Here is a 56533-nt window from a genome sequence, read left to right on the forward strand (position 1 = left end):
GAGGATCTTTCGCCCGACGGGTTCCGGATCGCCTGGCTTCCCGATGCGCGCTCCGAACTGCCGCTGCGCATCCGCATTCCCCGGATGGAACTGCTGACCGCCCATATCCGCTGGATCCGTGAAGGTGCAGTCGGCTGCGAATTCGCAAGCCCGCTGCACGTGGCCGTCTTCGAGCACATCGTCGCTGCGGCCGGCGTCAACTGACGTCCAAAAAGAAAAGGGCGCGCCGTCAGGCACGCCCTTCCCCCTATCTCTGCGGCGAGGCCTCAGATGTGGACTGCGCGTCCGTAGGCCGCGAGCACCGATTCGTGCATCGATTCCGAAATGGTCGGGTGCGGGAACACGGTGTTCATCAGCTCGGCCTCGGTGGTCTCGAGCGTCTTGCCCACCACGTAGCCCTGGATCATCTCGGTCACTTCCGCGCCGATCATGTGTGCGCCAAGCAACTCCCCGGTCTTGGCATCGAACACGGTCTTCACGAAGCCTTCCGGCTCGCCCAGCGCAATCGCCTTGCCATTGCCGATGAACGGGAAAGTGCCGACCTTGAGCTCGTAGCCCGCTTCCTTGGCCTTGGCCTCGGTCATGCCGACCGATGCAATCTGCGGGTGGCAGTAGGTGCAGCCCGGGATGTTGTTGCGGTCGAGCGGGTGTGGATGGACGTCCTTGTTGCCCAGTTCCTGCGCGATGGCCTCGGCGGTGGTGACGCCTTCATGGCTCGCCTTGTGCGCCAGCCAGGGGCCTTCGACGCAGTCGCCAATGGCCCAGACGCCCGGCACATTGGTGCGCCCATAGCCGTCGACCTTGATGTGGAAGCGCTTGTCGGGCTCGATGTTGAGATCCTCGAGGCCGATGTTCTCCACGTTCGGGACGATGCCGATGGCAACGATGACGTGGCTGAAATCGGTGGTCTCTTCCTTGCCGTCCTTGTCCTTGATCGTGACCTTGACCGCCTTGTCGCCCTTTTCGATGGCGCCGACGTTGGCCTTGGTCTTGATCGTCATGCCCTGCTTCTTGAGCTGCTTTTCCAGGAAAGCGGAAACATCGGCATCTTCGACGGGAACGATGCGGTCCATCATCTCGACCACAGTCACGTCCACGCCCATGTCATTGTAGAAGCTGGCGAATTCGATCCCGATCGCACCCGAACCGATGACCAGCAGCTTACTGGGCATTTCCTTCGGCGTCATCGCATGGCGGTACGTCCAGATGCGTTCGCCGTCGGCCTTGGCCTTGGGCAGGTCGCGTGCACGGGCGCCTGTGGCGATGATGATGTGCTTGGCCTCGAGCGTCTCGGTGCCTTTCTCGCCGGTCACTTCTAGCTTGCCCGGCGCGGTCAGCTTGCCGGTGCCCATGTGGACCGTGATCTTGTTCTTCTTCATCAGGCCGGTGACACCGCGGTTGAGCTGGTCAGCCACACCACGCGAGCGCTTTACGACCGCGTCGAGATCGGCGGTGATGTTCTCGGCAGCGAGGCCGTAGTCCTTGGCGTGCTTCATCTGGTGCATCACCTCACCCGAGCGCAACAGCGCCTTGGTGGGAATGCAGCCCCAGTTAAGGCAGATGCCGCCGAGCCGTTCACGCTCGACAATCGCAGTCTTCAGGCCGAGCTGCGCGCAGCGGATCGCCGAAACGTATCCGCCGGGCCCGGAACCGAGAACGATGACGTCGTAGGTATCTGCCACTTGCTTAACTCTCCTGTTCGATAGCGGCCGGATCGATCGCACGGGGCTGGCCCGCCTCATCGATGGCCACGAAGGTGAAGACCGCTTCGGTAACCTTCACCCGTTCTTCCTCATGGCGGTGGCGGCGCCAGGCCTCGATGGCAATCGTCATCGAGGTGCGCCCCACCTTCTGCAAATCGCCGTAGACGGTGACTTCGTCCCCGACCTTGACCGGCTTGTGAAACTGCATGCCGTCCATCGCGATGGTGACGGCCCGGCCATGGGCCCGGCGCGCCGCAATGAGGCCGGCGCCCATGTCCATCAGGCTGACCAGCCACCCGCCGAAGATGTCGCCGTAGGCATTTGCATCGGCGGGCATGGCGGTAGTGCGGATGACCGGCTCGCGATAGGCTTCGCTCATGCGACGTTCTCGTTCAGCGCTTCGGCGATTGCCTTCGGCCGGTCGTTCTCGTCGAGAACGACGAACGTGAACTGCCCGCTGACGACTTCGGTTCGAGCTTCGCTCGCCCGGGACCGACCGAACCCGCGTGTGGATACCGTGATCGAGGTGCGCCCGGTCCGTTCGATGCGGGCATAGACGTTGAGTTCATCTCCCACGACCATCACGCCGGGAAAGGCAAAGTCCGTCGCCCCGACGACCACGGCCTTCAGGCCGGTGCGCCGGGTGACGAGCGAACTGGCGCCGAGTGCGAGCTGGCACATCAGCCAGCCCCCGAACACGCCGCCATAGGGATTGAGGTCGGTCGGCATCGCGGTAACGCGAATGACCAGATCGCCCTCGTCCTCCATCTCAGACTACCATGCCCAGCGGGCTTTCGACATACTCCTTGAACGCGGCCATCAGGCGCGCGCCATCGGCGCCGTCGACGGCGCGGTGATCGAAACTGCCGGTTGCTGTCATCACGGTGGCTACTCCCAGCGACCCGTCTGGCATGACCCAGGGGCGCTTTTCACCTGCCCCAATGGCGAGGATGGTCGCCTGCGGGGGGTTGATGACCGCGGTGAAGTGCTTGATGCCCATCATTCCCATGTTCGAGATCGAGGCGGTGCCGCCCTGGTATTCCTCGGGCTTGAGCTTGCCTTCCTTGGCCCGCTTGCCGAGGTCCTTGGTGGCTGCGGCAATCTGCGAGAAAGACTTGCCGTTGGCATCCTGCACGATCGGGGTGATGAGACCGTTCGGGATCGAGACGGCAACGGACACGTCGGCGCGCTCATACTTGATAAGCTCGTTACCGGCGAAACTTACGTTGCACTCGGGAACGTCGATCAGCGCCTTGCCCAGCGCCTTCACCAACATGTCGTTGACCGAGACCTTCTTGCCCTGCTTTTCGAGTGCGGCATTCAGTTCCGAGCGCATCGCCATCAACTTGTCGAGGCGGATGTCCACCGTGAGGTAGATATGCGGCGCTTCCTGCATCGACTGCGTGAGACGGCGGGCAATCGTCTTGCGCATGCCCGACAGCTTCTCGACGCTGTGCGGGATGCGTTCGTCGAGCAGCGCGCGGGTTTCGGCAGCCATCTCGATCGCGGCCGGCTTGCCGACCGGTGCGGCGTCGTTGGCGGGCGAGGGCGCAGCGCTCTTGGGCTTGGCCGTGCCGGGCTGTGCGGCTTCGACATCGGCCTTGATGATGCGGCCATTGGGGCCCGAACCGGTCAGGCTATCGAGATCGACGCCCTTTTCGGCGGCGAGGCGCTTGGCGAGCGGAGATGCAATCACGCGGCCATCCTTTGAAATTGCGGGTTTCGAAGCAGCCGGTGCGGCAGGCGCCGGCGCGGGTTCTGCAGGTTTGGATTCGGATTTCGAAGGGGCGGGTTCCGGCGCGGCCTTCGCCTCTTCGGGCTTGGCGGCGGGGGCGGACATTTCCGCCACGTCCGAAACGTCCTCGTCCTCTTCGGCGAGCAGTGCGATGACCGTGCCGACCTTCACGCCTTCGGTTCCTTCGGGAACCGTGATCTTGCCGATCTTGCCTTCGTCGACGGCTTCGAATTCCATCGTCGCCTTGTCGGTCTCGATCTCGGCCATGATGTCGCCGGAGCTGACGCTATCACCTTCCTTCACCAGCCATTTCGCCAGTTTCCCCTCTTCCATCGTAGGGGAAAGGGCAGGCATCTTGATCTCGATAGCCATGGAAGCGTTATCGTCCCTTCTGTTCCTTGGGGAGGTATGGGGCTCGTGCTCTCCTTGGACAAGTTGTAGCCCGCGCACAAGCGCCTAACGGCGGGATTTCGTATTCACGATGGCTTGCACGGCATCCGGATTAGGAAGATAAGCCCTGCCCGAGAGGAGCATGAATGCGCGTCTATCTGGTCATTGTCGATGAAAGCGAAGAGGCTCTTGTCGCCCTGCAGTTCGCAGCGCGCCGTGCTGCCAAGACCAACGGGGTGCTGCATCTTCTGGCTCTGGTCCCGCCGCAGGAATTCAATGCCTTCGCAGGTGTGCAGGCAACGATCGAGGAAGAAGCCCGCGCCCGCGCGGAAACCATGGTGACGGCCGCTGCCGGAAACCTTCTCTCGCAGGGTGCGAAGATGCCGGTCATCGCCGTGCGCGTGGGTGAGGACATCAAGGTCGTGCGCGAATACCTGAAAGAGCACCCCGAAGTGTCGGCACTCGTGCTCGGAGCTGCCAAGGAAGGCGGCCCGGGCCCGCTGGTCGCGCACTTTACCGGCGCAGGCATGGCGCACATGATCTGTCCGGTCTTCGTCGTTCCCGGAAATCTCGATTCGGATGCGATAGAGCGCCTGAGCGAATAACAGCGCCGCTCAGGCTGCTAACGCTTCTTGCGCCCCTGATGGCGGATGTTCGAGGGACGACCGCGCTGGCCCACCATGTGGTTGCCGCGCTTCTTGAGCGGGACCGGACGGCCGCGCGGTTCAACCCGGCCGCCACCCTGCTCCAGTTCGAACTTGAGTGCGCCGGTCAGCGGATTCGCTTCGGCAAGACGCAGACGCAGGAACTGGCCGATCGAATATGTCGTGCCGGTGTCGTCGCCCGAGAGGACGTGCGCCTTCTCGTCATAGTGAAAGCGCTCGTCGCCCAGCGTCGAGACTGGAACCAGCCCATCGCCGCCGAGCCCGACGATCGTCGCGAAGAAACCGAACTTCTGCACGCCGGTAATCCGGGTTTCGAACACCTCGCCGACACGGGCCGATAACCACGCGGCCACGTATCGATCGATCGTCTCGCGCTCGGCTTCCATGGCCCGGCGTTCGGCCTGGCTGATGGCGTCGCTGACCTTGCCAAGATCGTCGCGGTCCCGGTCGGACAGACCCGATGTGGCGGGGATGTCGCCCTGCGGCTTGGGCTGTTCGAGATGATAGGCGTCCACCAGCGCACGATGCACCAGAAGGTCGGCATAGCGGCGGATCGGCGATGTGAAGTGCGCATAGGAGCCTAGCGCGAGGCCGAAGTGGCCTTCGTTGCGCGGACCGTAATAGGCCTGCGTCTGACTGCGCAGCACCGCTTCCATGATCAGTGCCTTCTCGGCCTCGTCGCCGATGTCCTTGAGCATGCGGTTGAACAGGCCGGGCGTGATGACCTGCCCCAGTGCCAGACTCTTGCCGAAAGTGGCGAGGTAGTCCTTGAGCGCGACCAGCTTCTCGCGGCTTGGCGTCTCGTGAACCCGGTAGACCACGGGCGCGACCTTGGCTTCCAGAGCCTTGGCTGCCGCCACGTTGGCGGCGATCATGAAGTCCTCGACCACGCGGTGCGCGTCGAGACGCTCGCGAATGGCGATTTCGCTGATCCGCCCCTGCTCGTCGAGCTTGACGCGGCGTTCGGGCAGTTCGAGTTCAAGCGGATCGCGTTTCTTGCGCGCATGGGCCAGCGCCTTCCAGCAGGCCCAGAGGTTCTGGAGATTGGCCTCCGCTTTTCCCTCGTCGATCCGCGCCTGCGCCTCTTCGTAGGCAATCACTTCGTGGATGCGCACGATGGCCCGAGTAAAACGCCAGTCCTTGACCTTGCCCTCGCCATCGATCTTGAGATGGCAGGCCATGGCCGCGCGGTCATCGCCGGCGCGCAGCGAGCAGACGTCTGCGGAAAGCACTTCTGGCAGCATCGACACGACGCGGTCGGGAAAATACACCGAGTTGCCACGCCGCCGCGCCTCGCGGTCGATCTCGCCACCGGGGCGGACGTAGAACGAGACGTCGGCAATGGCGATCAGGGCATCGAAGCCCCCTTCCCCGTCGGGTTCCGCCCAGATCGCATCGTCATGGTCGCGCGCGTCACTGGGATCGATGGCGATGATCGGCAGATGGCGCAGGTCTTCCCGCTTTTCGACGCTAAGCGGCATCTTCGCGGCTCGTTCCGCTTCGGCAAGCGTCTCTTCGGAAAACACATTGGGAATGCCGTGCTTGTGAATGGCGATCAGGCTGAACGACTTGGCCGCCAGCGGTTCGCCGAGTACCTCTGTGACCTTGACCGAAGCGCGCGCGGATCTTCCGACCGGCTCGGCAAGCACGAGTTCGCCGGCTTCGGCGCCGCCCAGGTCGGACACGGCCGACGAATGCCGGATGCGCTTGTCGACCGGCGCCAGCCAGGCCTTGCCTGCCTTGTCGATCTCGATGACGCCCAGCACCTGTTCCGACCGCAGCGCCAGCTTCTTCATCGGGTAGGCGCGCCAGCCTGTATTGCTTTCCTCGGTTCGCGAGAGAACACGGTCGCCCTTCTTGAGCGCGCTGCCTCGTCCTTTCTCGATCAAGCGGATCCTCGGGGGCGGTGAAGCGTCCTCGGGCTGCCAGGTATCGGGCACGGCGATAGCTTCGCCTTCGTCGATATCGACGATGCGCAGCACTGTCACTTTCGGTAACCCGCCCATTTTGTGAAAGGCGGTGCGCTTGCCGTCGATCAGGCCTTCCTCCGACATATCCTTGAGCAGGGCCTTGAGCTGGATTTTCTCCTGCCCTTTCAGCCCGAACTCGCGCGCGATTTCACGCTTGCCGGCGGGAACCGGCGAGTTCTGGATGAAGTCGAGGATCTGCTTGCGCGTCGGCAGGCCTGGTGCGGGCCGTTTCTTGGGAGCCATGTTGCTGCAATGGGGGGTGGCACGCCCGAATGCAATGGCCCCCCGCCCAAGCTGCGGACTACTTCTGCTCGAGAGGCCTGAAACCGCCGCCGGGGACCGCAGCCGCAATCGGGCTTTCGCTGCCGTCCGCCGCGACCGAGCTTACCCCGATGATCCAGTCGTCCCCGCGCAAGCCATCCAGTTTGGCGTGGGTCATTTCGGTGCCAGCCACCACAGGCTCCGCTTCCCAGCCTGCAGCCGTCGTGCGCCGCTTCCAGACATTGTAGCTGACGGCGCCGGGCACCGGCTGCCAGGTGACGTCTGTCCAGGTCTTCACAGCCGCATCGGCCTCGGGTGCCGGTGGCGTCGGCGCCTTGGCCAGCTCCGCGAGGCTGGCGACATTAAGCCTTGTAACCTTGGCGAGATAAGGAAAATCCATCTCGTCCACCGTGTCTCCGTACGTCACGCCGTCTTCGGTGCGCAGGTCCTGATGCTGATGCTCGTAGTCCTCCACCGCAACGGTGAAGCGCACCGCAGGGTAGCCATGTTCGAGGAACGGCAACTGGTCCCCGCCGCGCCCCATGCGATCGGCCCGCCAAATCTGCCGCACGTCGAGATCGTCCTGCACGCCGTCCGCCAGTCCAGTGATATAGCGGGAGAGGTTGCGGCCGGGGCTGTCGTTCTCGCCACCAAAACGGCGCGCTGCCGCGCGGGTCTCGTCGGTCGCATCCGCACGCGGTCCTTCGGAAAACAGACGGACGTGCGTGTCATCGCAGTAGCCGTCCGATCCGCACGATCCGCCGACGATGTCGTTGTTGAGCACCGCCTTCACGGTCCAGCCCTGCTGCGTGGCATAGTCGGCCAGCAGCTTGCCGCCGAAGAGGCCCTGCTCCTCGCCCGAGAGGACGGCATAGACGATCGTCGTCGGGAATTTATGCTGTGAAAGGACGCGGGCCGCTTCGAGGACGAGAGCCGTGCCCGATCCGTCGTCATTGGCGCCGGGGGCGTCGCTCTTGGCATCCATGACGTCGCTGGCACGGCTGTCGATGTGGCCCTGGACGATGACGACTTCGTTCGGTCGCTCGGTGCCCCGCTGGATCGCGACAACATCCACGAGCCGCACCGGATCGGGAATGCGCGATCCGCTCACCATGGTTTCCGGGGTCGCGATTTCTAGGCAGCCGCCGCACGCCTTCGAACTCGCGCGAAACTGGTCTTCAGCCCAGCGCCTTGCGGCACCGATGCCGCGACGCGCGTCGGTCTGCGAAGACAAGGTATGGCGTGTGCCGAAACCGACCAGCGCCTCCACGTCGGCGCGAAGCCGGTCCTGCGAGACTGCGTCGCTGACCGCATCCGGGGCTTCTGCGAACGCAGCGGTCGTGACGAAAGGAAGAGCGCAGAGGCCAAGGGCGAGCGGGGAAAAATACTTAATCATGGCCGGCGACATTCGCCGGAAGCGGCACCGATGGCAAGGGGCCGGTATTCGCAAAAAAGTTCTGCGGTTTCAGAGGTGCTCGGGTTCGGGCCCGTAGATGTTGTCACCATCGCTCGACGGCCAGATGCCGAAGACAATGACCAGAAGGATCGGCACCCAACTCAGCAACCCGCTGAGGGCGTACTTGGTGCGATGGGCCTGCACGGCAACCTGCATCGCGGTCGGATCTTCAGTTTTCAATGATCCGACAAACGAGACCATTTCCCCGATCATCCCGATCGTGAGCGCGACCGAAAGCAGCTGGAGCCCGACAGCGACACCGGCGATCCATCCGGGCTTGTTCGAATCGTGCAGTCTGCGCGTGAAGGACGCGGCCAGCAGCATCGTCATGAGAAACGACATGATCACCGATCCCCACATCGAGATACGGATCATGTTGCCCATGCCGGACATGACGTTCTGCTGGATTGCAGCTTCGTCCGCACCGTCGCGAGCCGCCTGAAAGGCATCCACGGCAATCGCGCCACCGGCCACGATCGACAGCCCGAACGAGAACAGCGCGTAAACGATCGCCAGAAACAGAAGGTAGAACCAGAAAGTGGAACGCGAATCGCGTCCGGAAATATTCGCCAGGTTGGTGAGATTGTGCCGGATCGCCTCGAACATCGCGTTCCTCTCCATTTGTCTGGTCAGTAAGCCCTTGCGATGTATATCCTTTCCACCGCAGGACGTCCTGTGAAAATACAGTCACCGCTGACCGGTTCCGCTTCGAGCGGCGTGTTGCGCATTGTCAGTTTGAGCGCTTTCAGCTTCTGAATGACGGCCTCCAGCTCATCACCCGTCGGACGTGCCCATTTCGCTTCGACCCAGCCCGGATAGCGCTTGTCGGGCGCGAAATAGGCTTCAACTTCGGCGAAAGTGGAAACGCGGGTGATCTCGGCATCGCGCTTGGCCTTGGCCTCTTCGAAGAGCGCCGACTGGATCTCTTCGAGTTCACCGGCCGCGCGGTTGACGAAATCGTCCTTGGGCAGGCCAACGAAGTTCGCCTTGGCCGCATCGTTCCAGAGCTTGTCGCGGCGCAGCATCGAGACCTGACCACCAGCAGCGTCGCGCCCGCCGATCTCGAGGATGAGCGGAACGCCCTTCTTCACCCAGCTCCAGCGCTTCTGCGTCGCCTTGCCGGGACGCTTGTCGAGCAGAACGCGCACAGGCTCGCCAAAGGCTGACTGCCCGACCAGTGCCTTGCGCAGATCTTCGCAATAGGCGAGCAGCTCGGCGTCCTCTGGTTTGTCGCGCAGCATTGGCAGGATGACGATCTGGTGCGGCGCCACCATCGGCGGCACCCGCAGGCCATCATCGTCCCCATGGGTCATGATCAGGCCGCCGATCATGCGGGTCGAGGTGCCCCATGAAGTCGTGTGGCAGTACTGCTGGGCGCCTTCGCTGTCCTGATACTGGATGCCGGCCGCATGGGCGAAGCCGGTGCCCAGATAGTGCGAGGTGCCCGCCTGAAGCGCCTTGCCGTCCTGCATCATGGCTTCGATCGAATAGGTCGCCACCGCCCCGGGGAAGCGCTCGTTCTCAGGCTTCTCGCCGGCGATCACCGGCATGGCCAGTTCGGTCTCTGCGAAATCGCGGTACATTTCGAGCGCGCGCAGCGTCTCTTCCATCGCGCCCTCGCGGTCGGCATGCGCCGTGTGGCCCTCCTGCCAGAGGAACTCGCTGGTGCGCAGGAACATGCGGGTGCGCATTTCCCAGCGCACGACATTGGCCCACTGGTTGGTCAGCAGCGGCAAGTCGCGCCAGGACTGGATCCAGCGCGACATGGCCGCTCCAATCACCGTTTCCGAGGTCGGACGCACGATGAGCGGCTCTTCCAGTTTCGCTTCGGGATCGGGCACGAGGCCGCCTTCGCCGTCACCGATCAGGCGGTGGTGCGTGACGACCGCCATTTCCTTGGCAAAGCCTTCGACATGCTCCGCTTCCTTCGCGAAGTACGAGAGCGGAATGAAAAGCGGGAAGTAGCAGTTGTCGACGCCGGCGGCCTTGATCCGGTCGTCCATCCGGCGCTGCATGCGTTCCCAGATCCCGTAGCCCCACGGCTTGATGACCATGCAGCCGCGGACGCCGGACTCCTCGGCCATTTCAGCCTCGGAGATGACTTCCTGATACCATAGGGCGAAATCGTCCTCGCGCTTGGTCGAGAGGGCGTGACGGATGGCAGACACGGGTGCTCTTCCTGTGATTGTGTTGTGCTTGCGGAGGACCGTCCTCCGAAGCGCACCCGCTGGCCTTTATTTGCCTAGCGCGTCAAGCTTCTTCTGCATCTCGGCCATCTGCTCCTTGAGCGCGCTGAGATCGCCGGTCTCTTCGCTGGCCGGCCCGGCAGTCTTGCCTTCGCCCTTTTCCGCGCCTGGCATGAAGGCAGCCGAGGCGGCACGGAACATCGCCATGTTCTGCTCTGCAAGCTTGGCAAGCGGGTTGTTACCCAGACTGTCCTCGAACGCCTTGGCGAGCTTCGCCTGATTGGCGCGGAAGTTTTCCATAGAAGCTTCGAGATAATGCGGCATCAGCGACTGCATCGAGTTGCCGTACATGCTGATGAGTTCGCGAAGGAAGCTGACCGGCAGCATCTGCTCGCCGTTCGATTCCTCTTCCATGATGATCTGGGTCAGGATCGTATGGGTAATGTCGGTGCCAGACTTGGCATCGAGGACTTTGTAGTCGACACCTTCGCGGGTCATCTTCGCGAGGTGATCGAGCGTGATGTAGCTCGAAGACCGCGTGTTGTAGAGACGCCGGTTCGCATATTTCTTGATGATTACGGTGTCGTCGTCACCCTTAGCCGCATCAGCCATTGCCTATCCTGCTCCATCCCAGTCCTTAATGTGTACACGTTACCATTCAGGGATATCGCGATGCAACACAAATTGCTGCGCAGCAAAAGAAGCTATTAACGCTATTTAACGGCCAAACCTGCGACCAAGTACCGTGAGCAGCTCGTATTGGGACAAACCGGTAGCCGCCGAGGCTTCAGGCAGGGAATAATCAGCGCTCACCCAGTCGCCTTCATGCACGTTCGGGGCGTCACTGAGATCGATCACGGTCATGTCCATGCTGACCCGTCCGACAACGGGAAGTTGCTGCCCTGCGGCATGAAAGGACCCGGTTTTCGACCATAGCCGCAAGTATCCGTCGGCATAGCCCAGGGCGATCGTACCAGTGCGCATCGGTCGGGGCGCGGTGAAAGTGGCGTTGTAGCCGATCGTCTCACCCGCAGCGACGTCGCGTACTTGCATGATGGCGGCTTGCGGCGTGACCACTTGCCTGATCGTCCCGGCCATATCCTCACGCGGCACGCCGCCATAGAGCGCAACGCCCGGCCGCGTAAGATCTCCGTGGTAAGCGCTGCCCAGCGCGATGCCGGCACTGTTGCAGAGGCTGGAGCGCTGGTGCGGAATCACGGCGCAGGCATCGCGCCACCGCTTGCACTGGATCGGATTGATGTCACTTGGCTCCTCGGCCGATACGAGATGCGACATCAGCACGTCGATATCGAGCGAGGCGAGCAGGTCGTCGCCGATCTGCGATAGCGGCAGACCCAGACGGTTCATGCCGGTGTCGACCATGAGGTCACATCGCCCGCCCCCGGCCGCCAGCCAGCGTCGTGCCTGATCGAGCGAGTTGATGACCGGCTTCACGCCGCAGGCAACGGCGAACGCCGCATCGGCATCGGTGAGCGGCCCATGCAGGACCGAAACCGAACCGGGTGCAACCACGTCGAGCAGGTCAGGCACTTCGGACCAGTGCGCCACGAAGAAGTCGTGACAGCCCGCGGCATGCAATACCGGCACGACCTGGCGCGCGCCCACGCCATAGCCGTCAGCCTTAACCGCCGCCCCGGCGCGGGCATTGCCGGACAGGTGATCAAGCGCCTGCCAATTCGCTTTCAGGGCATCGGGATCGAAGCCGAGCCTCAGGGCCGGCGCGGGAACGTCAGGACGCATCTTCACCATAATCGCGTGGAGGACCGCCGCGCAGCCCCCATATTGCCACTACCAGACCGAAGGCGACGATTACCCAAGTGTACCACAGTCCGGCATAGGCATCGCCGGTCCGGGCATTGATGTAGCTGGCGATCAACGGCAGGAAGCCGCCCAGATAGCCCGCTCCGATGTGATAGGGAATAGACATCGAACTATAGCGGATCGGCGCGGGAAACATCTCGGTAAGCTGTGCGGCGACGCCGCCATATGTCAGCGCCGACAGTCCGCCAAGCACCAGCAGGATTGCAGCGATGCCCAGGAGCGCCGGCAGCGCCGGATGTTGCACGCTGAAGTCGAACCCATGCGCGGTCAGGGCGCTTTCGATACCGGCCTTGCGGGCCTTGGCCGCTTCCTTCTTGTGGGCGGCATCATCTGCAAACCAGGCGGCCGGAAGATCCACCATGTCGCTACCCACGGTGAGCGTAACCTGAGACGCATCCTGCACCGAATAGGGAACGCCGCTAGCCGTGAGCGTTTCCAGCAACATGCCGCAGGGGCTGAGCTTGCTGCCGCTCAGATCGGCGAAGGGATCGGTGTGGCAGGCGGGTCCGGAAACCACGACAGGCGCAGCCTTGGCGCTCTCCTGAAGTCCGGGATTGGCCAGCGATCCCATGCCCCAAAACAGCGGAAAGATCAGAACCAGCGTGGCCGCGGCGCCGATCACCAGCGGGCGTTTGCGTCCGATCCGGTCCGACCATCCGCCGACGATGACGTAGAAGCTCATCGAGATCAGCGCGGTGATGCCGATCACCACTTCGACGACCATCGGATCGACGCGCATAGGCCCCTTGAGAAACGATAGCGACGAGAAGAACGCCGTGTACCAGATCGTCGTCAGAATACCTGTCACGCCGAACAGTGCTACGAAGATGCGCTTCTTGTTGCCGGGATAGGTGAAGCTTTCCACGAAAGGGTTACCGGCGACTTCCCCCTCTTCCTGCATGGCAAGGAAGACCGGGCTCTCGGACAGCTTGAGACGCATCCACAGCGAGATCGCGAGCAGCGCCAGCGAGAGCAGGAACGGCACGCGCCAACCCCAGGCCGCCAGCGTCGCATCCGAGAAGACCGCCTGGTTGATGAGCACCACGATGATCGACAGCACGAAACCGCCGACCACACTGCTCTGGATGAACCCGGTGAAGAAGCCACGACGGCGCGGTGGTGAATGCTCGGCCACGTAGATCGCGGCACCGCCATACTCGCCGCCCAGTGCCAGCCCCTGCAGGATGCGCAGCGCGATCACGATAAGCGGCGCCCACAGGCCGATGGATTCGGCGGACGGGATCAGCCCTACGCCGGCGGTCGAAATGCCCATCAGCGTGACGGTGACGAGGAAAGTGTATTTCCGACCGAGCTTGTCTCCCCAATACCCAAACAGGATCGCGCCAAGTGGACGAAAACCAAAGCCCACTGCAAATCCGGCCCAGACGAGCAGGATCTGCAGCGTCGGTCCTACGGACGGGAAAAAGGCCTTTCCGATAAAGGTCGCCAGCGTGCCGTAGATGAAGAAGTCATACCATTCGAAAATGGTGCCGGCAGACGAGGCCGCAATGACCAGCTTGATGTCTGATGCGCTCGGCTCCGGACCCTCCGGATGCTGGTGCGAGTCTGCCATGTCGTCCCCTCTCGAATGCTCCCCGTTCGAGGACGTCCTTTAGACGGCGCTTCAGGCGGAGGGAAGAACCTGCATGGCCGCGTTCCACGGCAACATGACGGCGCCATGGCGTGCCGGATAGTTGCGCGCGGCGGCAATCGCGGAAAGGCCGGGCCAGTCGGGCAAGTCGCCTTCGCCTGCCAGCCACGCCGCGACAGCCTTTCCGGCCGCGTGAATATGGTCGGCCGACATGCCCTTTGCGGCCTGCACGAAGATCGCGGCGGAAGCCTGACCGATGGCGCAGGCCTGACTGCGCACGCCGATATCGCCGATTGTGCCATCCGGTGCCAGTGCGAGCCCCAGCATGATCGTGCTGCCGCAACTCTTGGAACGCGCTTCACCCTTGAGAGGGAGAGCATCGATCAGCGGAAAACGGGCCAGTTCGATGGCGAGGCCCAGCACTTCAGGCGTGTAGAGAACGGTAGCGGACACGGATCAGAGCTCGTCGCTTGCAGTCGCACCGGCTTCCCGGCGGCGCTGGGCAATAAGCTGGACCAGCGCTTCGCTGCTCGCATTCACGAACGGATAGGTCCGCGACTGGGTGATCCAGTGCGGCCTGCCGCCGATCCCCCAGACCGTATCGTAGCCGAGCACCAGCACCGAAAACGCCATGACGACGATGACCACGCCTTTTACGGCGCCGAAGCCGAACCCCAGAATGCGGTCGATAGGCCCCAGCACCGAGGCGCGGCTCTTGTTACCGGCCCATCCGGCGATGAGCTTCACTGCCGCATAGGGCACCAACAGCAGCAACGCGAACGCCAACACTCCCGAGCCGGACTCGGTGCCGATATGCGGGATCAGCCAGTCGGTTACCGGCGTGTGCAGCATCCGGATCGCGAAAATGGCGAAAACCCATGCGCCCAGCGCCAGGATTTCCTGAACGAATCCGCGAATGAAGCCCGTGATAGCGCCCAGCCCGACGAAGAGCAGCACCGCGATGTCGAAGCCAGTCATAGGCGTGCGAAATTATGCATCGGAAAGGATGCGGTCAACGAGATTAGGCAGCATTGTCAGACCCGTGAAGCGAAAGCCCTTCTCGGTCTTGGTCTCACCTCCGGGACCGCCGGCCGGCCCCACCGCACGGCCGAAGCCGAGCTTCGCCGATTCGCGTTGCCGGATGGAGGCATGCGCTACAGGCCGGATCTCGCCCGCGAGCGATACTTCCCCGAACCACACCGCATCGTTGCCGAGCGGCTTGTCTCCCAGCGCGGAGATGAGGGCCGCCGCCACTGCAAGGTCCGCGGCCGGGTCGGAGAGGCGGTATCCGCCCGCGACATTGAGGTAGACTTCGGCGCTTGAGAAGTTGAGCCCGCACCGCGCCTCAAGCACGGCGAGCAGCATGGCCATCCGGCCATTGTCCCATCCAACGACGGCGCGGCGCGGCGTGGCCCCGCTCTGTAGCCGGACGATCAGTGCCTGGATCTCCACCAGCACCGGACGCGTGCCTTCCATCGCTGGAAATACCGCGCTGCCCGCCATCGGTTCTTCGCGGCCCGACAGAAACAGCATCGACGGATTGCCGACTTCGGCGAGCCCGTCGCCTTCCATCGCGAAGACGCCGATCTCGTCCACCGGGCCGAAGCGATTCTTCAGCGAGCGCAGGATGCGATACTGGTGACTGCGCTCACCCTCGAAGCTCATCACCACGTCGACCATGTGCTCCAGCACGCGCGGCCCGGCGATGGTGCCGTCTTTCGTCACGTGCCCGACGAGCACCAGCGTAACGCCCGTCTCCTTGGCATAACGGATCAGTTCGAAGGCACAGCCGCGCACCTGACTGACCGTGCCGGGCGCGCCTTCAATCTGGTCGGAGTGCATCGTCTGGATCGAATCGATCACCAGCAGCGCTGGCGACTCCATCGTCCCGAGCGTGGTGAGAATGTCGCGCACAGAGGTCGCCGCCGCAAGCTGGATCGGAGCCTTGGACAAGCCGAGCCGTTCTGCGCGCAATCGCACTTGTCCGGCCGCTTCCTCTCCGCTCACGTAGACCGAACGCCCGCCGCTCTGGGCGATGTGCGCGGAAACCTGCAGCAGCAGTGTCGACTTGCCTATGCCGGGATCGCCGCCCATCAGGATGGCCGATCCGGGCACAAGCCCTCCGCCGAGCGCCCGGTCGAATTCGGCAATGCCGCTCGCGCGTCGCTTGGGCACTTCCCCGGGCTGATCGAGCGGCGTGAACTGGATAGGCCGCCCACCCGACGACAGATCATGCTTTGAAGAAAACACCGTCTGCGGGGCGTCCTCGACGAGCGAATTCCACTCGCCGCAATCGGCGCATTGGCCCTGCCAGCGCGAGGCGACGCTGCCGCAGGCCTGACAGATGTAACGACGCTTGGGCTTTGCCATGGCGTCGAAGTAGTGAGAACATATTGCGAACGCAAGGCCTCAGTAGAGTTTGCTGTCGCTCTCCTCGGTGAGCCTGTCGAAGGTTTCACGCAGTTCCGGTTCGGCAAGCGCATCGGCATAGATTTTGCCGAACGAGATCCGCGTTGGCGCATCCCACATATCCGGCTCCCACAGATGCGCGCGCCGGGCCGAACGAACGCAGTGAAATGCCGCTCGCTCAACCGCGACGCGAATGACCAGCACTGCGGGTTTTCCGCCGGCGGAAAGCCTTTCGCACAAATCTGCATCGTCATGGAGCGTGGCAAGGCCGGAGATTCGCAGCACTTCGTCGGTTGCCGGCCGGACGATCATAAGCCCAACCCGGGGATCGTGCAGAATATGCTGCAGGCCGATGCACAAGTGATTGCCCGCGCGTTCCGGGATCAGCAGCGTCCGATCGTCGACCTGCTCGACAAACCCCGGATGATCGCCTTTCGAACTCAGTTCTATTCCGCCCGCGCCGATCGTCCCAAGCACAAGGAAGGGGCTTCGCTCGATGAACGCCCTGCCCTGCTCGCAGATGTGATCGCGGATTTTTGCGGCGCCGCGCGGTCCATAGTCGACAATGATTTCCCGCAGCCGTTCTACTGTCTCGATTCTCGCCATGACATTTCTCCCAAATGCTGCGCGCGAGAATGCCGCAGTGCGCGCAGCAAAGCACGGGGCAGACCGGACGGGATTGCAGCGACGATTTCACCGGGGTGATGATCGCAGTTGCGATTGCGGTAGCGCTCGCCGTCTTGCTCTGCCAAGCAGGGCCCATGCGGCAGAAGGAATTGCGGATCGCGTTAGTCTGCTACGGCGGCATCAGCCTTGCCGTCTACATGCATGGCGTGACCAAGGAAATCTGGAAGGCCATGCAGGCGAGTCGCGCCCATTGGTCCGACGAACCCGATCCTCCCGGCAGTGCGGGCGTATACTTGCGCCTCCTCCGGCGCCTCGAGCATGGCAGCAATCTGCGACTGCGTCTGCTGACCGACATCGTGGCCGGTGCCAGCGCGGGCGGGATCAATTCGGTTTTCCTCGCGCAGGCCATCCATTCCGGACAATCGCTGGAGCCGCTCACGGACCTGTGGCTGGAATGCGCCGACGTCGATGTGCTGCTCGATCCCGATGCGCGGCCCTGGTCCCGCGCGACCAAGTTCTGGGCGACGCCGCTTGTTTCGTATCTACTTCACCGTCCCGGCAATGCCGTCAGCGCCAGCGTAGCGCCGGAAACACGCGCAGAGGTTCGCGAGAAGCTATCGCGGCTAATTCGCTCGCGCTGGTTCGAGCCGCCCTTCAGCGGCATCGGCTTTTCGCGCCTCTTGTGCCGGGCCTTCATGGCCATGGAAAAGAGCGCGGCGCAAAAGCCCCTGTTGCCAGAGCGGCACCGGCTCGATCTCTTCGTGACCGCGACCGACTTCAAAGGCCATCTCGAGGCGCTGCACCTGCATTCGCCCCATCTCGTTCTGGAAAGCGAACATCGGCTGACTGTCGATTTCCATGCCCCGTCGCCGGGTACCGGAGGACAATCGCTTGCGCCGATTCCGGAACTGGTCTTCGCGGCCCGCTCGACCGCGAGCTTCCCTGGGGCGTTTCCGCCCATGCAGATAAGCGAGATCGATCGCTTGGTGCGTGAAAAGGACGCGGACTGGCCGGAGCGCGCCGCTTTTCTGAAACGTATCATGCCCGAGCATACGCGCCACGGGGACATCGACTCGGTGTCGCTCATTGACGGTTCGGTCCTGGTCAATGCGCCGTTTTCGGATGCGATGTCCGCGCTGCGCGACCGCCCGGCGACGCGCGAGGTCGACCGCCGCTTCGTCTATATCGATCCGACGCCCGATCCGGTCGGCCCCATGGCGCGCAAAGACACCCGCGCGCCCGGCTTCTTCTCGGTCATCCTCGGCTCGCTGTCTTCGATCCCGCGCGAACAACCGATCCGCGACAATCTCGAGGCGCTCGAAAAGGACTCGCGGGAAAAGACCGCTTTACGTTCCATCGTCCGCGCTCTGCGGCCCGAGATCGAGGAGGCGGTGGAGAAGCTTTTCGGCCACACGCTGTTCCTCGATCGGCCGACGCCGAAGCGGCTGGCAGCCTGGCGCACGAAAGCGCAGCAAGCGGCGATGGAACAGGCGGGATTTGCTTATCATGGCTATGCCCAGGTCAAGTTCAGCGGCATCGTCACGATGCTGGGCCGGATGATCCTGCAGGCGGCACCGGATCTGGGCCTGCCCAATGCCGCGCCCATTCGTGAAAGGCTCTTCGCCTATCTGGAGACGACCGGGATCGACCGGATGAAGGCGATGCGCGATTCGAAGTCGCCCGCAATGATCGACTTCTTCCGCACGCACGATCTTGCCTTTCGTATTCGCCGTTTGCGCTTGCTGGCGCGCCGTGTGACGCAGGATTGGGAAAACGACGACAGTCTGACCGAGCAGGACCGCGATGACGCGCGCACGGCAATCTACAGCGCGCTGTCGCTGTATGTGGATCGCGAAACGCTCGACACTCTTGGTGAGGATTTCGCGGGATTGGCGCGCGGTGTGTTCGACAATCCGCAAGCGGTCGTGGATGCATTTGCCGAAGCCCGCAACCTCATGGAAATCGATGCGCAGGTGGACGAAATCCTGTCCGAGGCCATGGCCGCGATGCCAGCGGCGCTGCGTCGGCGCATGCTGCTCGCCTACCTCGGATTTCCCTTCTACGACACGGTGACGCTGCCCTTGCTCCGCGGTGAAGGGATGACCGAATTCGATCCGGTCCTCGTCGACCGCATTTCACCCGAAGACTGCAATGCCATCCGCAAGGGCGGCGCCGGAGAAACCCTCCGAGGCACGGAGTTCTACAACTTCGGCGCATTTTTCAGCCGGGCATATCGCGAGAACGACTATCTCTGGGGCAGGCTGCACGGCGCGGAACGCATGATCGACCTGATCGCGTCCGCCGTTGGCGTCGAGCACCCGGTGCCCGAACGCGATCTGCGGCAATTCCGCCGCGAGGCCTTTCTTGCCATTCTGGAAGAGGAACGGGACCGGCTGCGTGCCGATCCCGCTCTTGTCGATCGCATTATTGCGGAAGTGACCGCGCGCTAGACCTATTCGGTCAGGTCGCTCCAGGCGTCCTTGATGCGGTCGAAGAAGCCTTTCGACTGCGGGCATTCATCGCCGGTTTCGGTTTCCTGCAGTTCGCGCAGCAGTTCCTTCTGGCGAGAGCTGAGCTTGGTCGGCGTTTCCACCGAAATCTCGATCACGAGATCGCCGCGGCCGCGGCCCTGCAGCACCGGCATGCCGGCGCCACGCTTGCGCAACTGCTTGCCGGACTGAATGCCGGCCGGGATATCGATGGTGATCATCTCGCCGTCCATGCCGGGAATCTCGATCGATCCGCCCAGAGCCGCCGTGGTGAACGTGATCGGCACGCGCGTGAGCAGCGTCGTTCCTTCGCGTTCGAACACCTTGTGGCGCTTGACGTGCAGGAAGATGTACAGATCGCCCGGAGGCGCGCCGAACGGCCCCGCCTCACCCTTCCCCGACAGACGGATACGTGTACCGGAATCGACGCCCGGCGGAATATCCACCTCGAGCGTCTGCGGTGTGTCCACACGGCCTTCGCCGCGGCACGTCCGGCAGTGCTGCTCGATCACCTCGCCGCGACCGTGGCACGTCGGGCACGTGCGCTCGACGACGAAGAAACCCTGCTGGGCACGAACCTTGCCGTGGCCTGCGCACATGTTGCAGGTGTGCTTGCCGGTGCCGGGTTCCGCGCCGGCCCCCTCGCAGGTCTCGCAGGTCTGCGACACCTCGATGGTGATTTCGGTGTGCTTGCCGTGAAATGCCTCGTCGAGGCTGATTTCCATGTCGTAGCGCAAGTCGGCACCGCGACGGGCCTGCTGGCGCCCGCCGCCGCCTCCGAACGCGCTACCGAAGATCGATTCGAAAATATCGCCTATGTCGCCGAATTCGGCGCCCATCCCGCCGCCGCCTGCGGCTCCCATGCCCTGCTGGAATGCAGCGTGGCCGTAACGGTCATAAGCGGCCCGCTTCTGCGGGTCTTTGAGGCAGTCGTAAGCCTCACTGATTTGCTTGAAGCGCGCTTCGGACTCGCTGCACCCCGGATTCTTGTCCGGATGGTAGCGCATGGCAAGCTTGCGGTAGGCCGACTTGATCATCTTGTCGTCGGCGTCGCGCGAAACTTCGAGCAGTTCGTAGTAGTCTATCTCGGTCGCTGACACGTAGTATCCCCCGTAGATAACCTAACCGCCACCGGAGCAGCTGCACCGGTGGCGGTCATGGTTTTCATCAGGACGTTCAGCCCTTGTTTTCGTCGACTTCCGAGAACTCGGCGTCGACAACGTCTTCGTCGCCGCCTGCAGCCTGAGTCTCGGCGCCCTCGGAACCGGCTTCGCCCTGTTCCTTCTCGTAGATCGCCTGGCCCATCTTCATGGCCACCTGGGTCAGTTCCTGAGCCTTGGCATTGATCTCTTCTGGATTTTCGCCTTCGAGCGCCGTCTTGGTCGCGGCAATCGCGGCCTCGACTTCACCCTTGAGCGTAGCGTCGATCTTGTCGCCATTCTCGGAGAGCTGCTGTTCAGTCGCGTGGATCAGACTATCGGCGTTGTTACGCGCCTCTGCCGCCTCGCGACGCTTCTTGTCCTCTTCGGCGAACTGCTCGGCATCCTTGACCATCTGGTCGATGTCGGAGTCCGAAAGACCACCCGAAGCCTGGATGCGGATCTGCTGTTCCTTGCCCGTGCCCTTGTCCTTGGCGGACACGTTCACGATGCCGTTGGCGTCGATGTCGAAAGTGACTTCGATCTGCGGCACGCCGCGGCGTGCCGGCGGAATGCCGACGAGGTCGAACTGGCCGAGGAGCTTGTTGTCCTGCGCCATCTCGCGCTCACCCTGGAACACGCGGATCGTCACCGCCTGCTGGTTGTCCTCGGCAGTCGAGTAGACCTGGCTCTTCTTGGTCGGGATCGTCGTGTTGCGGTCGATCATCTTGGTCATGATGCCGCCCAGCGTCTCGATGCCCAGCGAAAGCGGGGTCACGTCGAGTAGCAGCACGTCCTTGACGTCGCCCTGCAGAACGCCGGCCTGGATCGCTGCGCCCATGGCGACTACTTCGTCCGGGTTCACACCGGTGTGCGGTTCCTTGCCGAAGAATTCCTTCACGACTTCGCGAACCTTGGGCATGCGGGTCATACCGCCCACGAGCACAACGTCATCGATGTCAGCCGCGGACAGCCCTGCGTCGGCAATTGCTTTCTTGCACGGCTCGATGGTCCGCTTGATCAGGTCCGCGACCATCTTCTCGAGGTCGGAGCGGGTCACCGTTTCAACGAGGTGAAGCGGGGTTGTGCTGCCGCCTTCCATGCGCGCGGTGATGAAGGGCAGGTTCACTTCGGTCGAAGCGGTCGAGGACAGCTCGATCTTCGCCTTTTCGGCCGCTTCCTTCAGGCGCTGCAGAGCGAGCTTGTCGGTCCGCAGGTCCATGTTTTCCTTGGCCTTGAACTTGTCTGCCAGCCATTCAACCAGCTTCGTGTCAAAGTCTTCACCGCCGAGGAAAGTGTCGCCGTTGGTGGACTTCACTTCGAACACGCCGTCGCCGATTTCGAGGATCGAGACGTCGAAGGTACCGCCGCCAAGATCGTAGACCGCGATGGTCTTGCCGTCCTGCTTCTCGAGGCCATAGGCCAGCGCAGCCGCGGTCGGCTCGTTGATGATGCGCAGAACTTCGAGACCCGCGATCTGGCCGGCGTCCTTGGTCGCCTGGCGCTGCGCGTCGTTGAAGTATGCGGGAACCGTGATAACCGCCTGCGAAACCGTCTCGCCGAGATAACTCTCAGCGGTTTCCTTCATCTTCTGAAGGATGAAGGCGGAAATCTGCGACGGGCTGTAGTCTTCACCGCCGGCCTGTACCCACGCGTCGCCGTTCTTGCCCTTCACGATGGTGTAGGGGACCAGTTCGGTGTCCTTCTTGGTCACCGGGTCATCGAAGCGGCGGCCGATAAGGCGCTTCACTGCGAAGATCGTATTGTCGCCGTTGGTCACGGCCTGGCGCTTCGCGGGCTGACCGATCAGGCGCTCACCATCCTTGGTGAAAGCCACGATCGACGGCGTCGTGCGCGCGCCTTCCGAATTTTCGATAACCTTGGGCTTGCCGCCGTCCATAACAGAGACACAGCTGTTGGTGGTGCCAAGGTCGATACCGATTACTTTTGCCATTTACCCCATTCCTCACGTCAGTGGTTGACACCGCGCGGATCGCCTCCCGAAAGGCAAGGCAGCTTGCGCGGCTCGATGACGTTCCAAGTCGTCGGAGGGCGATATAGGAGCGGTTTCGCTTGGAACAAGAGCGGCAAGGTGGCATTACGTTCGCGAATTTTCACAAGTCTCAATTCGGGGAATTTCCGGTCGTGAATCCGCTACATACGCTTGCTTTTCTCTCCGGCATGACGGCCTTGGCATTGCTCGCTGCATGTCAGCAGGCGGATGCGCCGACGCCCGAGGCAACTTCTGCCGAGGCCAACGGCCCCGATGCAAAACCCGGCATTTCCGCAAGCCAGGGACGCATGATTCTGCCCGTCGTGCCCGGGCGGCCTGCAGCCATCTACTTCTCCGTTCGCAACGATGGTCAACTCGCCGCAACACTCGCGGGGGTTCATGTGGCAGGCGCCGAAAAGTCGGAAATGCACAAGACCGAAGGCGGCTCGATGAGCCCGGTCGATGCCGTGACCATCGATCCCGGCGCCACCATCGAATTCGCACCGGGCGGTTATCACGTCATGGCCTTCGAATTGGCCGACGAGCTGACGTCGGGCAGTTCGACCGAATTGACGCTGACGTTCTCGGACGGGGACAAGCTCTCGATGCCGCTCCACATCGAGACGATGGGCGATGCCATGAATGGAGGACATCACTGAAGGCGCGGCGCGCCGCGCACGTTTGTCCGCCCGGCGGCGAGCGAGAACTCACGCCGGGAGAAGTGGTTCTCGTCCGATCCGTATTCGGTGAGGCTATCGATCCTGGGCCGGTGCGTATTCGGCGCCGGCGCTGGTTCCCGTTTCAACCGGTCGGCACGGTCATGGCGCCCTGTGGACACGTGCATTTCCACCCGCGCGCCGAAAGCTACAGGGATGATTTCTCGGTTCATGGTCCAGGGCTGCAAGGCCTGTTCATCCATGAAATGACGCATGTCTGGCAGACCCAGCAGAAAGGCCGCTGGTACTTGCCGCTCATGCGCCATCCGTTCTGCCGCTACGACTATGCCTTGCAGCCGGACTGGCCGCTGGAGCGCTACGGCATCGAACAGCAGGCGGAAATCGTGCGCCACGTATTTCTTCTGGCGCGCGGATTCGATGTGGCGGGAGCCCAGCCGCTGGAGGATTATCGCGGCGTCCTTCCCTTCGCATCAGCCTAGGAGAAGGTCTGCTAGCTTGCGTTGGTTCCACCGCGCTCTTTCTTGGGATCAATTCAAAAGAAAAAGGCGCGGAACCTGTCCGCGCCTTTTTCATATCCATGTTGTGAACTGCGATCAGCAATCGCGGTCCCAATAGCGGTTGCCATTCCGGTCATACCGATAGCAGCCCTTGTCCTTGTCGACCTGCGAACCGACGGCCGCACCTGCCGCAGCACCGATTGCTGCGCCTGTGCCAACATCACCGCCGGTCACGGCACCGACACCTGCACCTAAAGCGCCGCCTGCCAGCGCGCCTTCGCCCGAATAATTGCTGGCACAACCAGCCACACTGAACGCCCCGGCGGCGAGAATAGGCAAAATAAACCTACGCATTGAATTCCTCCGAAAATCTGGCTCTCCCAGACACAACGGAGGGGCACGGTACTGGTTCCAAATGCGAAAACGGCCCGTCTACGGCCTGCATCGGGTCATCCCGCATCAGGCCGCAGGTGTCTTCGCTATCAGTCGGGCTTCTTGGCCACAGCGACCATGGCTGGGCGCAAGAGGCGGTCCTTGATCATGTACCCGGACTGCATTTCCTGCACGATAGTGCCCGGCTCGGCATCTGCCGAAGGCACTTCGATCATGGCCTGATGCTGGTTGGGGTCGAGCGGCATGCCCATTGCTGCCACGCGGGTAATCCCATGCGAGGTGAAGACCTTGTCGATTTCGCGCGACGTCGCCTCGATCCCGGCCACCAGGCCCTTGAGCTTCTCGTCCTCCCGCATTTCATCGGGGATCGCGGAAAGCGCACGAGCGAGATTGTCGGCCACCGACAGGATATCGCGCGCAAATGACGTTGCCGCATAAGCGCGCGTATCCGCGATGTCCTTCTCAAGCCGCCGGCGCACGTTCTGCGTTTCGGCGCGTGCGTAAAGCACGTCCTGTTTGGCGGTTTCCAGTTCCTCGCGAATCTTCGCGAGGTCCTCGTTCTCGTCGTTCTTGTCGAGCATTCCTTCGGGTACGCCCTTCAGTTCTTCGGCCACGGCTGCGTCCACCGTCACGTCTTCGGGCGGCTGCGTCTTGTCGTCGGTCATATTCTAATCAGTTTCCAGCTATCTGATGAGCTTGCCCAAGCTTTGGGCGGTGAAATCCACCATGGGGACGACCCGCGCATAATTCAACCGCGTGGGCCCGATAACCCCCACTACGCCGACAACCCTGCCCTCACGATCGCGATAGGGGGAAGCGATCACCGAGGAACCCGACAGCGCGAAAAGTCGGTTCTCCGATCCGATAAATATCCGCGTAGACTTTGCTTCGCGGGCCACGTCGAGCAAATCGGCGACCGACTGCTTGCTTTCGAGGTCATCCAATAGTGAGCGCACCCGCTCCAGATCGGAAACCGCCGCTTCATCGAGCAGATTCGCCTGGCCCCGCACGATGAGCACCGAGCGCTGCAACGCATCCTCGCTCCAGACGGCCAGCCCGCGTTCGACGAGATCGCGACTGGCATCGTCGAGCGCGGACTTTCCGGAATGGATCTCGGCGTGCATGACTCTGGCCGCTTCAGCAAGCGTTCGTCCGGCAAGGCGCGCTGAGATATAGTTCGACGCCTCTTCCAGCGCACTCGGCGGCAGACTTTGCGGGAGATCGACAATCCGGTTTTCGACGGCCCCGTCGGCACCGACCAGCACGGCAAGCGCCCGATCTGCCGAGAGCGGCACCAGTTGCAGGTTGGTAACGCGCGGCTCACGCTTGGGCACCATGACCACGCCTGCGCCCGACGAGAGATTGGACAGTAGCGAACTCGTCGCCTCCAACGCTGCCTCGATCGGGCCCGGCGCCGCAATCTGGCTTTCGATGGCCGCGCGCTCTTCTGCCGAGGGTTCGGCCACCTGCATGATGCCGTCGACGAAGAGCCGCAGACCGGCTTCCGTCGGCAGGCGCCCTGCACTCGTGTGGGGCGCAGCCAGAAGTCCCTGCGATTCGAGATCGGCCAGTACCGAGCGAATCGATGCCGATGAAAGATTGACACCGCCCGGACCGGCCAGCGCCTTCGACCCCACCGGTGTCCCGGTATGCAGGTAGCCTTCCACGACGAGACGAAATATTTCTCGTGCGCGTGAGGTCAGTTCGGTGATCGGCGGGTTGGGCATAGCCCTCCAATTTAGGCAATGGGCTTGCGGCCTCAAGCCTTATGCGCGAAGGGCGGCTCAATATCGCGGATCACCAATTCAATACAAGGAATTCCCATGCGTCCTTCCGGCCGTGCCCCCGACGAAATGCGGGCCATCGATATCCAGACCGGTTTCACCAAGCACGCCGAAGGCTCTGTGCTGATTTCCTTCGGCGACACCCGTGTACTGGTGACCGCCTCGGTGGAAGAGAAAGTGCCCCCGTTCCTTCGCGGCAAGGGCGAAGGCTGGGTGACGGCGGAGTACTCGATGCTTCCGCGCGCCACGCACACCCGCGGCTCGCGTGAAGCGGCCAAGGGCAAGCAGTCCGGCCGCACGCAGGAGATCCAGCGCCTGATCGGCCGTTCGCTACGCGCCGTTGTCGATATGAAGAAGCTCGGTGAGCGCCAGATCGTGCTCGACTGCGACGTGTTGCAGGCCGATGGTGGCACCCGCACGGCCTCGATCTCGGGCGCCTGGGTCGCCCTGCGCCTCGCGGTCGACAAACTGATTGCCGAGGGCAAGATCAAGGAAGACCCGATCGAAGGCCGCGTTGCCGCGATTTCCTGTGGCATCTACGAAGGCAATCCGGTGCTCGACCTCGACTACATCGAAGACAGCTCGGCCGATGCCGATGCCAACTTCGTGCTGATCGAAGGCGGCAAGATCGCCGAGGCCCAGGCCACCGCCGAAGGCGCCTGCTACGACGAGGAAGGCCTGCTGCGCCTGCTGCGTCTTGCCCGCATCGGCTGCGAGCGGATCTTCGCGGAGCAGGGCAAAGCTGCAGGGCGCTAAGAGGCGCTCAAATTTATCGTCGCCCCCGCGCAGGCGGGCCCCCGCTTTTCTTGGATAGCCACAGAAAGGAGCGGGATCCCCGCCTGCGCGGGGATGACGAACAGTATGGCCGAGAGGACACTGAGATGACCCGCAAGTTCGACAGCAAGCGCCTTGTCATTGCCACGCACAATGCCGGCAAGCTCAAGGAGATCTCGGCCCTGCTTGCACCTTACGGTATCGAGTGTCTGTCCGCCGGCCAACTGGGCCTGCCCGAGCCCGAAGAAACGGGCACGACCTTCGTCGAAAACGCGTTGATCAAGGCTCACGCGGCGGCAAAGGCCGCGCAGCTTCCCGCTCTCGCCGACGACAGCGGGTTGTCGGTCACCGCGCTCGACGGCCGCCCCGGCGTTTATACGGCCGATTGGGCCGAGCGGCAGTGGTTCGAAGGCCCTGCCGGCCGTGACTGGTACATGGCCATGGGCAAAGTCGAGGGTCTGCTGTGCGAACAGGGCCCCGCAGTCGACCGCTCGTGCTGGTTCTCCTGCGTCCTCGCGATTGCCTGGCCGGAAGGGGACGAGGCCCTCTACGAAGGCCGCGTGAACGGTACCTTCTCGTGGCCGCCGCGCGGGACGATGGGTTTTGGCTATGACCCGGTATTCGTCCCCGAAGGCCGCGATGTCACCTTCGCCCAGCTCGATCCGGAAGAGAAGCACAGTATGAGCCACCGCGCAGATGCTTTCGCGAAGCTGGTCGCGGAGCAGTTCGGCAGCTAGAATGGAGGCCCATGGCCCGCGCGCTCTACATTCACTGGCCGTTCTGCCTTGCGAAGTGCCCCTATTGCGACTTCAATAGCCATGTCCGCGAGCGGGTTGATCATGCCCGCTGGGAGCAGGCGCTTCTGGCCGACATGCGCCACGAGCGCGAGGTCTCCAGTGCCGAGCCACTCGAAAGCGTGTTCTTCGGTGGGGGGACGCCCTCGCTGATGCCCCCTGCCCTCGTCGCGCGGCTACTGAAGGAAGCGGAACAGATCTGGGGCTTCGCTCCAGGCATCGAGATCACCCTTGAGGGCAACCCCTCCTCGGTAGAGGCGGCAAACTACGCGGCGCTGGCGGACGTTGGCGTAAATCGCGTGTCGCTCGGCCTCCAGGCACTCGATAACGAAACGCTGCGTTTTCTCGGGCGACTGCACGATGCCCCCGAAGGACTGGCCGCACTCGACGTGGCACAGCGGCATTTCGAGCGCGTTTCGTTCGACCTGATCTATGCCCGGCCGGGTCAGACGCTGGATGCGTGGCAGGCCGAACTCTCGCAGGCGCTGACCTACGGCACCGGGCACCTCTCGCTCTATCAGCTCACCATCGAGCCCGGCACGCGGTTCGAAACCATGGTCCGCAAGGGACAATTCACCCCGCTGGACGACGACGCCTGCGCGGACATGTTCGAACTCACGCGGGACATGACTGCTCAGGCAGGCCTGCCCGCCTATGAAGTCAGCAATCACGCCCGCCCCGGCGAAGAAAGCCGCCACAACCTGACCTACTGGCGCTATCTCGACTATTGCGGGATCGGGCCCGGTGCGCATGGACGCCGCACGGGCAAGGCGACCGTCCGGCATCGCAAGCCGGAAAACTGGCTCGAGGCCATCGATGCTACCGGCAACGGTATTCGCGAAGCACGGCCACTCGGCACCCGCGAACAGGCGAGCGAGGCGATGCTGATGGGACTGCGGCTGCGCGAAGGCGTCGACGTTGCCGCCTTGGCAAACCGCTTTGGCCTGCAAGCGGACGAATTATGCGATCCGCGCAGGGCGCAGTTCTTCGAAAGTCAGGGACTTGTCTGGCGGAAAAATTCCCGTGCCGGCATCACCGCTGCCGGCATGCCCGTACTCGATGCCCTCTTGGGCGAGCTGGTTCCCTCAGCGCTTGTGGAGCCATGACCAAGGCGGACATCCTGGAAGCCTGGGGCGCTTATCTCGCGCAAGGCCGCAGGCGCAGCCCGCATACCGTGCGCGCCTATCTGGCTACGGCTTCGCGGTTTCTGGATGCTATCGGAGAGGCGGACTGGGCCACTCTTGCCCAGCTCGATGCATCGGATCTGAGGCGGCAACTGGCGGCGCGAAGACAGGACGGAATCGGCAATGTTTCCGCGGCGCGCGAGTTGTCCGCCCTAAAGGGATTTCTGACTTTCGCCCGCAACCAGGCCGGTCTGGGGGAGGCCATGCCACCGCGCCTGCGCGGGCCGCGCGTCAAGAAAGGCCTGCCGCGCCCGGTCACGCCCGACGAGGCGGTGAACCTGGCCGTTGCCGTAGATGACAATGCGGTCGAACCGTGGATCGGTGCCCGCGACCGGGCCGTTCTACTGCTGCTCTATGGGGCTGGACTACGCATTGCCGAAGCGCTGTCTCTGACCGGCGCCGCCGTTCCCTTGAGCGGTACGCTGACGGTTACGGGCAAGGGGGGAAAGCAGCGTGTTGTCCCGCTACTCCCGATCGTGCGCGAAGGTGTCGCCGACTATCTGGCCAAGTGCCCCTGGATCATAGCGCGGGACGAGGCCCTGTTCAAAGGTGCCAAGGGCGGGCCGCTCTCGCAAGGCATGGTCCAAAAGGCCGTGGCTCGGGCGCGTATCGCTCTGGGCCTGCCCGCGACGGCCACCCCCCATGCCTTGCGACACAGTTTCGCGACGCACTTGCTGGGCGCCGGTGCCGATCTGCGCTCGCTGCAGGAACTGTTAGGCCACGCTTCGCTGGGTTCGACCCAGATATATACCAAGGTCGATGCAGCCACCTTGCTGGACGTCTACCGCAACGCTCACCCGCGTGAGCAGGACTGATCGCGCGGCTTCCAGCGGGCTACGCGCCAGAAGTAGTAGAGCACTGTGGCCACTGTAAGGACGATGGTGGCCGTGCCCAGCCATTGCTCCGCCGTCGAGAAGGTCTGGCCCAGCCATGTCCCGCCCATGATCAGCGCCGCGTTCCAGATCGCGGCGCCGAGGGCCGTAAAGATGAGAAATTGCGCATGCCGCATGTGCGCAAGGCCAGCGGGAATCGAGATGATCGTTCGGAACATAGGGGCAAAGCGAAGGAAGAAGACAACCCAATGGCCATGCTTGCGCAGGAAGTGGCCGGTCGTCTCGACGTCATGCCATTCCATGGTCAGCCACCGTCCCCAGCGATCGACGAAAGGCCGTAACTTTTCATAACCCAAACGGTCGGCGGCGAGAAACAGCACATAATTGCCGAGGGTCGTGCCGATGGTGGCCGTCGCCAGAAGCGGCCAGAATTCCATCTTGCCGCGCGCGACGGCAATGCCGGCCACGCCGAGGATCAGTTCGGAAGGAATGGGCGGGAATATGTTCTCCAGCATCATCAGGAAAATGATGCCGGGATAACCGCCCTGCCAGATTATCGCATAGATCCACTCAGACACAGGCGACCTCATGGAAGCTCTGTGCCTGAACGATTACATCGCCGCGTGGCGCACTTCGATCGCGTCCCAGATTTTCGCGGAAGTATCCGTCCCGTTGAACTTGTCGATCGCCACGATACCCGTGGGTGAAGTCACGTTGATTTCTGTGAGCCATTTTCCGCCAATCACATCGATACCGACGAAAACGAGGCCTCGGGCCTTCAGTTCCGGTGCGAGCGACGCACAGATCTCTTCTTCGGCTGAAGTGAGGCCGCAGGCCTCCGCCGATCCGCCGACGGCCAGGTTTGAGCGGAACTCGCCCTCGCCCGGCTTGCGATTGATGGCCCCCGCGAACTCGCCGTCCACAAGCACGATCCGCTTGTCGCCTTCGGCCACATCCGGGAGGAAAGGCTGCACCATAAAAGGTTCGACCCAGGCATTCTGGAACATTTCCACCAGTGCGCCGAGGTTGCTGCCATCCGCCGGCACCCGGAATACCGCCTTGCCGCCGTTGCCGTGCAGCGGCTTGACGACGAGATCGCCGGGCATGCCGCCTTCAACCATCCGCTGCTGGAACAGCTTCACGTCCTCGATACGGCGGGCAATGAAGGTCGGCGGCATGAAGCGGGCATAGTCGAGTACGAAGACCTTCTCCGGTGCGTTGCGCACCGAAACCGGGTCGTTGACAACCAGCGTCTGGCCGGCGAGGCGCTCAAGCAGGTGCGTTGCCGTGATGTAGCCCAGATCGAACGGCGGGTCCTGTCGCATCAGCACGACATCGATGTCGTCGACGAGGTCGATCAGTCGGTATTCGCCGCGCGTGAAATGCGCGCCTTCGACACGTTGCACTGTCACCGGGGCGCCCCAGCAGGTCAGACGGCCCACTGCCCCCTGAGAGGCATCATAGGCGAGCGTCCGCACATCGTAGTGAAACAGCCTGTGCCCGCGCTCCTGCGCCGAGAGCATCAGCGCAAAGGAAGAGTCCCCTGCAATGTTGATGCTTTCGAGCGGGTCCATCTGGACGGCGATGCGTAGGGTCATGAAGTGTGGTCCTGCAATGAAGCGTCGGCGCGCGGCCTAGCGGGAATTCGGGTCTGGGGCGAGGCCTTTCAAGTGCCCGGTTGCCAGGCATTGACGATCCGGCGCGGCCAGGATCGCGGCGCCATCAGCATCACGTCGATACGCTGGGTGTCGCCGGCCTTCGCATAGCGACTGGCAATGGTCTCCGCCGCCGCAGCGACGCGCCGCAAGCGGGGAGCGGTTATGGCCGTGTCGAGTTCCTCCCGGCTGCCCCGCCACTTGACCTCGATAAAGCACAGCGTCTTGCCGCGGCGCGCGACAATATCCACTTCCCCTCGTGGCGAACGCACCCGCCTGCCGACTATGCGCCACCCCGTCAGCATAAGATAAAGCGCGGCCCATCGTTCTGCACGGCGTCCGTTTCTCTCGGCCTTGCTCCGCTTGCGGGTCATTTCAGCTCCATCGCCCGCGCATAGAGTTCCTTGCGGTCTTTGCCTGTAGCCTTGGCGACCCGCGCAGCAGCCTGCGAGGGTTTGGCTTCCGCCAATTCCGCCAGCAGCAGCGCATCGATATCCACGTTTTCGGGCAGTTCGTCCGAAGGCGGACCGATCATCAGTACGATCTCGCCCTTGGGCGGGTGGGCCGCATAGTGCGCCGAAAGCTCGGAAGGCGTGCCGCTACGGCATTCTTCGAACCGCTTGGTCAACTCGCGGGCAACGGCAACCTCGCGCCTGGGCAGGACGGAATCGATCGCCGACAGGGCCGCATCCAGACGCGGCGCGGTTTCATAGAAGATCAACGTAGCCTTCACCGCGCCCAGTTCCGCCAAGGCTTCCTCTCGGGCCTTTGCCTTGTTGGGCAGAAAGCCGGCGAAGAGGAAGCGGTCATTGGGCAGGCCCGACAGCGTCATACCCACCACCGCGGCACTGGGGCCCGGCAGGCTGGTGACCGCGATCCCCCGCTCGCGGGCCAGTCTGACCAGACGATAGCCGGGATCGGAAATCAGCGGTGTTCCCGCATCGCTAACGAGCGCCACCGGCTCTTCCACCATCAGTGACAGCAATCGCTCACGGTCATTCTCGCTGGCGTGGTCGTCATAGCGGATGAGCCGCTTCTTCAACCCCAGATGATGCATCAGCTTTCCGGTAACCCGAGTATCCTCGCAAGCGACCGCGGATGCCGAACGCAACATCTCAACCGCTCGCAGCGTTATATCGCCCAGGTTGCCAATCGGGGTCGCGACTATATACAGCCCCGGTGAAAGAGATTGTTCCATTACAAGACTCATGGCCAAGTACCCAGGGAGCGGCAAGGGATGTTTGACAAGTGCTTGAATTCGCCGATGAATCGGCGAAATCTTCTTGCCGCTACGACAATGGCGGTGTTGGCCGGCTGTACCGTGGTGCCCAAGGCACCGGCCCCGACCACGCCGGTCCCGACGCCGACGCCCACTGAAAGCGTCATTCCCGAAGACACGGCCCATCATCGCGTGGCGCTGCTGGTGCCGGTGAGCGGCAAGAATGCCGCCGTGGGCCAGTCTATCGCCAATGCCGCGAACATGGCGCTGCTCGATACCGGCGCCAAGAATCTGCGGATCACCACCTACGACACCGGTAACAATGCCGCCGACGCGGCCCGCCGCGCGCTGGCTGACGGCAATCGCCTGATCCTCGGTCCGCTGCTCTCGGACAACATTCCAGCAGTTGCGGCAGTGGCCCGTCCGGAAGACGTTCCACTGATCTCGTTTTCGAACGATGAAAAGGCGGCGTCGAAGAACGTCTTTATCATGGGCAACCTGCCCGGGCAGTCGATCCAGCGCACGGTCGAATATGCCCACGCGCATGGCGTTTCGGCTTATGCCGCGCTCATACCCCGTGGCGAATATGGCGACCGTGCCAGCGACGCGCTGCTATCTTCGGTGCGCAGCAGTGGCGGTGCGGTGATCGCCATGGAACCCTATGATCGTACGGCCGCATCGATCGGCGGAGCGGCTACCCGGCTCAAGGCCAAGAGCGGCTATGGCGCCCTTCTCGTCGCTGACGGCGGAAAGCTCTCTGCCCGTGCCGCCACGGCCTTCCGCGCTGGTGGCGAAAACGCAAATGTCCGTCTCCTGGGCACGGAGCTGTGGGGCGGCGAACGCGAACTGACATCGACGCCTGCGCTCAACGGGGCATGGTATGCAACCGTCTCCGATCAGCGTTTCCCGCAGTTTTCCAATAGCTATCGCTCACGTTTCGGCGCGCAGCCCTTCCGCATTGCGACGCTTGGCTACGACGCCGTTCTTCTGACCCTGCGCATTTCGCGCGACTGGAAGGTCGGCAAGAAGTTCCCGACGTCCGACATGCTCGAAAGCGGCGGCTTCCTCGGTCTCGACGGTGCCTTTCGCTTCACACGCGGCGGGATCATCGAGCGCGCGCTGGAAGTGCGGGAGATCAAGGACGGTTCAGTCTCCGTCGTCAGCCCGGCGCCCAGCAAGTTCGGCGATTGACCTCTGGAGGGCTCTGAAGGCCCTGCAATCGGAGGATAAGCGCAAGTGTGCGCTTGATCGCGGATTCAGGCGCTGCGTATAGTCGCGGCCATGTCCGATGACCTGTTCGACAAGCTGCCTGCCGCTGGTGGGGAATCCTACGATGGTTCCGCAATCGAGGTGCTGGAGGGGCTCGAGCCCGTCCGCAGGCGCCCCGGCATGTATATCGGCGGCACCGACGAGCGTGCCCTGCACCATCTCGCCGCTGAAGTGCTCGACAACGCGATGGATGAGGCGGTGGCAGGCCATGCCAACCGCATCGAAGTGACGCTGGAGGAAGAACCCGGTACCGCCGGCCGGCTGACCATTACCGACAACGGGCGCGGCATCCCAGTCGACGAGCATCCGAAATATCCGGGCAAGTCGGCGCTGGAAGTCATTCTGTCGACGCTGCACTCCGGCGGCAAGTTCTCGGGCAAGGCCTATGCGACCTCGGGCGGTTTGCACGGTGTCGGTATCTCGGTGGTCAATGCCCTGTCGGTGAAGACCCGCGTCGAGGTCGCCCGCAACAAGGAGCTTTACGCGCAAGAATTTTCGCGCGGGCAGACGCTGGGGCCTATCCAGAAAGTCGGCGCGGCGCCCAATCGGCGCGGTACGGCCGTCACTTTCACGCCCGACACCGAGATTTTCGGCGAGCAGAAGTTCAAGCCCGCCCGGCTGTTCAAGCTGGTACGGTCGAAGGCCTACCTCTTTGCGGGCGTCGAAATCCGCTGGAAGTGCTCGCCCGCGCTCGCCAGCGAAGACGTGCCCGAAGAAGCGACATTCCAGTTTCCGGGCGGCCTCGCCGATCATCTTGCCGAGCAGGTCGGCACCCGCGAATGCGTAACCAGCCAGTTCTTTTCAGGCTCGCAGGAATTCCCGGCTGGCGAAGACGGTCCCGAACAGGGGCGGGTCGAGTGGGCGATTGCCTGGCCGCTCTACTCGGACGGGTCCTATTCCTGGTACTGCAACACCATTCCGACCCCGGATGGCGGCACCCACGAACAGGGCCTGCGCGCTGCGCTGACCAAGGGCATTCGTGCCTTTGCCGAACTGGTCGGGCAACAGAAGAAGGCCAAGGACATTACGCCGGACGACGTGGTAACCGGCAGCGAAGTCATGCTCTCGGTCTTCATCCGCGATCCGCAGTTCCAGAGTCAGACGAAAGACCGCCTCACCAGCCCCGAGGCCGCGCGTCTCGTCGAAAACGCGATCCGCGATCACTTCGACCATTTTCTCACCGACAATCTCGAACGCGGCAAGGCGCTGCTCGGTTCGATCATGGAGCGCATGGATGACCGCCTGCGCCGCAAGGCCGAACGCGACGTCAAGCGCAAGACCGCGACCAATGCCAAGAAGCTGCGCCTTCCCGGCAAGCTGACCGACTGTTCGGGCGAAGGTCAGGGCGAGACCGAGCTGTTCATCGTCGAAGGCGACAGCGCCGGCGGCTCCGCCAAGCAGGCGCGCGATCGCAAGACCCAAGCGATCCTGCCAATCCGCGGCAAGATCCTCAATGTCGCGTCGGCAAGCGCGGACAAGATCCGCGGCAACCAGGAAATCGGCGATCTGATGCTGGCGCTGGGCTGCGGCGTCCGCAAGGACTGCAACGCCGACAATTTGCGCTACGACCGGGTCATCATCATGACCGACGCCGACGTCGACGGTGCGCATATCGCCACACTGCTGATGACGTTCTTCTTCCAGGAAATGCCGGACATCGTGCGACGTGGGCATCTCTATCTCGCGCAGCCGCCGCTTTACCGCCTCACCGCCGGATCAACCTCGGCCTATGCCCGCGACGAAGCCCACCGCGCCGAGCTGGAAGCGACGCAGTTCAAGGGCAAGAAGGTCGAAGTCGGGCGCTTCAAGGGCCTTGGCGAAATGAACCCGCAGCAGCTTCGCGAAACGACAATGGCCCCTGCATCCCGATCGTTGATCCGCATCACCCTGCCCCCTGAATACGAGGACCGGGCAGCGGTGAAGGATCTGGTCAATCGCCTGATGGGCCGCAATCCCGAGCATCGCTTCGAGTTCATCCAGAACCGCGCGGGCGAAGTCGACCGCGACCTCATCGACGCCTGAGGCTTGGTGCCATGTCGGAAGCACGCCACCAGCAAATCGACCGCCTGCTTGCGATCATGGCGCGCCTGCGTGATCCGGAGACGGGCTGTGAGTGGGACCGGGCCCAGACCTTCGCGACGATCGCACCCTATACGATCGAAGAAGCCTACGAGGTTGCCGACGCCATCGAGCGGAACGACCTGGCAGCCCTGCGCGATGAGCTCGGGGACCTGCTGCTGCAGGTCGTGTTCCATGCGCGCATGGCGGAGGAGGCGGACCACTTCGCCTTCGCCGATGTCGCTGCGTCGATTTCCGACAAGCTGGAGGCCCGGCATCCGCACATCTTCGGCGACGATGCGTCCGGCGATGCCCAGACCGAACGCTGGGAAAAGCTCAAGGCGAAGGAACGGGCGGCAAAGGGGGAGACAAGTGCCGTCGATGGCGTTGCCTTGTCATTACCCGCATTGATGCGCGCGGAAAAACTGCAAAAGCGCGCTGCGCGTGTCGGTTTCGACTGGCCCGATCCCAGCGGCGCAGCTGAAAAGGTTCATGAGGAAATGGGCGAACTCGCCGAGGCCGATCCCGGCAGCAAGCTCGAAGAAGCCGGCGACCTGCTGTTCGCAGCCGTCAATCTCGTCCGTCTCAATGGCATAGCACCCGAGGACGCCTTGCGCGCTGCCAATGCCAAGTTCGAGCGGCGATTCCGGGCTATGGAATCACTGGCATCCAGCGAGAACCGGGACTTCGCCAAGCTCTCGCTCGACCAGCAGGAGAGCTACTGGCAGGCCGTCAAAGCATCAGAGCGAGGCAAAACGGCCTAGTTCGCGTTCGGTCAGCCGGACTTTCAGTCGCAGTTGCGGGCCATCGGCCCCCTCACCCGCCTGTTCCTCGGACACGACGTTCCCGCGTGCATGCAGGAACGCAATGCGCTGGCCATCGGCAGCGGGAAGAACGAAGTCGTAAATCTTCGAATCCGCCGTCAACTTCTTGCCGACGACCTCCAGAAGATTGTCGCACCCTATTCCGGTCAGTGCCGAAAGCGGCACGATCGTCTCTCCCTCCCGATGGGTGATGGCTTCGCGCAGCTGATCGGCCTGTTCCGCGCCGAGGAGATCCCACTTGTTCCACACTTCGATGATCGGAATCGGGAATTCGCTCTCTTCGCCGTCTTCGCCAGGCACAATGCCAAGGTCGGCCAGGACATCGAGAACCTGCTTCTTTTGCGCCTCGGTATCGGGATTGGCGATGTCGCGCACATGCAGGATCACGTCCGCAGCGGTGACTTCTTCCAGCGTCGCGCGGAAGGCAGCAACGAGCTGCGTGGGAAGATCCGAAATGAAGCCCACCGTGTCCGACAGGATTGCCTTCTCGACACCCGGAAGCCGGATCGCCCGCATCGTCGGATCTAGCGTGGCGAACAGCAGGTCCTGCGCCATGACATCGGCGCCCGTAAGGCGGTTGAACAGCGTCGACTTGCCCGCATTGGTATAGCCGACCAGTGCAGCTACCGGCCAGGGCGCCTTTTCGCGGCGTTCCCGGTGGAGCCCGCGTGTCCGTCGCACCTGTTCAAGTTCGCGCCGGATCTTGGCCATGCGATCGCGGATCAACCGGCGGTCGGCCTCGATCTGCGTTTCACCCGGACCACCGAGGAAACCGAAGCCACCGCGCTGGCGCTCAAGGTGAGTCCAACTCCGCACAAGGCGGCCGGCCTGATAATCGAGATGTGCCAGTTCGACCTGCAGCCGGCCTTCCGCCGTTGCCGCGCGTTCGCCGAAGATCTCGAGGATCAGCCCGGTCCGGTCGATAACCTTGCGCTTGAGCTTTTCTTCGAGGTTTCGCTGCTGGATCGCCGATAGCGAACCATCGACAATGACCAGTTCGGCCTCGTTGAGTTCGCAGCCAGTCGCAATGTTCTGGATCTGGCCTTCGCCGAACAGCGTACCGGGACGCGGCTCGCGAATGGGAATGGCCACGGCATCCGCCACCACGAGGCCGATTGCCAAGGCAAGCCCCTTCGCCTCTTCGAGGCGTGCGTCGGGATCGAGATCCCCTCTCCCGCGCATCTGAGGATAGGCGACGAAGGCACGCGCACCGCGCGTGACTTCGCCCTTAAGTTCGTCGTTCAATTGTTTTCCGTCTCGACTCAGTCGTCGGCTTCTTCATGCGCCTGCAGATCGACCGGAGTCACGGGCTGAATCGTCGAAACGGCATGCTTGTAGGCCAACTGCACATAGCCTTCGCGCTCCAGCAGCATGCAGAACAGGTCGTAGGCAGCAACGCGGCCCTGCAGCATGACGCCGTTGATCAGGAACATCGTGACCTGCACGCCGGCGCTGCGAATGCTGGAAAGGAACACGTCCTGAAGCAGGCGGGTCTTCTTCGCACTTTCAGCACCATTGGCGAACTGCTGCGCATCGACCGGGGTCGAAGGCATGATCGTGGAGATCGCGTGCTTGTAGACAAGCTGAGATTGTCCGTCACGACGCAGCAGGATGGAGAAGTTGTCGAACCAGGTAACGATGCCCTGCAACTTCACGCCCTTCACCAGGAACATGGTGACGGGGGTCTTGTTCTTGCGCAGGAGGTTGAGGAACTGATCCTGAAGGTTCTGCCCCTTGCCTGCAGAAGTCCCCGATCTTGCGGGAGCCGATGCAGGAGCCGCGGAGGGCTCGGGTGCAGGTTTCGGTCGCGCAGAGAGCGTTCGACCAGCCATTCTCAATCTCCTTTTCTTGGCGGCCGCAGTTGCGGTCCGCAATCTGGCCGAGGGCTATTCCCTGCGACCGTTTCCGAATCAAAATCTATCCATTTGCTGCATTGCAGTAAACACGAGAATTCTACCGGATATTTTCCGGTAAGCACCTGACAAGAATCACAACGCGAGTGCGATATCCGGAATTGTTTCGCGATGTGCGCAAAACGTGCATTTCATGAATGTCCCGCAGGGATCAGCCCTGGTCCGTGCTTTCCTCTCCTTCGCGGCGTTCAGCCATCCCCAACAGCTTCAGTTTACGGTGCAGTGCGGAACGCTCCATCCCGATAAATGCGGCCGTCTTCGAGATATTGCCCGAAAAGCGCCGGATCTGGATACGCAGATACTCGCGTTCGAAGCTCTCGCGGGCTTCACGCAGTGGCGCGCTCATCATCACCGAAACGCCTGCATCGCCGCCGCCGCGGCTGTTGAAGATCTCTGGCGGCAACATGTCGGCTTCGATCTGCCCGACCTTTTCGCGCGGGGCCATGATCACCGTGCGCTCGACGACATTGCGCAACTGGCGCACATTGCCGGGCCACTCGTAGGCCTGAAGCGCGGTCATAGCCTCGGTGCTGACCTGCGGCGGCGGAACCCCTTGCTCATTGGCGTAGCGAGCGAAGAAGTGATCGACGAGTGCTGGAATGTCCTCGCGCCGCTCGCGCAGACCCGGAATGGATACGGGGACTACGTTGAGGCGATAGAACAGGTCCTCACGGAAGCGACGTTCGGCGATTTCCTTTTCGAGATCACGCGATGTCGAGGAAACGACGCGGACATCGACCCGGATCTGGCGGGTACCACCGACACGCACGAACGCCTGATCGGTCAGCACGCGCAGAATGCGCGCCTGGGTGGACAGCGGCATGTCGGCCACTTCATCGAAGTAGAGTGTGCCGCCGTCGGCCATTTCCAGCAGGCCGGGACGGACCAGGGCACCATCGGCCTCCTCGCCGAACAGTTCCTGTTCGAACCGCTCGGGCGTGATGCGTGCCGAATTTACGCTGACAAAGGCGTTTTCCGCACGCGGGCTCCAGGCATGGAGCAGACGGGCTGCGACTTCTTTCCCCGAGCCGGCCGGCCCCGTAATCAGCAAGCGACTGCCGGTATTTGCGATGCGCTTCAGCGTTGCCCGGACATGATTGATGGCAGCACTCGACCCGGTGAACTCCTCGCCCACCGAGTAGTCTTGCTTGAGTTGCGCATTTTCGCGGCGCAGGCGCTCGGTTTCGGTGGCACGGCCGACCAGATGCAGCAGCTTCTCGGCTTCGAAGGGCTTTTCGATGAAGTCCACCGCGCCACGGCTGATCGCGGCGACAGCCGTGTCGATATTGCCGTGGCCGGAAAAGATGATCACCGGAAGTTCGGGTTCACGTGACTTGATCGCGTCGAGAACCTCGAGCCCGTCCATCGGGCTGCCGTGGAGCCAGACATCCAGCAAAACGAGCGAGGGCCTACGCGCATCGACGGCTTCCAGTGCCGCCTCGCTGCCTCCGGCGGTGCGGCATTCATAGCCTTCGTCGCTCAAAACACCGGCGACCAGTTCCCGGATATCGCGTTCGTCGTCGACGATCAGGATTTCGAGTGCCATGACTTTAACTTCTTCGTTGAGGGGTAAGGGGGGATGGTAGGAGGATAATAATCATTCGGCGGCCTCCGGCTTGCGCCCGTGGGCCAGGGGATCCCTGGCGAAGCGCATGGTCACGGTCGTGCCGCCGCCCTGGGTGGGCATGAACGTCATTTCTCCGCCATGCTCTTCGATAATTTTGTTGACGATGGCGAGCCCAAGGCCGGTGCCCTTCTCGCGCGTCGTGACATAAGGCTCGACGATCCGATCGCGATCCTGCGACAGGCCAATGCCGTTGTCGGCGATGCGCACGAGGATGGAGTCGTCCTGCTTGCTGATCTCGACCGCAATCTTGCCCTGGTAGTCGTCGTTCGAATCTTTTTGTTTTGCTTCAATCGCCTCGACGGCATTCTTGAGAACGTTTGTCATAGCCTGACCGTACTGGTGACGGTCGCAGTCGATACTGGTTATGTCAGTGTCGGCGGAGAAGCTGAAGGCTATTTCCGGACGCGCCACTTCCTGCAGGAACAGTGCCTGCCGGGTCAGCGCGACAGGGTCCTCGGCGCGGAACACGGGCTTCGGCAGGCGTGCGAAAGACGAGAACTCGTCCACCATCTTTCTGAGATCGCCGACCTGCCGGATGATCGTCCGCGTCAGGTCTTCGAACAGCTCCGGATTGTCGGTGATCTGCTTGCGATAGCGGCGGCTCAGGCGTTCGGTTGCAAGCTGGATCGGGGTCAGTGGATTCTTGATCTCGTGCGCGATTCGGCGCGCGACGTCCGACCATGCGGCTGTGCGCTGGTCGAGCAGCTGGCGCGTAATGTCCTCGAACGTAATCACGTGACCAGTAGCATCGCGACTGGTCTTGACCGCGAGGGTCAGCAGTTCGCCGCCGCGATTGTACTGGACCAGCCCCACCGAAGTGCCCTGCTCGACCATGCCCGCGATCGGCGGCGCCAGTTCGTCTATGGTCATGTCCTCGGGGATTTCGCTGTCGTCTTCGGCCAGCATCTTGTGGGCCGTGCTGTTCATCAGCAAGATCTTGCCGTCCTCGTCGAGCGAAATGATGCCCGATGTCACGGACTCGAGAACCGCCTCGATGAACAGACGGCGCTCGTGCAACTGCCGGTTGGCGCCAAGCAAGGCCTGGGTCTGCTTGTCGATCTGCGCCGTCATGCGATTGAAGGCACGGTTGAGCAGGCCGATTTCATCGGCTCCCGTACGCCCTTCGAGGCGCAGGGCGTAGTTGCCCGCCCCGACCCGGCGGGCCGCGTCGACCAGTTCGTATAGCGGTTGCACCTGTCGGTCGGCAAATCGCAGCGCGAACCAGACCGAAAGGCCGACCAGTGCCAGTGAGGCCACGAACAGCGCGACGTTGAACCGCAACTGCAGGACGCGGGCCCGGCTTGTGAGGACTTCGTATGCCTGAACGATATTTTCCGCGCTCTGGCCCTGACTGAGTGACAGGAGGTCGTTGCTTCGCGCCACCATCAGATAGATGCCGGAAGACCGCTCGATCGGCGCTGCTGCAACGATACGGTCGTTGCGTGATGTCACATCGTAAGGGGCACCCTTGTCGAGCTTTTGCAGCGTATCGGTACTGATGCGGTTGTTTTCGGACTGCCCGTCCGGGTCGACGATGATCGGCGTGCGTTGATTTCCGTCGGAATCGATCTGGATAATGGCTGCGACACTGAGGTTTCGCCGCAGCACCTGATCGGCCAGGAAGGCCTGGAATTCCTGGCTGGCGACCGGATACTCGCCAAGCCATGTCCGCGAGTCCTCCGCCATTGCGACGGATTCGTAGCCCACGTCGCGCAAGGTCTGCTCATAGTAGCCCCGCGCCAGCTTGTTCGCGTTTTCAAGCAAGCCGCGCGAACTGTCGGAAAACCAGAATTCAACGCCCGACTGGAAGAGCCACGAGGCGAAGACCACGACCAGCAGCGTGGGAATGGCGGAAATCAGAGAGAAAATGAACACGAGACGCACATGCATGCGCCCGGTGCCGCCAATATTTTCCGACGCTCTGCGCAGCGCCAATCGCCGTCCCAGCAGAACGAGGATCGCCATAGCCGGCACCAGCGTGCCGATCAGCAGGGTCGCTGTGAGGTTCGAGGGCAACAGCTTGCCCTTGTCGCCACCCGAGTTGAGTGCGAACCAAGTCGTCGTGGTCATTGCCAGAAAGGCAACAACGGAAAGCACTTCGATAATGGCAAAGAAGTTCGCACGGCGCGCTGCAACCTGCATGCGCCGCCACCAGCGCGGCCACGCGCGCTTTCTGGTCTGAACTTCCGTCATAGTTGCCTCGTTACAACAGCACTGTTGCCGAGAAGCAAGAGCAATTCCACCAAATCATCGTCATGGTCGACGAGCGAATTCCTCGGGGTCGAGCGCGAGTTCGCTGAGCCGTTTGCGCAAGGTGTTACGGTTGATGCCCAGGGCCTGTGCTGCCCTCAACTGGTTGCCCCCGGTATCCCGCAGAACCTCGGCAAAAAGCGGGCGTTCGACTGCGGCCATGGCGCGCTCGTAGATCGTACCATTGGCAGGCCGCTCGATGGACAACCAATGGGTGATGGCGCTCGCGATGTCTCCGCCCTCCTCCTTGCCCGACAGCGGCGTGCCTACCGGTTCTTGGGCGAGCAGCGGCAGAACGCTGTCGACATCGATGGTGTCTTCACGGGCCAGAAGCGCCATGCGGTAGACGAAGTTCTTGAGTTCGCGAACATTTCCTCGCCAGGGCTGGCGACTCAGCAGTTCCGCGGCCTCATGGGTGAGCTGCCTGCGTGGCAAGCCTTCGTTGGCGGCGTGCTGCAGGAAGTGGCGGGCCAGAACCTCGATGTCGTCACTGCGTTCTCGCAGTGGTGGCATGTGGATCGGCACGACATTGAGGCGATAGTAGAGATCCTCGCGGAAACGCCCGGCGGCAATTTCCGGCTCCAGATCCTTGTTGGTCGCCGCGATGATACGCGTATCGAGGCGGATCTCCTCACTGCCACCCACACGGCGAACCGTACCTGACTGAAGTGCGCGTAGCAGCCTTGTCTGTGCTTGCATCGGCATGTCGCCGATTTCATCGAGAAACAGGGTCCCACCCGCTGCCTGTTCGAACTTGCCGACATGCCGGGCGACCGCGCCGGTAAAGGCACCCTTCTCGTGGCCGAAGAGTTCGCTTTCGATAAGTTCGGCGGGAATGGCGGCGGTATTGACGGCAATGAACGGCCCGTTGCGGCGATTGCCGAGCTGGTGGATCGCTTCCGCAACCAGTTCCTTACCCGTACCGGACTCGCCCAGAATCAGCACGGTCAGATCGTTACGCAGTACGCGCGTAATCATGCGGAAAACCGATTGCATCGCCGCGCTTCTGCCAACCAACGGCAGCCCATCGCCCAGCGGCTCGTCGCCACGCGGGACACTACCCTGCGCATTACCGGCGGCTTGCCGTACAGTACGGGCCAGTTCGTCGATGTCGAACGGCTTGGGGAAGTATTCGAATGCCCCGGTGTCGGTCGCGCGAACGGCGGTATCGAGCGTGTTCTGAGCCGACAGGATGAGGATCGGCATATCGGGGTGCAGAGCACGTACCCGTTCGATCGTCTCGATCCCGTCTCCATCGGGCAGCATTACATCGGTCACGAGCGCTTCGTAGCTGCGTTCGGCCAGCAACCGGTCGCGCTCGGCAATGGTGTCGCAATGCGTCACCGAAAACCCTTCATCCTCAAGGGCGGCCGTGATCACGATGGCGATGGACATGTCGTCCTCGACAAGCAGGACGCTCATGTCAGCTTCCTCCTGAGCACCCTGCTCCGCATGGTTTCCTTCGCAAGCGGAAGGTGGACGCGGAAATGCGTAAGACCGGATTCCTCATCGCGCTCGTGTGTGATGCGGCCGTTCATGTCGCGCACCAGCTTGCGCACAAGCGGGAGCCCCAGCCCCTGCCCCGACTTCTTGGTCGTGACGAAGGGTTCGAAGATGTGGTCTCTCATCGACGGGTCGATCCCGGGGCCGTTGTCGCTGACGCGCAGTTCAACGGGCAAGCGAACCGGCGTTCCGGAATCGGTGGTATGCAGTTGCAGGCCGCTGGCAAAGCGCGTGCGGATCGTGACGCGCGGCTCGTCCGCTTCCTGCGATGCCTCGATCGCGTTCGACAGGAGGTTGATGATCACCTGCACCAGCCCGTCCGGGCTCCCCAGCACAGGCGGGAGCGAGGGATCAAACTCCTCGACGAGCCGGTACCGGCTGGGGCCCTCCGTGGGCGCCTCGCCGCTGGCTGCCTTGATGACATCGACAGCCCGCCGCGCGGCCTCATGGAGATTGCAGGGTTCCACTGGCGGCGCGGTACGCCCGCTCAGCTTCTGCATCTGCTCGATAAGGCCCGCGATGCGATCGACTTCCGAAGTGATGAGATCGGTCAGCGGCTTGTCGCGTGCCTCGATCTTGCGCGCCAGCAACTGTGCCGCGCCGCGAATACCCGCAAGCGGGTTCTTGATCTCGTGCGCCATGATCTCCGGCCCGCGAACGACGGCATTGTCCACACCACCGGAATCATCGCCCAAGGCCTCGGTGGCACTATGATCGTGGATTGTCAGGATCTGCCAACCGGTCGTATCCGCCACGGGAGCCACGTTGACATCGATACGGCGCGCACCTCTCCCCCTGAGGGTCACGACGATTTCACGCGCAGAGACCGGCGTTTCGTAGTCGTTGAGACGCTCGAGCAGACGATGCTCAGGAAAAACCAGGACATCGCCAAGCGGGCTTCCGACGAGGCGCCGCTGCGATTGGCCGAAGAACTGCTCCGCTGCCGGATTGACCGAAGCTATGCGCAGGCCTGGCTCCAGCAGGACAACCGCATGCGGCAGGCTGGCCAGCAGCCGACTGGCTTCGGGCAGCGCTGTCCCGAGCACGACACTCATGCGGCCTGCAGCTGTCCACCGGTAGACCGGTAAGGTGCATAGAACTCCGCAAGAGCGCGCAAAACCTCGTTTGCGTCGTCGATGAAGTTGACCCGGTTGCGGAATTCCGCCGAACCGCGAATGCCCTTCACGTACCAGCCCAGGTGCTTGCGCGCCATCTTCACGCCGGTCTCATGTCCATAATGGGACAGCATGTCCTCATAGTGCTGGCGGATGACCTCGTACTGTTCACCGAAGTCGGGATCGGCCAGAAGCCCGTTGCCCCGCCACCAGTGCATAACCTGCGCCAGAACCCACGGCTTGCCATAGGCGCCGCGGCCGATCATCAGCCCATCGGCGCCGGATTGCTCCAGCGCGGCAGCAGCATCGTCGATGCCGCAGATATCACCATTGACGATGACCGGGATGGACACCGCATCCTTGACGCCGCGGACAAAGCGCCAGTCGGCCTGTCCCTTGTACATCTGATTGCGGGTGCGGCCGTGGACGGTGATCATCTTCGCGCCCAGATCCTCGGCGATGCGCGCGAGTTCAGGGGCATTGAGGCTGTCATGGCACCAGCCCATGCGCATCTTGACGGTTACCGGGACGTTTACCGCCTTTACCGTTGCCTCGATCAGCCTGGTTGCCAGCGGGACATCGCGCATCAGCGCCGAACCGGCATCACCGTTCACGACCTTGCGGACCGGGCAGCCCATGTTGATGTCGATGATCGCCGCGCCGCGGTCTTCCACCAGCTTGGCGGCTTCGGCCATCTGATCGGGTTCGCAGCCGACGAGCTGCATCGAGACCGGATCCTCGATCTGATCCCACATCGCCTTCTGGAGCGAAACGCGCGTCTCGCGGATGGCCGCGGGGCTCGCGATCATTTCGGTGACGTTGAGGCCCGAACCGAAGCTGCGCACCATCTTGCGGAACGGCAGGTCCGAAACGCCCGTCATCGGCGCGAGCACGACCGGGCAATCGATCGTCACGGGACCGACCTGGATGGGCTTGAGAGCCGGAGGATTGGGCATGGATGTCATAATGCGTGTAATACTGCCTAAAAAACAGGCAGCGCATAGTGGATTGCCCTTGATCGGGCAAGCGATTACCGGCTGCCACAATGTCGCGTCTCGTATCTGCACAGCCCGAGGGCAAAGATTATACGCCGAAAGTTGGCGCCGTGGTGGTCGCTGCGGGCCAAGGCCTGCGCGCAGGCCAACCGCTGCCCAAGCAGTTCGCCCCATGGCGCGGGAAACCGGTGGTTCGGCACTCGGTCGAAGCACTGGCGAATGCCGGCGTCTCTCCGATCGTGGTGGTCATTCCCCAGGGAGCAGGCGCCATCGCCCGCGATGCGCTCCGCGATATTCCGGGCGTGGAGTTCACCGGCGGCGGGAAATCGCGGCAGGAATCGGTTCGTTTGGGGCTCGAAGTCCTGGCCGGGACAGGGCCCGATCTCGTGCTGATACACGACGCCGCGCGGCCCATTCTGCCCCGGGCGGTGATGGACCGATTGGTCGATGCCTTGACCGACTACAAGGCCGCAATTCCTGTCCTGTCCGTAGTGGACAGTCTCGCTCATGCCGAGAAGGGACAATCGCTTGAAGTCATGGGCGCGCCTGCACGCCGTGAAGATCTGCGCCGCGTCCAGACACCGCAGGCTTTCCGTTTTCCGGAGATTCTGGCGGCGCATCAGGCGTGGACAGGCGAGACAAATGCGGGAGACGATGCTCAGGTCGCCCGTGTCCAGGGCATGGACATCGCAATGGTCGAAGGGGATGAGGCCTTGCACAAGCTAACTTATGCGTCCGATTTCAACGTGAGCATGCCTGCTGTGCGCGTCGGGACAGGATACGATGTCCACCGGTTGTCCAAAGGCGAGGAATTATGGCTCTGCGGGGTCAGGGTCGAACATACACATGGTCTTGCGGGACATAGCGATGCCGATGTGGCCATCCACGCGCTCGTCGATGCCCTTCTCGGAGCCATCGGCGCCGGAGACATCGGCCAGCACTTCCCGCCGAGCGATCCGCAATGGAAAGGCGCGGCTTCGCACCAGTTTCTGTCCCATGCCGGGACTCTCGTGCGCGAGGCCGGATATACGCTTGGCAATGCCGACGTGACCATCATATGCGAAGCGCCGAAGCTCGGACCGCATCGAGAGGCGATGCGCGCAAAACTGGCGGAAATCCTTGATGTGGACATCAGCGCGATGAGCGTGAAGGCAACCACTACGGAGAAACTGGGTTTCACCGGCAGACGTGAAGGCATTGCCGCACAGGCGGCCGTCAGCCTGACAAGGATATAAACCATGCGCATGATGCGAATTTCCGGTGCCATTGCCGCCCTGCTCGCCGTCGTTCCTGGCGTCGCGGTGGCTGCCGAGCCCGTCTGCCTGACCCGAGAAGAAGCGACATCGCTGCTGACCTACGCGCTTCCTCAGGCGATCGAGGGGACGTCCAAGCGCTGCGCCTCGGTGCTGCCGGCGGACGCCTTCCTGCGGCGCGGCAGCGGCGACCTGATCGCCCGGTATTCCGGCCAGAAAGCCAAATACTGGCCCAAGGCAAAGCCGGCCTTCCTCAAGGCCGTAGGCTCCGATGCCGCAAATACCCTGCGCGCCCTGCCTGACCAGACCACGCGACAGCTTGCGGATACCTTTGTCGAAGGGTTCGTTTCGCAGCGAATTACACTGAAATCCTGCGGCAAGCTTGATCTTGCGATCGATCTGCTGTCTCCCCTTCCCCCTGAAAACACAGCCGGCCTGATAGCCCTGACGATGGAAATCGCGGGCGAGGCCGAACCCAAGCTGGGCAATATTGCCCTGTGCAGGGACTGAATTTCCGAAGGACAGCCATGGCCAAGACTGTATTCTTTCCCCAGGACCTCGTCTCTCTTGCCGAGCGGGTCATTGCCGAGAACAAGGCGGCCGGCCGCAAGATTGCGCTCGCCGAAAGCTGCACCGGCGGTCTCGTGTGCGCGGCGCTGACGGAAATTCCCGGGTCCTCGTCGGTGCTCGACCGCGGTTTCGTGACCTATTCCAATGAATCCAAACAGGAATTGCTGGATGTCCAGGCGGACATCATCGACGCGTTCGGCGCAGTTTCACCTGCGACGGCCTGGGCAATGGCGCAGGGTGCCATCCGGCACAGCGGCGCCGATGTGGCCGTGGCGGTCAGCGGCATAGCCGGCCCCGAAGGCGGCACCGAACTGAAGCCGGTGGGAACTGTCGTGTTTGCCCTCGCGATCCGCGGCGAGGAGGACGTCAACACCGAGCAGAAGATCATAGAAGGCGCCAATCGGGCCGAAATTCGCCACCACGCTGCGCTTGTCGCATTGGAGATGCTGCTACCGTCCAGCGACTTGAATTCCATACTTTCAAGAACTTGAGAGCTTATAGTAACCTATCGTAACTATAATTTTGCCCATAGTTACGAAACATAACTCAGCGATCTTCGCCCCGGCTCTGTTGGTAACAAACTGTTCCTAATTCGAGTTACAAAACATAACTCGAATTATCCCGACTCCTGCGGCGCGCCATAAAGGTCTTCCGCACGCGCCTCGAACGCCGCAACCATTTTGCGGAAAGCTTTGTCGAAATACTGCCCGGCAAGCTTTTCGAACAGCGCATTCCGGAACGTAAAGCGAACATCGAACTCGACATCGCAAGCGGTGTCGCTCACGGGATGGAAAGTCCACTTGTTGTCGAGATCACGCATGGGACCGTCGACGTAGTGGACGTTGATTTCGCGCGGGCGGACCTTCTCAACCCGTGAGGTGAACTTCTCACGCAGCGCCTTGAAGCCGACGAGCATGTCCGCGATCATTTCGCTGCCATCGTCGGATTTGACCCGCGTGGCCACCACCCAGGGAAGGAACTCCTGATAGCGGCCGACATCGGCGACGAGATCGAACATCTGCTCGGCGCTGTAGGGCAACCGGTGGACTTCGTGGATTCCCGGCATGTTCAGGCCCTTGTCGCGGTGTTCAAGCTATGTCCGTGTACACCGGTGGACATCAACGCTGTCCCCGCGCCAATCTGGCTTCACGCGCGGCACGCATTTGCGCGAAATCCTCGCCCGCGTGGTAGCTGGAGCGGGTCAGCGGGGTCGAAGCGACCTGCAGGAAGCCCTTGGCACGGGCAATTGCGCCATAGGCCTCGAAAGCCTGCGGCGTGACGAATTCCTTCACGTCCGCATGCTTGGGCGTCGGGCGCAGGTACTGCCCCATGGTCAGGAAATCGATGTCGGCGCAGCGCATGTCGTCCATGACCTGATGAACTTCCAGCCGCTCCTCGCCCAGACCGAGCATGATGCCCGACTTGGTGAAGATCGACGGATCGTGGCGCTTCACCTCTTCCAGAAGCCGTAGCGACGCGTAGTAGCGCGCGCCGGGGCGAATGGTCGGGTAGAGCCGGGGCACCGTTTCCAGATTGTGGTTGTAGACGTCCGGACGGGCAGCGACGATCGCCTCGATCGCGGCCTGCATCTTGCCCCGGAAGTCTGGCGTGAGGATCTCGATCGTGGTGGACGGCGTCGTGCGACGCAGTTCCTCGATAACCTTCACGAACTGGCTCGCGCCGCCGTCGGGAAGATCATCACGGTCGACAGACGTGATGACGATGTGCTCCAAACCCATCTTCGCGGCGGCTTCCGCCACGTGTGCGGGCTCTTCGGTATCGACACGGTCGGGCATGCCCGTCTTCACGTTGCAGAAGGCACAAGCACGGGTGCAGGTGTCGCCCAGAATCATCACGGTCGCGTGCTTCTTGGTCCAGCACTCGCCGATATTGGGGCAAGCAGCCTCCTCGCACACGGTGTTGAGCTTGAGATCGCGCATCAGCTTGCGCGTTTCGCCATAGCCCTTCGTGGTAGGGGCCTTGACCCGGATCCAGTCGGGCTTGCGCTGCCGTTCAGGTTTGCTCTCGGGGCTCGGTGCAGTCGAAAGATCGTTCATGGGGCCCAGATAGTCGCTTGGGCAGCCCCTTGCCAGTACGAATATCCCGGCTAAGGGATGCCATAGTCCTCAAAGCTAGATCACGGAGCCCCCCGTATGTCCGAAACGAGCAGCGCGCTGGAACATCTCTTCGAAGGGTACCGCCGGTTTCGGGACAGCGGCTGGACCCCCCACCGCGAACGCTGGGCCCGTCTGCGCGAAGGGCAGCAGCCCGAAGTCATGATCATCGCCTGCTCGGACAGCCGCGTCGACCCCACGCAGATCTTCGATACTGACCCGGGCGAGATGTTCGTCGTGCGCAACGTCGCCGCACTTGTTCCGCCGTTCGAAACCACCCCCGGTCATCATGGTGTGTCCGCTGCTCTCGAGTTCGCGGTTCAGGTTCTCAAGGTGAAGGAAATCGTGGTCATGGGCCACGGCATGTGTGGTGGCTGCAAGGCAGCGCTCACGCAGGAGCTTCACGGCGCCGAGCCCGGTGAAGGAGGTTTCATCGCCGACTGGATCGCCTTGCTGGATGAAGCTCGCGCGCCGGTAGCCGCTCAGTACGGCACCGAAGGGCGTCCCGCTGAAATTCACATGGAGCAGGCGGCGGTCAAGGTCAGCCTCGACAACCTGATGACCTTCCCCTGCATCCGTCGCAAGGTGCGCGACGGTGACCTGCGCCTGCGCGGTGCCTTCTTCGCGATTTCCGATGGAATTCTGCACCTCATGGACGACCAGAGCGGCGAATTCGAACCGGTGACCTGACCGCGGGACAGTCGATGTCCACCGCAGGACAAGCGATGTCCTGCGGCGACAGGCACGAAAAAGGGCGACGGGACATTCCCGCCGCCCTTTTTCTTGGTTCAGCTCTCGCTGAGGCCGATCAGCTTGCGTCTGCCGGAGCAGCCGGCGCCGTCGGTGCAGCCGCAGTCGGTCCGGCCTTGCTCTTGGCATAGCCCGTCCACATGGTCGCCACGGGCGCAGTCGGCCCGGTCACCTTCGCGAAGTTCTGGATAGCCTCGGCATACTTTCCCTGAAGCGTCTGGGTGATGCCGAGACGCAGCGCGACCTTGTTGGCGTCGGCGCCGGGCATGCCCATCGCCTTGCTATAGAAGGTCTCGGCCTCTGCAGGCTTGTCATAGCTGAGGAAAACGTCCCCTGCACCCACGACCGTACCGGCATCTGCACCGGCCTTCGAGGCGTCCGAAGCGATCGCGGGCAGCGATGCACGGTCCTTGCCCACGCGGGCTTCGGTGTTTGTCTTGTCGGCCTCGACTTCCTTCTGGGTCAGAATGCCCTTGGAAAGACCGTCGTTGATGACCTTCAGCGCTTCACCCGGATAGGCACGGGGATCGACGTCCTCGATGTAGGTGAAGTAGTCGCGCTTTTCCTTCATCGCGTTGGTCAGGAGCTTCAGGCGCATCAGGTCAAGATCCTGCTGGCGCGGCAGAGCTGCGATCTGGCCCACAACCGATATCGCCACGTCCCAGGCGTCCGGGTAGTACTGGCCGAGCATCGACGCGTACTTGGCCGACGGGGCAACCTGCTTGGCGGCGTAGGTCTGCTGCAAGGCATTGCGCAGCGTGGTCTCGCTGGGTGCCACGCCCTTGGCCTGGGCAGTAGCGATCTCTTCGTCCGCCATCTGCACGACGGCCTCGTTGTTGCCGCTGCGCTTGTAGGCATCGACCAGTATCATCTCGAGCTGGTTGTTCGGATCCTGGAAGCCGGCATCCTTCGACGCCTTGAGGTAGCGGGCCGCGTTCGCCCAGTCCTGGAGCTGGTACGCGGTCACGCCGGCGTCGAAGTAGACGCTGCCCACCTTGTCCGCAGGAACCTTGCCGCTGTCCAGCATCATGGCGGTGCCCTTCTGCTTGAACGGGAGGTCCTTCGCGAGAATGCCGTAGTTACGCATAAGCTGGCCGAGTGCCATCTTGTCGTCGGGTGTCGTCGCAGTGGACACGGCCGCTTCGAAAGTGGCCTTACCGTCACCACCGAGTGCCGTATCGATCTGGGTCTTTGCTGCGGCATAGTCGGCGTCACCCGCGCCAGCAGGAAGGCTCTTGGTAGCCTCGGTCATTGCCTGCTCGATCGGGGCGGCAGCCTTGCGGAATTCTTCCGAAAACTGCGGGCCTTCAGCCTTTTCCTTCTTCTTTGCCATTGCCGGCGGGGCCACTGCAACGGCCATGCCTGTGGAAAGCGCCAGCGCAAGAGCAACACGGGAAACAACGAATTTGCGAGCCATCAAGGCCACTCCTCTCAAGACTTAACTACAAAACGCCTGCCAGTAGGCGCCTGAAAACGGGCCGGCGCCGGTAGTGACGACGATTTGCCCCGTTTGCAACCTCTCGCTCGGATTAGTCATTCGCCACTGAACGCTGATTGAATACGATTCATCGCACCCGTTCAGAATTGTTGGCAAGTACGGCACCGGCACAGGTCATAAATGTGGAAAAAGCCGGATGGTTCCGCCCTTCAGGGCGCATCGGCTGTGGCTTTCACCTGGCGCTTGCCCTAGGGCAATCCATCACCTCTTTTCCGCAACAACCTGGCGATAGAACCGCGTGAGCGACGACACCGACATCATCGAACACACCGGCCCCGAAGGCGAGTACACCCGCGTCGACATCGTCGACGAAATGAAAACGAGCTATCTCGATTACGCGATGAGCGTGATCGTGAGCCGCGCGCTTCCCGATGTGCGCGACGGCCTCAAGCCAGTGCACCGCCGCATTCTCTTCGCCAGCCAGGAAGGCGGCTTCGTAGCCGGACGGCCCTACCGCAAGTCGGCCAAGATCGTCGGCGACGTCATGGGTAACTATCACCCGCACGGCGACAGCGCGATCTACGACGCCCTCGCACGCATGACCCAGGACTGGTCGATGCGGCTTCCGCTCATCGACGGCCAGGGCAACTTCGGCTCGATGGACCCGGATCCGCCGGCCTCGATGCGTTACACGGAAGCGCGCCTGGCCCGCGTCGCCAATTCGCTGCTGGACGATCTCGACAAGGATACCGTTGATTTCGTCGAGAACTATGACGGTTCTCGACAGGAGCCTTCGGTTCTTCCCGCCCGCTTTCCGAACCTGCTGGTCAATGGCGCCGGCGGTATCGCGGTCGGCATGGCCACGAACATTCCGCCGCACAACCTCGGCGAAGTGATCGACGGCTGCTTTGCGATGATGGACAATCCGGGCATCTCCACCGAGGAGCTGTTCGAAATCATCCCGGGGCCGGACTTTCCGACCGCACCGCTCATTCTGGGTTCCAGCGGCGCCCGTGCGGCCTACACTACCGGTCGCGGTTCGATTGTCCAACGCTGCCGCCACATGATTGAGGAAGGCCGGGGCGACCGCCGGTCGATCGTGCTGACCTCGATGCCCTATCAGGTCGGCAAGTCCGGCCTCGTCGAGAAGATTGCCGAAGCCGCCAAGGACAAGCGGATCGAGGGCGTCTCCGACATCCGTGACGAATCCAACCGTGAAGGCGTGCGCGTCGTCATCGAGCTCAAGCGCGATGCCTCTCCCGAAGTCGTGCTCAACCAGCTCTGGCGCAACACGCCGGCGCAGTCGAATTTCCCCGCTAATATGCTCGCTATTCGGGGCGGACGCCCCGAAACCATGTCGCTTCGCGACATCATTCAGGCCTTCATCCAGTTCCGCGAAGAGGTCATCACCCGCCGCACCAAGTTCGAGCTGAACAAGGCACGGGACCGGGCGCATATCTTGCTCGGCCTGGTGGTCGCCGTCTCGAACATGGACGAGGTCGTGGCGATGATCCGCGGATCGTCGAACCCGGCCGATGCCCGCGCCAAGCTTCTCGCCAAGGAATGGCCGATCGGCGACATCGCGCCTTACATCCGGCTGGTCGAGGCGATCGAGCCTTCGGCCGAGGAATCCGGTGGCACCTACCGTCTGTCCGAGGCTCAGGTAAAGGCCATCCTCGACCTGCGCCTGCATCGCCTCACCGCGATGGGCCGCGACGAGATCGGCGACGAACTCAAGCAACTGGCCATCGCCATCGAGGAATATCTCTCGATCCTCGCGGACCGCGTGAAGCTCTACGGAGTGATGCGCGAAGAACTGCAGGCCGTGCGCGATGCCTACGCCACGCCGCGGCGTTCCGAAATCACCGCCGCTTTCGACGGGATCGAGGACGAGGACCTGATCGAGCGAGAGGACATGGTGGTGACCGTCACCATGGACGGCTACATCAAGCGCACCGCCCTCTCCACCTTCCGCGCGCAGGCACGCGGCGGCAAAGGCCGCGCCGGCATGGCCACCAAGGACGAGGATGCCGTGACGACCATGTTCGTCACCTCGACCCACAATCCGGTGCTTTTCTTCTCGACCGCGGGCAAGGTCTACCGCCTCAAGGTCTACAAGCTGCCCGAAGGCGGCCCGACCACGCGCGGACGGCCCATCGTCAACCTGCTCCCCGCGCTCGACAAGGACGAAACGATCCAGACGGTGCTCGCCCTGCCCGAGGACGAGGCGGAATGGAGCAAGCTGTCGGTCGTATTTGCCACGGCGCAGGGCAGCGTGCGCCGCAATGCCATGGATTCCTTCGCGAACATCCCGAGCAACGGCAAGATCGCGATGCGCTTCGACGAGGGCAGCGACGATCACCTGATCGGCGTGGCTCTGCTGGAAGCCAGCGACGACGTCCTTCTCGCGAGCCGTCAGGGCAAGGCCATCCGTTTCGCCGGCGACGACGTGCGCGAATTCACGAGCCGCACTTCCACCGGTGTGCGCGGCATGACGCTGAAGGATGGCGACAAGGTCATCTCGCTGTCGATCCTGCATCGGGTCGGCACAACGCCCGAAGAGCGCGAGGCCTATCTCAAGTTCGCCCCTTGGAAGGGCGAGAAGGAAGGCGAACCGGCGCTTTCCGCAGAACGTATGGCGGAACTGGCAGAGGCTGAGCAGTTCATCCTCACGGTCTGCGCCAACGGCTACGGGAAGATGTCGTCGGCCTATGAGTACCGTCGTACCGGACGCGGTGGTCAGGGTATCACCAATATCGACAATATCGCGCGCAACGGCCCGGTGGTGGCGAGCTTCCCGGCCGCACAGACGCAACAGCTCATGCTGGTGACCGATCAGGCCAAGTTGATCCGTCTTCCGCTGGAGACGCTGCGTGTCATCGGCCGTGGCTCCGCAGGCGTTCGCCTGTTCAACGTTTCCAACGGCGAACATGTCGTGAGCGCTGTGCGCCTCGACGAGGAAGCCGAAGAGGAAGTGGCGGAAGTCCTTGCCGATGAGACCGTGACCGACACGCCCCCTGCACCGGACGAACCCGAAGCGCCCGAAAGCGAAGACTGAGCATGACGGCGCCCGAGCATGACAGTGTCGCCTACAAGATCCTGACCCGCGAACAGCGCGACAGCCTGTTCGCGGACGGGACGTTCTCAGGCGCCCCGATCGACCTGACCGATGGCTACATCCATATGTCGACGGCCGATCAGGTGCAGGGGACGCTGGACAAGCATTTTGACGGTCAGGACGACCTGCATATAGCTGCCGTCGATCTCAGCGCCCTGGGCGATGTGGTCAAGTGGGAAGCGTCGCGCGAGAACGCGCTGTTCCCTCACATCTACGCAGCGCTGCCCCTCTCGGCGGTCATCGCCCATGGACCGGTTCACCGCGACGCGACAGGAACTGTCCAGCTCCCACGCGCCTGATCCTTGGCCGTCGGTGGCAGATGCAGCCGCCGTGGTTTCGGCGAGAACCTGCGCCATAGCACCTGAGGGAAGCGCAAGCACCAAAGCCGCGATGCTTACCAACCGACTGGGAACGCTGCGAAACAAGGTTCCCATCGCTGCCCGTTGACGCTGTGATGCCAACTTGGCCTCGACGGGACAAGCGATGAGGCGCTAAGGCGCCGCCCCATGACACATGACATTCACATCATCGGCGGCGGCCTTGCCGGCAGCGAGGCTGCCTGGCAGCTGGGACGCCGCGGCTTCAAGGTCCGTCTGTCGGAAATGCGCGGCAGCGGCGAACGCACGCCCGCCCATCACACCGATGGCCTTGCCGAACTGGTCTGCTCCAATTCGTTCCGTTCCGACGACGATGAGAAAAACGCGGTCGGCCTGCTGCATCACGAGATGCGCCGCTGCGATTCGCTTATCATGGCCGCAGCCACGAAAGCCCAGGTTCCCGCAGGCTCGGCCCTGGCCGTGGATCGCGACGTGTTCTCCGCAGAAGTGGAAGCCCGCCTTGCCGCCCTGCCCAACGTCGAGATCGTGCGCGAACGTGTCGATACGCTGCCTGCAGCCGGCGCAACCATTGTGTCGACGGGGCCGCTGACCGCGGAAGCATTGGCCGGCTCGATCGGGCGGGCAACGGGCGCGGAGAGCCTCGCCTTTTTCGATGCCATTGCCCCGATCGTCTATCGCGACACCATCGACATGGACATCTGCTGGATGGCGTCGCGCTGGGACAAGGGCGACACCAAGGATTACATCAACTGCCCGATGACCCGCGACCAGTACCTCGCGTTTCACCAGGGGCTTCTCGATGGCGAGAAGACCGCATTCAAGGAATGGGAAGCCAATACCCCCTACTTCGACGGCTGCATGCCGATCGAGGTCATGGCCGAACGCGGTGTCGACACGCTCCGCTTTGGGCCGATGAAGCCGGTCGGGCTGGACAATCCCCATTGGGCGACGCCCGAACACCCAAACGGCCGCTGGCCTTACGCCGTCGTGCAACTCCGTCAGGACAACAAGCTCGGCACGCTGTGGAACATGGTCGGTTTCCAGACCAAACTGAAACACGCGGAGCAGGTGCGGCTGTTCCGGACTATTCCGGGATTGGAAAAGGCCGAGTTCGCGCGATTGGGCGGCCTGC

At 62.8% G+C, this 56533-nt stretch carries 53 protein-coding genes and 1 pseudogene (2 of these 54 only partly in view); 19 read left to right on the top strand and 35 right to left on the bottom strand.

Features of this window, described 5'->3' with window-relative positions:
* Positions 1-204: the 3' portion of a PilZ domain-containing protein gene (locus IEX64_RS15750; RefSeq protein ID WP_229710473.1), read on the top strand. It extends 120 nt beyond the left edge of the window; only the last 204 of its 324 coding nucleotides appear in the window; its start codon lies beyond the left edge, outside the window; the stop codon is at positions 202-204.
* A gap of 62 nt (positions 205-266) precedes the next feature.
* On the opposite strand, the gene lpdA is transcribed toward IEX64_RS15750, so the two are convergent.
* From lpdA to IEX64_RS15770, 4 genes are read right to left on the bottom strand one after another with little or no spacing between them, the layout of a single operon-like run.
* The gene (gene lpdA / locus IEX64_RS15755) at positions 267-1682 is read right to left on the bottom strand and encodes a dihydrolipoyl dehydrogenase (RefSeq protein ID WP_188821071.1); all 1416 of its coding nucleotides are present in this window, start codon (positions 1680-1682) and stop codon (positions 267-269) included.
* Positions 1683-1686: 4 nt separating this feature from the next.
* Complete coding sequence (locus IEX64_RS15760; protein ID WP_188821072.1) at positions 1687-2082, bottom strand: acyl-CoA thioesterase; 396 nt, start codon at positions 2080-2082, stop codon at positions 1687-1689.
* A complete protein-coding gene (locus IEX64_RS15765; RefSeq protein ID WP_188821075.1) occupies positions 2079-2471 on the bottom strand; it encodes an acyl-CoA thioesterase in 393 nt (130 codons plus the stop codon). The genes IEX64_RS15760 and IEX64_RS15765 overlap by 4 nt, the downstream gene beginning before the upstream one ends.
* Before the next feature lies 1 nt (position 2472).
* Positions 2473-3810: a pyruvate dehydrogenase complex dihydrolipoamide acetyltransferase gene (locus IEX64_RS15770; protein ID WP_188821077.1), complete on the bottom strand. Its 1338-nt coding sequence runs from the start codon at positions 3808-3810 to the stop codon at positions 2473-2475.
* A 164-nt stretch (positions 3811-3974) separates the two neighbouring features.
* Between IEX64_RS15770 and IEX64_RS15775 the strand changes: the two genes are divergently transcribed.
* The gene (locus tag IEX64_RS15775; protein WP_188821079.1) at positions 3975-4433 is read left to right on the top strand and encodes a universal stress protein; all 459 of its coding nucleotides are present in this window, start codon (positions 3975-3977) and stop codon (positions 4431-4433) included.
* 17 nt (positions 4434-4450) lie between these two features.
* On the opposite strand, the gene rnr is transcribed toward IEX64_RS15775, so the two are convergent.
* The 11 genes and pseudogenes from rnr to IEX64_RS24775 all read right to left on the bottom strand — a co-directional run.
* The gene (gene rnr / locus IEX64_RS15780; RefSeq protein WP_188821082.1) at positions 4451-6706 is read right to left on the bottom strand and encodes a ribonuclease R; all 2256 of its coding nucleotides are present in this window, start codon (positions 6704-6706) and stop codon (positions 4451-4453) included.
* A 58-nt stretch (positions 6707-6764) separates the two neighbouring features.
* Positions 6765-8120, bottom strand: a complete 1356-nt coding sequence (locus IEX64_RS15785; protein ID WP_188821084.1) for a M28 family peptidase — start codon at positions 8118-8120, stop codon at positions 6765-6767.
* A gap of 69 nt (positions 8121-8189) precedes the next feature.
* Positions 8190-8786 (bottom strand): DUF805 domain-containing protein, encoded by a 597-nt coding sequence (locus tag IEX64_RS15790; protein ID WP_188821086.1) that lies wholly within the window; start codon positions 8784-8786, stop codon positions 8190-8192.
* Between the two features lie 23 nt (positions 8787-8809).
* Entirely contained in the window at positions 8810-10348 is a 1539-nt protein-coding gene (proS, locus tag IEX64_RS15795; protein WP_188821088.1) for a proline--tRNA ligase, read from the bottom strand.
* A gap of 66 nt (positions 10349-10414) precedes the next feature.
* Positions 10415-10978, bottom strand: a complete 564-nt coding sequence (gene phaR / locus IEX64_RS15800; RefSeq protein ID WP_188821090.1) for a polyhydroxyalkanoate synthesis repressor PhaR — start codon at positions 10976-10978, stop codon at positions 10415-10417.
* Between the two features lie 105 nt (positions 10979-11083).
* Positions 11084-12127 carry an alanine racemase gene (alr, locus tag IEX64_RS15805; RefSeq protein WP_188821093.1) on the bottom strand — a complete coding sequence of 348 codons (1044 nt, stop codon included), beginning with the start codon at positions 12125-12127 and terminating at the stop codon, positions 11084-11086.
* On the bottom strand, positions 12117-13781 hold the full coding sequence (locus IEX64_RS15810; RefSeq protein ID WP_188821095.1) for an MFS transporter: 1665 nt from the start codon (positions 13779-13781) through the stop codon (positions 12117-12119). The genes alr and IEX64_RS15810 overlap by 11 nt, the downstream gene beginning before the upstream one ends.
* Before the next feature lie 51 nt (positions 13782-13832).
* Positions 13833-14252 (bottom strand): iron-sulfur cluster assembly scaffold protein, encoded by a 420-nt coding sequence (locus IEX64_RS15815; protein ID WP_188821096.1) that lies wholly within the window; start codon positions 14250-14252, stop codon positions 13833-13835.
* Positions 14253-14255: 3 nt separating this feature from the next.
* On the bottom strand, positions 14256-14777 hold the full coding sequence (locus IEX64_RS15820; protein WP_188821097.1) for a CvpA family protein: 522 nt from the start codon (positions 14775-14777) through the stop codon (positions 14256-14258).
* A 12-nt stretch (positions 14778-14789) separates the two neighbouring features.
* Positions 14790-16169: a DNA repair protein RadA gene (gene radA / locus IEX64_RS15825; RefSeq protein WP_188821099.1), complete on the bottom strand. Its 1380-nt coding sequence runs from the start codon at positions 16167-16169 to the stop codon at positions 14790-14792.
* A gap of 258 nt (positions 16170-16427) precedes the next feature.
* A pseudogene (locus tag IEX64_RS24775) lies at positions 16428-16814 on the bottom strand (pyridoxamine 5'-phosphate oxidase family protein); the annotation flags it as partial.
* A 155-nt stretch (positions 16815-16969) separates the two neighbouring features.
* On the opposite strand from IEX64_RS24775, the gene IEX64_RS15835 reads away from it, so the two are divergent.
* Entirely contained in the window at positions 16970-19285 is a 2316-nt protein-coding gene (locus IEX64_RS15835) for a patatin-like protein (RefSeq protein WP_188821103.1), read from the top strand.
* 2 nt (positions 19286-19287) lie between these two features.
* On the opposite strand, the gene dnaJ is transcribed toward IEX64_RS15835, so the two are convergent.
* Together dnaJ and dnaK are read right to left on the bottom strand one after the other, a co-directional pair.
* Positions 19288-20424 carry a molecular chaperone DnaJ gene (gene dnaJ, locus IEX64_RS15840; protein ID WP_188821105.1) on the bottom strand — a complete coding sequence of 379 codons (1137 nt, stop codon included), beginning with the start codon at positions 20422-20424 and terminating at the stop codon, positions 19288-19290.
* 76 nt (positions 20425-20500) lie between these two features.
* Complete coding sequence (dnaK, locus tag IEX64_RS15845; RefSeq protein ID WP_188821107.1) at positions 20501-22417, bottom strand: molecular chaperone DnaK; 1917 nt, start codon at positions 22415-22417, stop codon at positions 20501-20503.
* A 191-nt stretch (positions 22418-22608) separates the two neighbouring features.
* Between dnaK and IEX64_RS15850 the strand changes: the two genes are divergently transcribed.
* Positions 22609-23115: a copper chaperone PCu(A)C gene (locus IEX64_RS15850; RefSeq protein WP_229710477.1), complete on the top strand. Its 507-nt coding sequence runs from the start codon at positions 22609-22611 to the stop codon at positions 23113-23115.
* Here the strand turns inward: IEX64_RS15850 and IEX64_RS24780 are convergent.
* Positions 23109-23375: a hypothetical protein gene (locus tag IEX64_RS24780; protein WP_373290158.1), complete on the bottom strand. Its 267-nt coding sequence runs from the start codon at positions 23373-23375 to the stop codon at positions 23109-23111. The two genes, IEX64_RS15850 and IEX64_RS24780, sit on opposite strands and share 7 nt — an antisense overlap.
* A gap of 3 nt (positions 23376-23378) precedes the next feature.
* On the opposite strand from IEX64_RS24780, the gene IEX64_RS24785 reads away from it, so the two are divergent.
* Positions 23379-23612: a hypothetical protein gene (locus IEX64_RS24785; protein WP_373290159.1), complete on the top strand. Its 234-nt coding sequence runs from the start codon at positions 23379-23381 to the stop codon at positions 23610-23612.
* A gap of 114 nt (positions 23613-23726) precedes the next feature.
* Here IEX64_RS24785 and IEX64_RS15860 read toward each other — a convergent pair whose 3' ends face one another.
* The 3 genes from IEX64_RS15860 to hrcA all read right to left on the bottom strand — a co-directional run bounded on the left by IEX64_RS15860 (position 23727) and on the right by hrcA (position 25750).
* On the bottom strand, positions 23727-23984 hold the full coding sequence (locus IEX64_RS15860; RefSeq protein ID WP_188821109.1) for a YMGG-like glycine zipper-containing protein: 258 nt from the start codon (positions 23982-23984) through the stop codon (positions 23727-23729).
* 128 nt (positions 23985-24112) lie between these two features.
* Positions 24113-24688, bottom strand: coding sequence for a nucleotide exchange factor GrpE (gene grpE, locus IEX64_RS15865; protein ID WP_188821110.1), 576 nt, complete (start codon positions 24686-24688; stop codon positions 24113-24115).
* 18 nt (positions 24689-24706) lie between these two features.
* Positions 24707-25750, bottom strand: a complete 1044-nt coding sequence (gene hrcA / locus IEX64_RS15870) for a heat-inducible transcriptional repressor HrcA (RefSeq protein ID WP_188821113.1) — start codon at positions 25748-25750, stop codon at positions 24707-24709.
* Positions 25751-25846: 96 nt separating this feature from the next.
* Between hrcA and rph the strand changes: the two genes are divergently transcribed.
* The 4 genes from rph (at position 25847) to IEX64_RS15890 (ending at position 29374) form a co-directional block, all read left to right on the top strand.
* Positions 25847-26563, top strand: coding sequence for a ribonuclease PH (gene rph / locus IEX64_RS15875; protein ID WP_188821116.1), 717 nt, complete (start codon positions 25847-25849; stop codon positions 26561-26563).
* A gap of 125 nt (positions 26564-26688) precedes the next feature.
* Positions 26689-27318 (top strand): RdgB/HAM1 family non-canonical purine NTP pyrophosphatase, encoded by a 630-nt coding sequence (gene rdgB, locus IEX64_RS15880; protein ID WP_188821118.1) that lies wholly within the window; start codon positions 26689-26691, stop codon positions 27316-27318.
* An 11-nt stretch (positions 27319-27329) separates the two neighbouring features.
* Positions 27330-28481: a radical SAM family heme chaperone HemW gene (gene hemW, locus IEX64_RS15885; RefSeq protein ID WP_188821120.1), complete on the top strand. Its 1152-nt coding sequence runs from the start codon at positions 27330-27332 to the stop codon at positions 28479-28481.
* The gene (locus tag IEX64_RS15890; RefSeq protein WP_188821122.1) at positions 28478-29374 is read left to right on the top strand and encodes a tyrosine recombinase XerC; all 897 of its coding nucleotides are present in this window, start codon (positions 28478-28480) and stop codon (positions 29372-29374) included. Before hemW ends, IEX64_RS15890 begins: the two co-directional genes overlap by 4 nt.
* Here the strand turns inward: IEX64_RS15890 and IEX64_RS15895 are convergent.
* From IEX64_RS15895 to rsmI, 4 genes are all read right to left on the bottom strand, one after another.
* Positions 29353-29970: a DedA family protein gene (locus tag IEX64_RS15895; RefSeq protein ID WP_188821125.1), complete on the bottom strand. Its 618-nt coding sequence runs from the start codon at positions 29968-29970 to the stop codon at positions 29353-29355. The genes IEX64_RS15890 and IEX64_RS15895 overlap by 22 nt on opposite strands.
* A 33-nt stretch (positions 29971-30003) precedes the next feature.
* Complete coding sequence (gene gshB, locus IEX64_RS15900) at positions 30004-30990, bottom strand: glutathione synthase (protein WP_188821127.1); 987 nt, start codon at positions 30988-30990, stop codon at positions 30004-30006.
* 68 nt (positions 30991-31058) lie between these two features.
* Positions 31059-31421, bottom strand: a complete 363-nt coding sequence (locus IEX64_RS15905) for a YraN family protein (RefSeq protein WP_188821129.1) — start codon at positions 31419-31421, stop codon at positions 31059-31061.
* On the bottom strand, positions 31418-32245 hold the full coding sequence (gene rsmI, locus IEX64_RS15910) for a 16S rRNA (cytidine(1402)-2'-O)-methyltransferase (protein WP_188821131.1): 828 nt from the start codon (positions 32243-32245) through the stop codon (positions 31418-31420). Before rsmI ends, IEX64_RS15905 begins: the two co-directional genes overlap by 4 nt.
* Before the next feature lie 66 nt (positions 32246-32311).
* Here rsmI and IEX64_RS15915 point away from each other — a divergent pair, with 66 nt between their 5' ends.
* The 3 genes from IEX64_RS15915 (at position 32312) to mazG (ending at position 36357) form a co-directional block, all read left to right on the top strand.
* Positions 32312-33457, top strand: coding sequence for a penicillin-binding protein activator (locus tag IEX64_RS15915; protein WP_229710479.1), 1146 nt, complete (start codon positions 32312-32314; stop codon positions 33455-33457).
* Between the two features lie 90 nt (positions 33458-33547).
* On the top strand, positions 33548-35557 hold the full coding sequence (gene parE, locus IEX64_RS15920; RefSeq protein WP_188821135.1) for a DNA topoisomerase IV subunit B: 2010 nt from the start codon (positions 33548-33550) through the stop codon (positions 35555-35557).
* 11 nt (positions 35558-35568) lie between these two features.
* On the top strand, positions 35569-36357 hold the full coding sequence (gene mazG / locus IEX64_RS15925; RefSeq protein WP_188821136.1) for a nucleoside triphosphate pyrophosphohydrolase: 789 nt from the start codon (positions 35569-35571) through the stop codon (positions 36355-36357).
* Here mazG and hflX read toward each other — a convergent pair.
* The 7 genes from hflX to dusB form a co-directional block, all read right to left on the bottom strand.
* Positions 36334-37662, bottom strand: coding sequence for a GTPase HflX (gene hflX / locus IEX64_RS15930; RefSeq protein ID WP_188821137.1), 1329 nt, complete (start codon positions 37660-37662; stop codon positions 36334-36336). The two genes, mazG and hflX, sit on opposite strands and share 24 nt — an antisense overlap.
* A 17-nt stretch (positions 37663-37679) precedes the next feature.
* A complete protein-coding gene (gene hfq, locus IEX64_RS15935; RefSeq protein ID WP_188821138.1) occupies positions 37680-38249 on the bottom strand; it encodes an RNA chaperone Hfq in 570 nt (189 codons plus the stop codon).
* A gap of 232 nt (positions 38250-38481) precedes the next feature.
* Complete coding sequence (gene ntrX / locus IEX64_RS15940) at positions 38482-39876, bottom strand: nitrogen assimilation response regulator NtrX (protein ID WP_188821139.1); 1395 nt, start codon at positions 39874-39876, stop codon at positions 38482-38484.
* A gap of 51 nt (positions 39877-39927) precedes the next feature.
* Entirely contained in the window at positions 39928-42099 is a 2172-nt protein-coding gene (locus IEX64_RS15945; RefSeq protein WP_188821190.1) for a sensor histidine kinase, read from the bottom strand.
* Between the two features lie 111 nt (positions 42100-42210).
* Positions 42211-43629: a sigma-54-dependent transcriptional regulator gene (locus IEX64_RS15950; protein ID WP_188821140.1), complete on the bottom strand. Its 1419-nt coding sequence runs from the start codon at positions 43627-43629 to the stop codon at positions 42211-42213.
* Complete coding sequence (locus IEX64_RS15955; RefSeq protein ID WP_188821141.1) at positions 43626-44765, bottom strand: two-component system sensor histidine kinase NtrB; 1140 nt, start codon at positions 44763-44765, stop codon at positions 43626-43628. Before IEX64_RS15955 ends, IEX64_RS15950 begins: the two co-directional genes overlap by 4 nt.
* On the bottom strand, positions 44762-45790 hold the full coding sequence (dusB, locus tag IEX64_RS15960) for a tRNA dihydrouridine synthase DusB (RefSeq protein WP_188821142.1): 1029 nt from the start codon (positions 45788-45790) through the stop codon (positions 44762-44764). Before dusB ends, IEX64_RS15955 begins: the two co-directional genes overlap by 4 nt.
* Positions 45791-45870: 80 nt before the next feature.
* Here dusB and IEX64_RS15965 point away from each other — a divergent pair, with 80 nt between their 5' ends.
* The 3 genes from IEX64_RS15965 to IEX64_RS15975 are packed head-to-tail and all read left to right on the top strand — an operon-like array spanning position 45871 to position 48134.
* Entirely contained in the window at positions 45871-47055 is a 1185-nt protein-coding gene (locus IEX64_RS15965) for a bifunctional 2-C-methyl-D-erythritol 4-phosphate cytidylyltransferase/2-C-methyl-D-erythritol 2,4-cyclodiphosphate synthase (protein ID WP_188821144.1), read from the top strand.
* A 3-nt stretch (positions 47056-47058) separates the two neighbouring features.
* Entirely contained in the window at positions 47059-47583 is a 525-nt protein-coding gene (locus IEX64_RS15970; RefSeq protein ID WP_229710480.1) for a hypothetical protein, read from the top strand.
* A 17-nt stretch (positions 47584-47600) separates the two neighbouring features.
* Entirely contained in the window at positions 47601-48134 is a 534-nt protein-coding gene (locus IEX64_RS15975) for a CinA family protein (protein ID WP_188821146.1), read from the top strand.
* A 125-nt stretch (positions 48135-48259) separates the two neighbouring features.
* Here the strand turns inward: IEX64_RS15975 and IEX64_RS15980 are convergent, their stop codons facing one another.
* Together IEX64_RS15980 and lipA are read right to left on the bottom strand one after the other, a co-directional pair.
* Complete coding sequence (locus IEX64_RS15980; RefSeq protein WP_188821148.1) at positions 48260-48709, bottom strand: type II toxin-antitoxin system RatA family toxin; 450 nt, start codon at positions 48707-48709, stop codon at positions 48260-48262.
* A 52-nt stretch (positions 48710-48761) separates the two neighbouring features.
* Positions 48762-49700, bottom strand: coding sequence for a lipoyl synthase (gene lipA, locus IEX64_RS15985; RefSeq protein ID WP_188821150.1), 939 nt, complete (start codon positions 49698-49700; stop codon positions 48762-48764).
* A gap of 96 nt (positions 49701-49796) precedes the next feature.
* Between lipA and IEX64_RS15990 the strand changes: the two genes are divergently transcribed.
* Positions 49797-50447: a carbonic anhydrase gene (locus tag IEX64_RS15990; protein WP_188821152.1), complete on the top strand. Its 651-nt coding sequence runs from the start codon at positions 49797-49799 to the stop codon at positions 50445-50447.
* A 118-nt stretch (positions 50448-50565) separates the two neighbouring features.
* Here the strand turns inward: IEX64_RS15990 and IEX64_RS15995 are convergent, their stop codons facing one another.
* A complete protein-coding gene (locus tag IEX64_RS15995) occupies positions 50566-51924 on the bottom strand; it encodes a hypothetical protein (RefSeq protein ID WP_188821155.1) in 1359 nt (452 codons plus the stop codon).
* Between the two features lie 319 nt (positions 51925-52243).
* On the opposite strand from IEX64_RS15995, the gene gyrA reads away from it, so the two are divergent.
* The 3 genes from gyrA to trmFO all read left to right on the top strand — a co-directional run.
* Entirely contained in the window at positions 52244-55003 is a 2760-nt protein-coding gene (gyrA, locus tag IEX64_RS16000) for a DNA gyrase subunit A (RefSeq protein WP_188821157.1), read from the top strand.
* 2 nt (positions 55004-55005) lie between these two features.
* Complete coding sequence (locus tag IEX64_RS16005; protein WP_188821159.1) at positions 55006-55362, top strand: DUF952 domain-containing protein; 357 nt, start codon at positions 55006-55008, stop codon at positions 55360-55362.
* Positions 55363-55569: 207 nt separating this feature from the next.
* Positions 55570-56533: the 5' portion of a methylenetetrahydrofolate--tRNA-(uracil(54)-C(5))-methyltransferase (FADH(2)-oxidizing) TrmFO gene (trmFO, locus tag IEX64_RS16010; protein ID WP_188821161.1), read on the top strand. The gene runs 386 nt beyond the window's last position; the window shows 964 of its 1350 coding nt (coding positions 1-964); it begins with the start codon at positions 55570-55572; its stop codon lies off the right edge, out of view.

Source organism: Novosphingobium indicum (assembly GCF_014645195.1).
Lineage (GTDB): Bacteria > Pseudomonadota > Alphaproteobacteria > Sphingomonadales > Sphingomonadaceae > Novosphingobium > Novosphingobium indicum.

Excerpts from the sequence above, each read along its gene's own strand:
- IEX64_RS15760 (WP_188821072.1), bottom strand. The coding sequence starts at position 2,082 with ATGAGCGAAGCCTATCGCGAGCCGGTCATCCGCACTACCGCCATGCCC.
- IEX64_RS15765 (WP_188821075.1), bottom strand. The coding sequence starts at position 2,471 with ATGGAGGACGAGGGCGATCTGGTCATTCGCGTTACCGCGATGCCGACC.
- IEX64_RS15770 (WP_188821077.1), bottom strand. The coding sequence starts at position 3,810 with ATGGCTATCGAGATCAAGATGCCTGCCCTTTCCCCTACGATGGAAGAG.
- IEX64_RS15775 (WP_188821079.1), top strand. The coding sequence starts at position 3,975 with ATGCGCGTCTATCTGGTCATTGTCGATGAAAGCGAAGAGGCTCTTGTC.
- rnr (WP_188821082.1), bottom strand. The coding sequence starts at position 6,706 with ATGGCTCCCAAGAAACGGCCCGCACCAGGCCTGCCGACGCGCAAGCAG.
- IEX64_RS15785 (WP_188821084.1), bottom strand. The coding sequence starts at position 8,120 with ATGATTAAGTATTTTTCCCCGCTCGCCCTTGGCCTCTGCGCTCTTCCT.
- IEX64_RS15790 (WP_188821086.1), bottom strand. The coding sequence starts at position 8,786 with ATGTTCGAGGCGATCCGGCACAATCTCACCAACCTGGCGAATATTTCC.
- phaR (WP_188821090.1), bottom strand. The coding sequence starts at position 10,978 with ATGGCTGATGCGGCTAAGGGTGACGACGACACCGTAATCATCAAGAAA.
- alr (WP_188821093.1), bottom strand. The coding sequence starts at position 12,127 with ATGCGTCCTGACGTTCCCGCGCCGGCCCTGAGGCTCGGCTTCGATCCC.
- IEX64_RS15810 (WP_188821095.1), bottom strand. The coding sequence starts at position 13,781 with ATGGCAGACTCGCACCAGCATCCGGAGGGTCCGGAGCCGAGCGCATCA.
- IEX64_RS15820 (WP_188821097.1), bottom strand. The coding sequence starts at position 14,777 with ATGACTGGCTTCGACATCGCGGTGCTGCTCTTCGTCGGGCTGGGCGCT.
- radA (WP_188821099.1), bottom strand. The coding sequence starts at position 16,169 with ATGGCAAAGCCCAAGCGTCGTTACATCTGTCAGGCCTGCGGCAGCGTC.
- IEX64_RS15835 (WP_188821103.1), top strand. The coding sequence starts at position 16,970 with ATGCGGCAGAAGGAATTGCGGATCGCGTTAGTCTGCTACGGCGGCATC.
- dnaK (WP_188821107.1), bottom strand. The coding sequence starts at position 22,417 with ATGGCAAAAGTAATCGGTATCGACCTTGGCACCACCAACAGCTGTGTC.
- IEX64_RS24780 (WP_373290158.1), bottom strand. The coding sequence starts at position 23,375 with ATGGATGAACAGGCCTTGCAGCCCTGGACCATGAACCGAGAAATCATC.
- IEX64_RS24785 (WP_373290159.1), top strand. The coding sequence starts at position 23,379 with ATGACGCATGTCTGGCAGACCCAGCAGAAAGGCCGCTGGTACTTGCCG.
- IEX64_RS15860 (WP_188821109.1), bottom strand. The coding sequence starts at position 23,984 with ATGCGTAGGTTTATTTTGCCTATTCTCGCCGCCGGGGCGTTCAGTGTG.
- grpE (WP_188821110.1), bottom strand. The coding sequence starts at position 24,688 with ATGACCGACGACAAGACGCAGCCGCCCGAAGACGTGACGGTGGACGCA.
- hrcA (WP_188821113.1), bottom strand. The coding sequence starts at position 25,750 with ATGCCCAACCCGCCGATCACCGAACTGACCTCACGCGCACGAGAAATA.
- rph (WP_188821116.1), top strand. The coding sequence starts at position 25,847 with ATGCGTCCTTCCGGCCGTGCCCCCGACGAAATGCGGGCCATCGATATC.
- rdgB (WP_188821118.1), top strand. The coding sequence starts at position 26,689 with ATGACCCGCAAGTTCGACAGCAAGCGCCTTGTCATTGCCACGCACAAT.
- hemW (WP_188821120.1), top strand. The coding sequence starts at position 27,330 with ATGGCCCGCGCGCTCTACATTCACTGGCCGTTCTGCCTTGCGAAGTGC.
- IEX64_RS15890 (WP_188821122.1), top strand. The coding sequence starts at position 28,478 with ATGACCAAGGCGGACATCCTGGAAGCCTGGGGCGCTTATCTCGCGCAA.
- gshB (WP_188821127.1), bottom strand. The coding sequence starts at position 30,990 with ATGACCCTACGCATCGCCGTCCAGATGGACCCGCTCGAAAGCATCAAC.
- IEX64_RS15905 (WP_188821129.1), bottom strand. The coding sequence starts at position 31,421 with ATGACCCGCAAGCGGAGCAAGGCCGAGAGAAACGGACGCCGTGCAGAA.
- rsmI (WP_188821131.1), bottom strand. The coding sequence starts at position 32,245 with ATGGAACAATCTCTTTCACCGGGGCTGTATATAGTCGCGACCCCGATT.
- IEX64_RS15915 (WP_229710479.1), top strand. The coding sequence starts at position 32,312 with ATGAATCGGCGAAATCTTCTTGCCGCTACGACAATGGCGGTGTTGGCC.
- parE (WP_188821135.1), top strand. The coding sequence starts at position 33,548 with ATGTCCGATGACCTGTTCGACAAGCTGCCTGCCGCTGGTGGGGAATCC.
- mazG (WP_188821136.1), top strand. The coding sequence starts at position 35,569 with ATGTCGGAAGCACGCCACCAGCAAATCGACCGCCTGCTTGCGATCATG.
- hfq (WP_188821138.1), bottom strand. The coding sequence starts at position 38,249 with ATGGCTGGTCGAACGCTCTCTGCGCGACCGAAACCTGCACCCGAGCCC.
- ntrX (WP_188821139.1), bottom strand. The coding sequence starts at position 39,876 with ATGGCACTCGAAATCCTGATCGTCGACGACGAACGCGATATCCGGGAA.
- IEX64_RS15945 (WP_188821190.1), bottom strand. The coding sequence starts at position 42,099 with ATGCAGGTTGCAGCGCGCCGTGCGAACTTCTTTGCCATTATCGAAGTG.
- IEX64_RS15950 (WP_188821140.1), bottom strand. The coding sequence starts at position 43,629 with ATGAGCGTCCTGCTTGTCGAGGACGACATGTCCATCGCCATCGTGATC.
- IEX64_RS15955 (WP_188821141.1), bottom strand. The coding sequence starts at position 44,765 with ATGAGTGTCGTGCTCGGGACAGCGCTGCCCGAAGCCAGTCGGCTGCTG.
- dusB (WP_188821142.1), bottom strand. The coding sequence starts at position 45,790 with ATGACATCCATGCCCAATCCTCCGGCTCTCAAGCCCATCCAGGTCGGT.
- IEX64_RS15965 (WP_188821144.1), top strand. The coding sequence starts at position 45,871 with ATGTCGCGTCTCGTATCTGCACAGCCCGAGGGCAAAGATTATACGCCG.
- IEX64_RS15970 (WP_229710480.1), top strand. The coding sequence starts at position 47,059 with ATGCGCATGATGCGAATTTCCGGTGCCATTGCCGCCCTGCTCGCCGTC.
- IEX64_RS15975 (WP_188821146.1), top strand. The coding sequence starts at position 47,601 with ATGGCCAAGACTGTATTCTTTCCCCAGGACCTCGTCTCTCTTGCCGAG.
- IEX64_RS15980 (WP_188821148.1), bottom strand. The coding sequence starts at position 48,709 with ATGCCGGGAATCCACGAAGTCCACCGGTTGCCCTACAGCGCCGAGCAG.
- lipA (WP_188821150.1), bottom strand. The coding sequence starts at position 49,700 with ATGAACGATCTTTCGACTGCACCGAGCCCCGAGAGCAAACCTGAACGG.
- IEX64_RS15990 (WP_188821152.1), top strand. The coding sequence starts at position 49,797 with ATGTCCGAAACGAGCAGCGCGCTGGAACATCTCTTCGAAGGGTACCGC.
- IEX64_RS15995 (WP_188821155.1), bottom strand. The coding sequence starts at position 51,924 with ATGGCTCGCAAATTCGTTGTTTCCCGTGTTGCTCTTGCGCTGGCGCTT.
- IEX64_RS16005 (WP_188821159.1), top strand. The coding sequence starts at position 55,006 with ATGACGGCGCCCGAGCATGACAGTGTCGCCTACAAGATCCTGACCCGC.